The following is a 55,486-nucleotide window of genomic DNA, read 5'->3' on the forward strand; positions in this document are numbered from 1 at the left end:
TTCGTCTCCGCCCATGGACCAAACAACCCCCCGCTTCCCCCTCTCCGGGCGCTCCCCCGGCTCCGGGACGCGGAAGTTGAGTACCCGTACTCAGGCGATCAGGTGCAAGCCCGCCGCACGCTGGTGACATGCTGTGGTCCGACCCCGAGAACGAACCGCCCGAAGAACTGCGTGACATGCAGGTCATGCTGCGGCGGCTGAGCGTTCTCCTGGCCCTGGCCATGGTGCTGGCGATGATCGTGATCGGCGTGAGGTGAGACGCGCCGGGTGACGCCGATACGCTGAACGCATGACAGATCAGCCGCGCCGCCGACTCGTCCTCGCCTCCCAGTCCCCCGCCCGGCTCGGGCTGCTCCGCCAGGCCGGCCTCGCCCCCGAGGTGATCGTGAGCGGCGTCGACGAGGACGCCGTCACCGCTCCCACCCCCGCCGAGCTGGCGCTGGCCCTGGCCGAGGCGAAGGCCTCCGTCGTTGCGGCCCGGCCGGAGGTCAAGGGGGCGCTCGTCATCGGCTGCGACTCGGTGCTCGACCTGGACGGTCAGGCCCTCGGCAAGCCCGCCGACGCGGAGGAGGCCACCGCGCGCTGGAAGTCGATGCGCGGCCGGGCCGGCACCCTCCAGACCGGCCACTGCGTCTACGACACGCTCACCGGCCGGTACGTCTCGGCCACCGCGTCCACGGTCGTCCACTTCGGCGAGCCCACCGACGAGGAGATCGCCGCCTACGTCGCCTCCGGCGAACCCCTCTACGTCGCCGGGGCGTTCACCCTGGACGGCCGCTCGGCGCCGTTCATCGACGGCATCGACGGCGACCACGGCAACGTCATCGGCATCAGCCTCCCCCTGGTCCGGCGGCTGCTGGCCGGCCTGGGCGTCGGCATCACGGAGTTGTGGGCGCCGGCGGAGAAGTGACCGGGGACCCGTCGCCGCTCTTCCCGCCCCCGGGGGCGGCGTCGGCGGGCTCCGCCGGGCGGTCGTAGGTCATCAGCAGCAGCACGATCAGGGCGAGCACCAGTTCCATGAACAGGAACGCGGGCCAGCCGACGGGTCCCCAGGTGAACGCACCCAGCAGTGCGTGCACGACGGCAGCGCTGATCAGCAGCACGCGTCCGAAACCCGCCGGGGGCCGGTCCCGCAGCGCCACGAGCAGCGCGACCAGGCCGCACAGGGCGAAGTAGAGGCCGAAGGCGATCCCGCCGATCTTCGACGACACCGACATCATGTGCGGGTCCAGACCGGCCAGCGACATGTCCTGCCGGTCGACGACCATCCCCAGGAGCCAGTTGAGCGCCGCGATGCCGAACGCCTCCGCGAACAGCACCACCGCCACGACCCACGCCACCGGCCTGCGTATCACCGGGCCCACCCTCTTCCCTCTGAAGACATCGCGAACGCTACATGGGGGCACCCCCTGCTCGTCTGAGCTTGGGGGACGGTAAACCGGGGGACAAGGGTCCGGTAGCGGGCAAAGAATCATTGGGCCATTCGTAGGGACTCGACAAAGAAACCGAGTGGCCCGCAGCACGTGAAGACAGAGACCTTGACCACAGGAGACGGCTAGGGTTTCCCGCAGGAGTACTGCGTACCGCGGTGCGACAAGGGATTTCGCGGGTCGAGCGAGCCACGCATCACGCTCCGTGTGGGCAAGCTCACCACGGGGGACGGGTCGAAGTGTCGTGTCGGCTGTCCCTAAACTCGGCTTGTTTCAAGGAGGGAGCCTCAATCGTGCGCAAGGTGCTCATCGCCAACCGTGGCGAAATCGCTGTCCGCGTGGCCCGGGCCTGCCGGGATGCCGGTATCGCGAGCGTGGCCGTCTACGCCGACCCGGACCGGGACGCTCTGCATGTCCGCGCCGCGGATGAGGCGTTCGCCCTGGGCGGTGACACGCCGGGCACCAGCTACCTCGACATCGAGAAGGTGCTGGGCGCCGCCCGTGAGTCGGGCGCGGACGCGATCCATCCCGGCTACGGCTTCCTCTCCGAGAACGCCGAGTTCGCTCAGGCGGTCCTGGACGCGGGCCTGATCTGGATCGGTCCGCCGCCGCAGGCGATCCGCGACCTCGGTGACAAGGTCGCCGCCCGGCACATCGCGCAGCGCGCGGGCGCCCCGCTGGTGGCCGGCACGCCCGACCCGGTGTCCGGTGCCGACGAGGTCGTCGCGTTCGCCGAGCAGCACGGCCTGCCGATCGCGATCAAGGCCGCGTTCGGCGGTGGCGGTCGCGGTCTGAAGGTCGCCCGCACCCTCGAAGAGGTGCCGGAGCTTTACGACTCGGCGGTCCGTGAGGCCGTCGCCGCCTTCGGCCGGGGCGAGTGCTTCGTCGAGCGGTACCTGGACAAGCCGCGGCACGTGGAGACGCAGTGCCTGGCCGACCAGCACGGCAACGTGGTCGTCGTCTCCACCCGTGACTGCTCCCTGCAGCGCCGTCACCAGAAACTGGTGGAGGAGGCCCCGGCCCCCTTCCTGTCCGACGCGCAAATGGAGGAGCTGTACTCCGCCTCCAAGGCGATCCTGAAGGAGGCCGGCTACGTCGGCGCCGGCACGGTCGAGTTCCTCGTCGGCCTCGACGGCACGATCTCCTTCCTGGAGGTCAACACCCGTCTCCAGGTGGAGCACCCGGTCACCGAGGAGGTCGCCGGCATCGACCTCGTGCGCGAGATGTTCCGCATCGCCGACGGCGAGGAGCTCGGCTACGGCGACCCGGAGCTGCGCGGCCACTCCTTCGAGTTCCGCATCAACGGCGAGGACCCGGGCCGCAACTTCCTCCCGGCTCCCGGCACGGTCACGACGTTCGCCCCGCCGTCCGGCCCGGGTGTCCGTCTGGACGCGGGCGTGGAGTCCGGTTCGGTCATCGGCCCGGCGTGGGACTCCCTGCTGGCCAAGCTGATCGTCACCGGCCGCACCCGCAAGGAGGCCCTCCAGCGGGCCGCCCGTGCGCTGGAGGAGTTCCAGGTCGAGGGCATGGCGACGGCGATCCCGTTCCACCGTGCGGTGGTGAAGGACCCGGCGTTCGCGCCGGAGCTCACGGACTCGTCCGACCCGTTCACGGTGCACACCCGCTGGATCGAGACGGAGTTCGTCAACGAGATCAAGCCGTTCGCCGCGCCGGCCGACACGGACGCGGACGAGGAGCCGGGCCGCGAGACGGTCGTCGTCGAGGTCGGCGGCAAGCGCCTCGAGGTCTCCCTGCCGTCGTCGCTGGGCATGTCGCTGGCCCGTACGGGCCTCGCGGCCGGCGCCAAGCCGAAGCGCCGCGCGGCGAAGAAGTCGGGCCCCGCGGCGTCCGGTGACACCCTCGCCTCCCCGATGCAGGGCACCATCGTCAAGGTCGCCGTCGAGGAGGGCCAGGAGGTCAAGGAAGGCGACCTGGTCGTCGTCCTGGAGGCCATGAAGATGGAGCAGCCCCTCAACGCGCACCGTTCGGGCACGATCAAGGCCCTGAGCGCGGAAATCGGCGCGTCGGTGACGTCGGGCGCGGCGATCTGCGAGATCAAGGACTGACGCGCAGCCGGTAACGGACGAACCCTCCGGCGCGGCCCTCAAGAAGTCGGGGCCGCGCCGGAGGTGCACCCGGCAACGGGCATGCCTGCCACCGGAAGAGCAACCCGCGGCTCAGCCCACCGTCGACGTCAACGCCGTCGCAGGTCAGCCACCCGCGCCCGCTCCGCCCCGGGCCCCTGATCACCCAGCATCGATGCGGAGGCAGACCTCAACTGCCCCCCGCCCCCCGGCACCTGCCGCCGAGGCCCGGGCACCGGAACGTCTCGGCGCTGCTGACGCGCCGGGGCGGAATCACCCCCCGGGCCCCCCGCACCCGACCCGGCCGACCCCCCCTGCCCCCCGGTCACGGCAATCTGCACGCCCTGGTCGGCCAGCGCCTGGAGTTCCGTGGCCGCACGGTCGTCATGGGCGGGCGGCTCGTCCGTGACGAGGCGTGTGATGAGATCCGTGGGCACGGTCTGGAACATGGTGTCGGTTCCGAGCTTCGTGTGGTCGGCGAGCACCACCACTTCCGCCGCGGCCTGCACCAGCGCCCGGTCGACGGACGCCGACAGCATGTTGGACGTGGACAGCCCGCGCTCGGCGGTCAGCCCCGCCCCGGACAGGAACGCCCGCGACACCCGCAGCCCGTGCAGGGACTGCTCCGCCCCGCTCCCGACCAGCGCGTAGTTCGAACCGCGGAGCGTACCGCCGGTCATCACGACCTCGACCCGGTTGGCATGGGCCAGCGCCTGGGCGACGAGGAGGGAGTTGGTGACGACGGTGAGCCCGGGCACCCGGGCGAGCCGGCGGGCCAGCTCCTGGGTCGTCGTACCCGCCCCGACCACGATCGCCTCTCCCTCTTCCACGAAGTTCGCGGCGAGGTCGGCGATGGCGGTCTTCTCGGCGGTCGCGAGATGAGACTTCTGCGGAAAGCCGGACTCCCGCGTGAAACCGCCCGGCAGTACCGCACCGCCGTGCCGGCGGTCGAGGAGTCCTTCTGCCTCCAGCGCGCGCACGTCCCGCCGTACGGTCACTTCGGAGGTCTGGACGACGCGGGCGAGCTCACGGAGCGACACGGCCCCGTTCGCTCGCACCATTTCGAGGATCAATTGGCGACGTTCTGCAGCGAACACGAAACTGACAGTAACGCCAGTGACCGTCTGCTTTCAGCAGTTTGCGCTGAATAGCAGAAGATGTTCGCACCCAGCGGCGGGAAGTGGTATAGGGCCTAGTCCCGCCGCCTATGCCGTACGAATGGTCGAACACTCCCCGTGACCAGCGAAGAGTCGGTTTCGGCCTCAGCCCTCGCCGTTCTCCTTGCGGGTGTGCAACTGCCGTGCCACCTCGGCGATCGAGCCCGACAGGGAGGGGTAGACGGTGAAGGCCTTCGCGATCTGTTCGACGGTCAGATTGTTGTCGACCGCGATCGAGATGGGGTGGATCAGTTCCGAGGCGCGAGGCGCCACGACGACACCGCCGACCACGATGCCCGTGCCCGGCCGGCAGAAGATCTTGACGAAGCCGTCGCGGATGCCCTGCATCTTGGCCCGCGGGTTGCGCAGCAACGGCAGCTTCACGACCCGGGCGTCGATCTTCCCGCCGTCCACGTCGGCCTGGGTGTATCCGACGGTGGCGATCTCCGGGTCGGTGAAGACGTTCGAGGAGACCGTCTTCAGGTTCAGCGGGGCCACGGCGTCGCCCAGGAAGTGGTACATGGCGATGCGGCCTTGCATGGCGGCCACGGACGCGAGGGCGAACACGCCGGTCACGTCACCGGCCGCGTACACGCCGGGAGCGGTCGTACGGGAGACCCTGTCGGTCCAGATGTGGCCGGACTCGCGCAGCCGGACGCCGGCGTCCTCCAGTCCCATGCCCGCGCTGTTGGGCACGGCACCGACGGCCATGAGGCAGTGCGACCCGGTGATGACCCGCCCGTCGGCGAGGGTCACCTCGACCCGGTCACCCACCCGCTTGGCGGACTGCGCGCGGGAACGCCCCATGACGTTCATGCCGCGCCGCCGGAAGACGTCCTCCAGCACGGCCGCCGCGTCCGGGTCCTCGCCGGGCAGCACGCGGTCGCGCGACGACACGAGCGTCACCCTGGAACCCAGCGCCTGGTAGGCACCGGCGAACTCGGCGCCGGTCACACCGGACCCGACCACGATCAGCTCCTCGGGGAGCTCGTCGAGGTCGTACACCTGGGTCCAGTTCAGGATCCGCTCGCCGTCCGGCTGGGCGTCGGGCAGCTCACGAGGATGTCCACCGGTCGCGATGAGCACGGCGTCCGCCGTCAGGGTCTCCTCGCTCCCGTCGGCGGCACGCACCACGACCTTGCGCGACCCGTCGAGCGCCTGCATGCCCTCCAGCCGCCCGCGCCCGCGCATGACGCGCGCCCCGGCACGGGTCACGGAGGCGGTGATGTCATGCGACTGGGCGAGCGCGAGACGCTTCACACGCCGGTTGACCTTCCCGAGGTCCACGCCCACCACCCGGGCGGCCTGCTCCACGTGCGGGGTGTCGTCGGCGACGATGATCCCCAGCTCCTCGTACGAGGAGTCGAAGGTGGTCATCACCTCGGCCGTGGCGATCAGGGTCTTCGACGGTACGCAGTCGGTGAGCACCGACGCCCCGCCCAGACCGTCGCTGTCGACGACGGTCACCTCCGCGCCGAGTTGAGCGGCGACCAGCGCCGCTTCGTATCCGCCGGGTCCGCCACCGATGATCACGATCCGAGTCACGTACTCCATTGTCCCGCACCGCTCAACCTGCCACCGCCCCGGGGCCCCGCCGATGCGCCTGTTGTTACGACAGTGACGCCGGGGCCGCCTGCCGTACCCTTCCCCCATGTCGCTCTACGCCGCGTACGCCGGCAACCTCGACGCGCGGCTGATGTCCCGCCGCGCCCCGCACTCGCCGCTGCGCGCCACCGGCTGGCTGAACGGATGGCGGCTGACCTTCGGCGGCGAGCACATGGGCTGGGAGGGCGCGCTGCCGACGATCGTGGAGGACCCGCTCTCCCAGGTCTTCGTCTCCCTGTACGACATCGCCCCGATGGACGAGGAGTCCCTCGACCGCTGGGAGGGCGTGGGCCTCGACATCTACCGCCGTACGCGCGTACGGGTCCACACCCTGGACGGTGAGGACACCGCCTGGGCCTTCGCCCTGAACGCCTACGAGGGCGGCCTGCCCTCCGCCCGCTACCTGGGCGAGATCGCCGACGCGGCCGAGTCGGCCGGTGCTCCCCACGACTACGTGATGGAGCTCCGCAAGCGCCCCTGCTGAGGGGCCGTCCGCGCGGGGCCGCCCGTCGGAAACGACAAGACAACGATCGCCACCCCGTGAGCTCCGCCATCTACGCGCGTAGGCAAACAGCGGCTACCCTCGTCGGCGTGAACGCATCTCTTCTTCCGGACGACATCCAGGGCGACCCTCACGCGGCCGCCGACGCCGCCGCGGCCCGCCTGCGCGAACTGACGGGCGCCGAGACCCACGACGTCGCCCTCGTGATGGGCTCCGGCTGGGCCCCGGCCGTGGACGCCCTGGGCGCCCCCGAGGCCGAGTTCCAGGTCACCGAGCTCCCCGGTTTCCCGCCGCCGGCGGTGGAGGGCCACGGGGGCAAGATCCGCTCGTACCGGATCGGCAACAAGCGCGCCCTGGTCTTCCTGGGCCGTACGCACTACTACGAGGGCCGCGGGGTGGCGGCGGTCGCCCACGGTGTCCGCACCGCGGTCTCGGCCGGCTGCAAGACGGTCGTCCTCACCAACGGGTGCGGCGGCCTGCGCGAGGGCATGCGCCCCGGCCAGCCGGTCCTCATCAGCGACCACATCAACCTCACCGCCACCTCCCCCATCATCGGCGCGAACTTCGTCGACCTCACCGACCTGTACTCCCCGCGTCTGCGGGCCCTGTGCAAGGAGGTCGACGCCACGCTGGAGGAGGGCGTCTACGCCCAGTTCCCCGGCCCGCACTACGAGACTCCGGCCGAGATCCGCATGGCCCGGGTCATCGGTGCGGACCTGGTGGGCATGTCGACGGTCCTCGAGGCGATCGCCGCACGCGAGGCGGGCGCGGAGGTCCTGGGTATCTCCCTCGTCACCAACCTGGCGGCGGGCATGACGGGCGAGCCCCTGAACCACGAGGAGGTCCTCCAGGCGGGCCGCGACTCCGCCGCGCGCATGGGATCCCTGCTCGCGCAGGTCCTGGACCGCCTGTAAGAAGGCTTCGCGGCCGGCAAGGCTGCGCCTGTCGTCCGGCGGCTGCGGGCCCGTAGTGGCTGGTCGCGCGGTTCCCCGCGCCCCCAGGGGGTCGCAGTCGCCCTGCGCGACCCGCAATCCGCGGCCGCCCGCAGCCGCCCCAAGGGGCCGTGACCGCGTTCGCGACAGCGGCATGGGACGAGCCGGCACCCGCCGGACGACGCAAGGGGACGTGTCGGGGGGCGTCCGCCCGCAGCGGTTGGTGCGTCAACGGGGGGGGCAGTCGGCACGCAACCCCATCGCGCCGTTCCGAGGACGGACACCCCCGCGGCCCCGACCCCCACCCGGCGCAAGGCGAAAGACGCGCACCCCCACCACTCTCGCCGCCGCAGACCCCTGCAGACTCCCGCAGACAGTTACTGGACACCTCAGACCCCACAGGCCGCCGCAGACCGCCGCACACCCACACCACACCGGAGAGGCTGACCCCACACCGTGCACGAAGAACTCATCGCACAGGCCCAGGCGTGGCTCACCGAGGACCCCGACCCGGACACCCGCACCGAACTGGCCCGCCTCATCGACGCCCGGGACCACACCGAACTCGCCGCCCGCTTCAGCGGCACGCTCCAGTTCGGCACCGCCGGCCTCCGCGGCGAACTCGGCGCCGGCCCCATGCGCATGAACCGCTCGGTCGTCATCCGCGCCGCCGCCGGCCTCGCCGCGTACCTCAAGAAGCAGGGCCACGACAACGGTCTCGTCGTCATCGGCTACGACGCCCGCCACAAGTCCCACGACTTCGCCCAGGACACCGCCGCCGTCATGACCGGCGCGGGCCTGCGCGCGGCCGTCCTCCCCCGCCCCCTGCCGACCCCCGTGCTCGCCTTCGCGATAAGGCACCTCGGCGCGGTCGCGGGCGTGGAGGTCACCGCCAGCCACAACCCGCCCCGCGACAACGGCTACAAGGTCTACCTCGGCGACGGCTCGCAGATCGTCCCCCCGGCGGACGTCGACATCGCGGCGGAGATCGCCGCCGTCCCGTCCCTCACCACCGTCCGGCGCCCCACCGAAGGCTGGGACACCCTCGACGACAGCGTCCTCGACGCCTACCTCGCCCGCACCGACGCCGTCCTGTCCGAGGGCTCCCCCCGCACGGCCCGCACGGTGTACACGGCGATGCACGGCGTCGGCAAGGACGTCCTCCTGGCCGCTTTCGCCCGTGCCGGCTTCCCGGAGCCGGTCCTCGTCGCGGAGCAGGCCGAACCCGACCCGGAGTTCCCGACCGTCGCGTTCCCCAACCCGGAGGAACCCGGCGCGATGGACCTGGCCTTCGCGACGGCCCGCGCCGGTGAGACCGCCCCGGACCTGATCATCGCCAACGACCCGGACGCGGACCGCTGCGCCGTCGCCGTACAGGACGCCACAGACGGCACAGACTGGCGCATGCTGCGCGGCGACGAGGTCGGTGCCCTGCTCGCCGCCCATCTGGTCCGCCGCGGAGCGACCGGCACCTTCGCGGAGTCGATCGTCTCGTCGTCCCTCCTCGGCCGGATCGCCGAGAAGGCGGGCCTCCCCCACGTCGAGACCCTCACCGGCTTCAAGTGGATCGCCCGCGCCGAGGGCCTGCGCTTCGGCTACGAGGAGGCCCTCGGCTACTGCGTGGACCCCGACGGCGTACGCGACAAGGACGGCATCACCGCCGCGCTGCTGATCACGGAACTGGCCTCCCAGCTCAAGGAGGAGGGCCGCACGCTCCTCGACCTGCTGGACGACCTGGCGGTGGAGCACGGCCTGCACGCGACGGACCAGCTCTCGGTCCGCGTGGAGGACCTCTCCCTCATCGCCGCCGCGATGCGCCGCCTGCGCGAACAGCCCCCGACGGAACTGGCCGGCCTGCCGATCACCCGTACCGACGACCTCACCAAGGGCACGGCCGGCCTCCCGCCCACGGACGGTCTGCGCTACACCCTGGACGGCGCGCGGGTGATCGTCCGCCCGAGCGGTACGGAGCCGAAGCTGAAGTGCTATCTGGAGGTCGTGATCCCGGTCGGGTCGCACAAGGACCTTCCAGAAGCCCGCGCGAAGGCCACGGCGCTGCTGGAGTCGATCAAGCGCGACCTGTCGACGGCGGCGGGCATCTGAGGCCGAGGACCCGCACCACCGCCCCCCGCCGAGGGCTCAGGAACTCTTCCGGGCGGCCTCCCGCCGCTGCCGCGTGCCGAGAGGCGCCCGGGAGAGGTCCTCGGCGGTGGACCTGAGGTTGACTCGGAAGGTACGGGTGCTCATGCCCCGAACCCAGGCGCGGGGATCGCACCGCCTCCACCGCTTTTCGCGGCGGTCAGCCCATCACCACCAGGATCAACACGAGGACCGCCCCGGCGACGGCCGGCGCCAGCACCTCGTAGGCCCACCGCACGGTCACTGCTCCCTGCGCCGACTCCGCCTGGTGCCGCGCATCGCGCAGCCCGCGCAGCTCGTCCATGATCCGGTCGGTCTCGGCCCGGACGGGCCCCTCGGGAACGGAATCCCCGCCGAGGCCGTCGCCCAGGCCCGCCCGCATCCCGAGCGCACTGCCGCGGCCCTCGTCCCGGCCCATCTCCCGGCGTGCCTGCGCCGTCGCCCGCATCTCGCGTCGCGCGGCCTTCTTGCGCGCACGCAGCGAGACGGGCACGGCCCACAGCTGGTACTTCGTACCGGACTCGGTGAGGACCTCGTTCGAGTAGGCGGAGCGCAGCGAGGCGACCTGGCCCCAGGGCACGACGACGAGCCGGAAGGGGTTGCGGATCCGCAGCCGGTCGTCGCCGGCGTACACGGCCGGCCGCAGGGTGAAGGCGACGACCAGCGGCGCGACGAGGAGCAGCACGGCGAGCGCGAGCCACGGCGTGCGCCCCTCCCCGGAGAGCGCCGCGTCGATACCGAGCCACCCGGCGATGGCGAGCAGCAGCACGCCACCGGCGATGGCCGGGACCGACCGGTACACCCGGTCCTTGTACTCGGAGTACTCGGATTCCGAGGGCTGCGGTGCCGGCGGCTGGGGTTCGGGGCTCGTCATGTCTCGATTCTGCCGGACCCTTCCGCGCGTCCCTCATCCGCCCGAGGGCAAGCGTCGGATCCGCCCGGGAGAGAACCGGGGACTGTACAGCCGCTACGCGCGTAGATATGCTCGTCTGGTGACCATGCCCAGTTCTGCACTCACCGCAGCTCACCCCCTCAAGGACGTCGCCGCGTCCGACAGCGCGCTGCGCCGCTTCCTCCACGGGCTCCCCGGCGTCGACGCGGTCGGACTCGAGGGCCGCGCGGCCTCCCTCGGCACCCGTTCGATCAAGACGACCGCCAAGGCGTATGCCATCGACCTCGCCATCTCGATGGTCGACCTGACGACGCTGGAAGGCGCGGACACCCCGGGCAAGGTCCGGGCGCTCGGCGCGAAGGCGGTCAAGCCCGACCCGACGGACCGTACGACGCCCGCCACCGCGGCGGTCTGCGTCTACCCCGACATGGTGGCCGTGGCCAAGGAGGCCGTCGCCGGCTCCGGCGTGAAGGTCGCCTCGGTGGCCACGGCGTTCCCGGCCGGACGCGCCGCGCTCGACGTCAAGCTGGCCGACGTGCGCGACGCGATCGCCGCCGGTGCCGACGAGATCGACATGGTCATCGACCGCGGGGCGTTCCTCGCGGGTCGATACTTGAAGGTGTACGACGAGATCACCGCCGTGAAGGAGGCGTGCGGGACCTCCGCGCGCCTGAAGGTCATCTTCGAGACCGGCGAGCTCTCGACGTACGACAACATCCGCCGCGCGAGCTGGCTCGGCATGCTGGCGGGCGCGGACTTCATCAAGACCTCCACCGGGAAGGTCGCCGTCAACGCGACCCCGGCGAACACGCTGCTCATGCTGGAGGCGGTGCGGGACTTCCGCGCGCAGACCGGCATCCAGGTCGGTGTGAAGCCGGCCGGCGGCATCCGCACCTCCAAGGACGCCATCAAGTTCCTCGTGCTGGTCAACGAGACCGCGGGCGCGGACTGGCTGGACAACCACTGGTTCCGCTTCGGCGCCTCCTCGCTGCTGAACGACCTGCTGATGCAGCGGCAGAAGCTGGCCACCGGCCGCTACTCCGGTCCCGACTACGTGACGGTGGACTGAGACCTCATGACTATGGAAAACGTGTCTTCGGTATTCGAATACGCCCCGGCTCCCGAGTCGCGCGCGATCGCCGACATCGCTCCCTCGTACGGCCTGTTCATCGACGGCGAGTTCGTCGAAGCGGCGGACGGCAAGGTCTTCAAGACCGTCTCCCCGTCCACCGAGGAGGTCCTCTCCGAGGTCGCCCGGGCCGGTTCCGAGGACGTCGACCGCGCGGTGAAGGCCGCGCGCCGGGCCTTCGAGAAGTGGTCGGCGCTCCCGGGCGCGGAGCGCGCGAAGTACCTCTTCCGCATCGCCCGCATCATCCAGGAGCGCTCCCGCGAGCTCGCCGTCCTCGAGACCCTGGACAACGGCAAGCCGATCAAGGAGACCCGCGACGCGGACCTGCCCCTGGTCGCCGCGCACTTCTTCTACTACGCGGGCTGGGCCGACAAGCTCGACCACGCCGGCTTCGGCGCGAACCCGAGGCCCCTCGGTGTGGCGGGCCAGGTCATCCCCTGGAACTTCCCCCTCCTGATGCTGGCGTGGAAGATCGCCCCGGCGCTGGCGACCGGCAACACGGTCGTGCTGAAGCCGGCCGAGACCACCCCTCTCTCGGCGCTGTTCTTCGCGGACATCTGCCGCCAGGCGGGCCTGCCCAAGGGCGTCGTCAACATCCTCCCGGGCTACGGCGACGCCGGCGCCGCGCTGATCGCCCACCCCGATGTGAACAAGGTCGCCTTCACCGGCTCCACGGCCGTCGGCAAGGAGATCGCCCGCACGGTCGCCGGGACCCGCAAGAAGGTCACGCTGGAACTGGGCGGCAAGGGCGCCAACATCGTCTTCGACGACGCCCCCATCGACCAGGCCGTCGAGGGCATCGTCAACGGCATCTTCTTCAACCAGGGCCAGGTCTGCTGCGCGGGCTCCCGCCTGCTGGTCCAGGAGTCGATCCAGGAGGAGCTCCTGGACTCCCTCAAGCGCCGCCTGTCGACGCTGCGCCTCGGCGACCCGCTGGACAAGAACACCGACATCGGCGCGATCAACTCCGAGGAGCAGCTCACCCGCATCACTTCGCTCGTCGAGGAGGGCGAGGCGGAGGGCGCCGAGCGCTGGTCGCCGGCGTGCGAACTGCCGGAGAGCGGCTACTGGTTCGCCCCGACGCTGTTCACGAACGTCACCCAGGCGCACCGGATCGCCCGCGACGAGATCTTCGGCCCGGTGCTGTCGGTGCTGACCTTCCGCACACCGGACGAGGCGGTCGCCAAGGCCAACAACACCCCGTACGGCCTGTCCGCCGGCATCTGGACGGAGAAGGGCTCGCGCATCCTGGCGGTCGCGAACAAGCTCCGCGCGGGGGTCGTCTGGTCCAACACGTTCAACAAGTTCGACCCGACGTCGCCGTTCGGCGGTTACAAGGAGTCGGGCTTCGGCCGCGAGGGCGGCCGCCACGGCCTGGAGGCGTACCTCGCCCCGTCGAGCCCGGAGGGCGAGCGTTAAATGAATGCAGTTGATCGGCTCAACGTCCTGAAGACCTACAAGCTGTACGTCGGCGGGAAGTTCCCGCGTTCCGAGAGCGGCCGGGTGTACGAGGTGACCGACGCAAAGGGCAAGTGGCTGGCCAACGCCCCCCTGTCCTCCCGCAAGGACGCCCGGGACGCGGTCGTCGCGGCCCGCAAGGCGTTCGGCGGCTGGTCCGGGGCGACGGCGTACAACCGCGGCCAGGTGCTCTACCGCGTGGCCGAGATGCTGGAGGGACGCCGGGACCAGTTCGTGCGCGAGGTGGCCGAGGCGGAAGGGCTGTCGAAGTCCAAGTCCGCGGCGGTCGTGGACGCGACGATCGACCGCTGGGTCTGGTACGCGGGGTGGACCGACAAGATCGCCCAGGTGGTCGGCGGCGGCAACCCGGTCGCGGGCCCGTTCTTCAACCTGTCCTCACCCGAGCCGACGGGCGTGGTCGCCGTCCTGGCGCCGCAGGAGTCGTCGTTCCTGGGCCTGGTGTCGGTGCTCGCCCCGGTGATCGCGACGGGCAACACGGCGGTCGTGGTGGCGAGCGAGAAGTCCCCGCTGCCCGCCCTGTCCCTGGCCGAGGTCCTGGCCACCTCGGACGTCCCCGGCGGCGTGGTCAACGTCCTGTCGGGCCGTACGGCCGAGATCGCGACCCCGCTGGCGTCCCACCAGGACGTCAACGCGATCGACCTCGCGGGTGCCGATGAGGTGCTGGCGAAGGAACTGGAGATCGCGGCGGCCGACAATCTGAAGCGGGTCGTCCGTCCACAGCCTGTGGATTACACGCAGACACCCGGCATCGACCGCATGACCGCCTTCCTGGAGACCAAGACGGTCTGGCACCCCACGGGGTCACTGGGCGCGTCGGGCTCCTCGTACTAGCCCGCCCCCTCATACGGAAGCCCCGGCCCTCCTCCGTCCAGGAGGCCCGGGGCTTCTCCGCGCCCGCTCCGCCTCAGATCCCGAGGCGCTGCCCGAGCTGACACCCGGACTGTTGACGGACCTGCCGGAACCGGTCCAGGACGCGTTCCGGTCCGGTGTGGTGGACGGCCTGCACGGTGTCGCGCTCGGCAAGGCCGTGCTGTGCGCCGTGGCGTTCGCGGTGGCGTCGCTGGTCCGGGAGATCCCGTTGCGAGGGCGGTGAGTTACCGCGAGAGCGGCTCGATCAGGCGCTTCACCACCGGGATGCCCCCGATCGACGGCGCCTGGGCCACCGGCCCCGTCACCTCGCGGGACGTCATCGGCTTGAAGTCGGCGACCTCGGTTCCGACGCTGTTGTCGAGCGGGTCGACTCCCGTGCCGGCGAGGGGGTTGGGCTTGAGGCCCGTGACCGTGCCGGTGGCGTAGGCGAGGGTGTCGCCCGCCGCCTGGAGGCCGGCCCGGGGGTCGGTCTTCCCCACAGAGGTGTGCACCACATCCAGGACCGAGCCGGTGCCCGCCGCGGCCGCCGTCGCCGCACCCGCTCCCAGCGCCACGCCCGCGGTCGCGAGGACGGCCAGGGCGCGCTGGGCGGTCGGCTTCATGGGTGAGTCGTGTCGGGCCATCACTGCCACCTTTTGACGCTGTGGGTAATCGGAACGACACGAAGGGTAGTTGAGATGTGACGCGCGCATCAAAGCCGACCCGCGGGGTCGTACGGCCCCCGGTCGATGCCTCACACTGGTGTCCCGTGAGTTCTCCTCTGCCCATACCGACGCGAGTCGTGCTGCTCTGCGGCCCTTCCGGCTCCGGCAAGTCCCTCCTCGCGGCCCGCTCCGGTCTCCCGGTGCTGCGGCTCGACGACTTCTACAAGGAGGGCGACGACCCGACACTGCCCCTGGTGGCGGGGAGCTCCGACATCGACTGGGACCACCCGGACTCCTGGGACGCGGACACCGCCGTCGCCGCGATCACCGACCTGTGCCGCACGGGCCGTACGGAGATTCCCGTCTACGACCTCTCGCTCAGCGCCCGCACCGGCGACGAGACGGTCGACATCGGACGGACCCCGCTGTTCATCGCTGAGGGCGTCTTCGCCGCGGAGATCGTCACGCGCTGCCGTGAACTCGGCGTCCTCGCCGACGCGCTGTGCCTGAGCCGGGGCCCGGTGAAGACGTTCCGCCGCCGCTTCCTGCGGGACCTGAAGGAGGGCCGCAAGTCGGTGCCGTTCCTGCTGCGCCGCGGCTGGCGGCTGATGCGGCAGGAGCGCACGATCGTCGCCCGCCAAACGTCGCTGGGCGCGCACGCCTGCGACCGCGACGAGGCGATGGGCCGGCTGGCGGCAGCGGCGGCCGGCCGGTGCGCGGGGCTGGGCACGGCGGCCTGATGCCCCGGGCGGACGCCGGAGCCGCCCTCGCGGCCGAGCTGGGCGCGCGGGCGGAGGACGTCCAACGGGTGCGCACCCCGCGCGGGGGCACCCTCCTGGGCTTCCGGTGCGCGTCGGACGCGTGCCTGGACGTGTGGCGGCGCGCCCGTGAGCGCCACCCGGCCACGGGGTGGTGGCCGTTCATCACCCACACCCCTCCGTCGGACTGGGAGTGGGCGGAACTGCCGGGCGGCAGTCACCGCGGCGAGACGGACGTGCCGTTCATCGCCGGACTGGTGGAGCTTCAGGCGGGGGAGCTGCTCCAGGAGGCGGAGACGTTCCGGCCACCGACGGGACACCTCCCCGTGCGGGACCTGGACGACCTGGCCCGACGTCTCACCGCCACCGTTCCGCACCCCGCGCCGCCCCGCCCCGCGGAAACACGCCTCGCCACCTTCTCCGTGGGGCCCCCGGAGTGGATCTGTCTCGTCCCCACCGATGACCCGGCCGGCCTGCCGGAACTCCTGGACGCACCCGACACACCGAACCACACCCCGTTCCCCGGCCGGGAGTCCCTCTCCTACCAGGATCACGCCGACGTCCTGCGCGAGTGGCACGACCGGTTCGGGGCCGAGATCTGCTACCTCGACACCGACGCGCTCCTGCTGTCGGTCGGGAGTCCTCCTACGGATCCGCTCCAGGCGGCGCGGGTCGCGATCGAGCAGTACGCGTACTGCCCCGACTTCGACCAGCTCATCGGCGGGCTGCCGGAGATCGCCGCTCACCAGGCGCCGGCACCGTTCTGGCTCTTCTGGTGGGACTGAGCCGCCCGGCGGGCGAGGGGAGCACACGGCACGAAAAGCGGGACTGGACGGCCCCCCCGGCCCTCCAGTCCCGCTTCCGTACTCCCCCGTTGTCCTCCCCCGAGTCCCCCGCTCTCCCGCGATGACGCCCCCGGCGTCCCCGCAGTCCCCCACTCTCCCGCGATGACGCCCCCCGGCGTCCCCGCAGTCCCCCACTCTCCCGCGAAGACGCCCCCCAGCGTCCCTGCAGTTCCCCCGTGGGCCCCCTTGTGGTGCTCCCCCCCCCGACCTTCAGGCGACGAGCTCGCCGAAGGCGTCCTCCTCGTCACGGCCGAAGCTGAGGACCTCGTCCTCGCGCAGCCGGCGGAGCGACCGCCAGATGCTGGACTTCACCGTGCCGACACTGATGTCGAGGATCTCCGCGATCTCCGGGTCCGTGCGGCCCTCGTAGTAGCGCAGGACCAGCATGGTGCGCTGGAGTTCGGGCAGCCGGGCCAGCGCCTGCCACAGGACCGCGCGCAGCTCGGTGCCGCGCATCGCGTCCGTGTCACCGGGCGTCTCCGGCAGTTCCTCGGTCGGGTATTCGTTGAGCTTGCGGCGCCGCCAGGCGCTGATGTGCAGGTTGGTCATGGTGCGGCGGAGGTATCCGCCGACCGCGGCCTTGTCGCTGATCCGGTCCCACGCCTTGTACGTCGAGAACAGCGCGCTCTGCAGCAGGTCCTCGGCCTCGAAGCGGTCACCGGTGAGGTGGTAGGCGGTTGCGTACAGGGAGGCGCGGCGCTCCTGGACGTAGGCGGTGAACTCCGCCTCCGCCGGCGAGCGGCGCTCCCCCGAGCCCTCCCCGTACGCGGCTCCCCCGTGAGCCTCCCCCGTTCCCTTGTTCTCCCCCGTGTGCGCGTCAACCACCGTCATGAACACGGTGTGCTGACGCCCGGTACCGCGAGCGCACCCCCGCCCTCCCCCGAGCTCTCGGCTGCGCTCGAGCAGGGAGGCACCCCCATCGGCCCCGGACTTCTCGGAAACCCTGTGCACGTCGTGCAGACGCGTGACAACTGCGCTGGTGCTGATGCCGTGCAGCGTGTTCATCTCGCGCCCCCCGTCGTGGACTTCCGATGTGCGGCCCGCCTGTTCGGGCGGGCTTCCTTGCCTGTGCCGAAAAGATTGCCGCGGCACTTTCATGGCCGTGTCCGCCGACTGTCACAGACCTGTCACAGGGGTCCGCCACAGGCCGGCCACAGGCCGTGCACACGCCTCGGCGGTACCCGCCCGCACCGACTGGGCCCCAGCGGTCGAACCCCGACCCCTCCATGGGCCAGAATGAGCGCGTGCCTTCCCTGTTGCTGATCGAGGACGACGACGCCATCCGGACGGCCCTGGAGCTCTCACTGACGCGCCAGGGCCATCGCGTGGCGACCGCTGCCAGCGGTGAGGACGGTCTGAAGCTGCTCCGTGAGCAGCGGCCGGATCTGATCGTGCTGGACGTGATGCTGCCCGGCATCGACGGGTTCGAGGTGTGCCGGCGCATCCGGCGCACGGACCAGTTGCCGATCATCCTGCTGACCGCGCGCAGCGACGACATCGACGTGGTGGTCGGCCTGGAGTCCGGCGCCGACGACTATGTCGTCAAACCGGTGCAGGGACGGGTGCTCGACGCCCGGATCCGGGCCGTGCTGCGGCGCGGCGAGCGGGAGTCGAACGACGCGGCGAGCTTCGGCAGCCTCGTCATCGACCGCTCGGCGATGACCGTGACGAAGAACGGCGAGGACCTCCAGCTCACGCCGACCGAGCTGCGGCTGCTGCTGGAGCTGAGCCGGCGGCCGGGCCAGGCGCTGTCCCGGCAGCAACTGCTGCGGCTGGTGTGGGAGCACGACTACCTGGGCGACTCGCGTCTCGTGGACGCCTGCGTGCAGCGGCTGCGTGCCAAGGTCGAGGACGTGCCGTCGTCCCCGACGCTGATCCGTACCGTGCGGGGTGTCGGCTACCGGCTGGACGCGCCTCAGTGACACAGGCGCACCAAGGGGGGGCCCGCGGCTGGACCGGGGCGCGCAAGGGAGTTCTGTCGCGGCTGCGCTTCACCAGCCTGCGGCTGCGGCTGGTCGTCGTCTTCGGACTGGTGGCCCTGACGGCCGCCGTGTCCGCGTCCGCCATCGCCTACTGGCTCAACCGCGAGGCCGTGCTCACCCGCACCCAGGACGCAGTGCTGCGGGACTTCGAGCAGGAGATGCAGAACCGGGCGGGCGCGCTGCCCGAGCGTCCCACGCAGGACGAGCTGCAGCACACCGCGGGCCAGATGGCGGGCAGCGACCAGCGCTTCAGCGTGCTGCTGGTCGGCCGCGACACCGAGGGCAGGACCGTCTACGGCAGCTCCGGCGGGCTGAACGGCTTCTCGCTGCAGGACGTGCCGAAGTCGCTGCGCACGGCGGTGAACAGGAAGCAGAAGGTCGACGGGGCCGACAAACGCCCGTACCACCTGTACTGGCAGCGGATAGTCGACCACGACACCCCGTACCTGGTGGCCGGTACGCGGGTGATCGGCGGCGGTCCGACCGGTTACATGCTCAAGTCGCTGGAGCCGGAGGCCAAGGACCTCAACTCGCTGGCCTGGTCGCTGGGCATCGCCACGGGGCTCGCTCTGATCGGCTCGGCGCTGCTGGCCCAGGCCGCGGCGACGACCGTGCTGAAGCCGGTGCAGCGGCTCGGGACGGCCGCGCGGCGGCTCGGCGAGGGCAAGCTCGACACCCGGCTGAGGGTGTCGGGGACCGATGAACTCGCCGATCTGTCGCGGACGTTCAACAACGCGGCCGAGGCGCTGGAGAAGCGGGTCGCCGACATGGCCGCGCGCGACGAGGCGTCCCGGCGGTTCGTGGCGGACATGAGCCACGAGCTGCGCACGCCGCTCACCGCGATCACCGCCGTGACGGAGGTGCTCGAGGAGGAGCTGGAGGCCGAGACCGGCAGCATGGACCCGATGATCGAGCCCGCCGTCCGGCTGGTGGTCAGCGAGACGCGGCGGCTGAACGACCTCGTCGAGAACCTGATGGAGGTCACGCGTTTCGACGCGGGCACCGCGCGGCTCGTCCTGGACGACGTCGACCTCGCCGACCAGATCACCGCCTGCATCGACGCCAGGGCCTGGCTGGACGCGGTCGAGCTGGACGCCGAGCGCGGCCTGCACGCCCGGCTGGACCCGCGCCGCCTGGACGTCATCCTGGCCAACCTCATCGGCAACGCGCTCAAGCACGGCGGCTCCCCGGTGCGGGTGTCCGTGCGGGAGGCGGACGACTCGATCGTCATCGCGGTGCGGGACCATGGGCCCGGCATTCCGGAGGACGTCCTGCCGCACGTCTTCGACCGCTTCTACAAGGCCAGCGCCTCCCGGCCGCGCTCCGAGGGCAGTGGCCTCGGGCTGTCCATCGCACTGGAGAACGCCCACATCCACGGCGGTGAGATCACCGCGGCCAACTCGCCCGACTCGGGCGCGGTGTTCACCCTGCGGCTGCCGCGCGGCACCTCCCCCGCGGAGGAGCAGCCCGCCGAGGACGAGCTGAGGCGGGAGAGCGGCACCGACCGGCCGCAGGGCGAGGACTCGAAGGGGGACGCATGATGACCGCGCGTCTGGCGGCCGTGTCCCGGCTGCTCGCCGTTCCGGCGCTCGCCGTGCTGCTGGCCGGCTGCGGGATCCGGGCCACGGAGGTGCCGACGAACTTCGGGCCCGCGCCCTCGCGGGTGCAGTGCTCCCTCGCCGAGTCGGACGTCTCCACCCAGGCCGCCCCAGGGTTGCCGGTGCAGGTGTTCCTGCTGTGCGGGTCCTCGCTGGTGACCGTCGACCGGACCGTGCGGGTCCCGGACGGCGCGGCCGACTCCGAGCGGCGCATGCTCGTCGCTCAGGGCCTGCTGGACCAGCTCGCCACACCGCCGTCGACCGCCGAGAAGGAAGCCGGCTACAGCACGGACGTCCGCGGCGGCATCACGGTCGGCCGGCCGCGCCCCGGCGACCCGGAGGACACACTGCGGCTGAGCACGGCACCGGCCGGCCTCACCTCGTACGCCCTCGCGCAGATCGTGTGCACCTTCTCCGACTCGGCCGCGGCCGAGGGCGACGGCTCGGTGGTCCTGGGCGGTCCCGGCTCCGAGGGCCCGCGCCGCTACGAGTGCACCGACGAGGTGCGGGCCCGGCCGGGCAGCACGGAACCGCCGTCGAAGGAAGCGGCCGGGGAGTGATCCGCCCGGGGCTGTGGCGTATGCCTCACAGGACCGACGGGGCCCATCCCGGAACCGAAGGCGCCGGAGGCCGCGTCTAGGGGGGCGTGCAGCGTCAAGGCTCCATCGGCGGCAGCGCCGCGTTCCGCATCCGTGTGACAGGAGGTGTCCTCCTCGTCGCACATCTGGCGTTCGTCGCCTGGTTCACGCTGCGGCCGCTGGACGTGCCCTGGGTGATGCCCGCCAATCTCCGGCCGTTCGCCGGCATCCGGGCCGATCTCGCCCTGGGCTGGCCCGAGGCGGCCCGCCGGATCGGGGAGGGGCTGGCCCTGCTCGCCCCGCTCGGTGTCCTGCTGCCGCTGGCGGGCGGCAGGCTGGTCGTCTCGCCGCTGGCGTCCCTGCTGCGCACCGTCGCGGCCGGGGCCCTGCTCTCCTGGGGCATCGAACTGCTGCAGACCGGCGTGCCCGGTCAGGTCGTCGACGTCGACTCGCTGTTGCTGAACACCGTGGGCGTGGCCCTCGCGCATCTCGCGCTGGTCCCGGCGGGCCGCTCCTGGCTGCGCCGCCGCAGCACCGCCCGGCTGCTGCGCACGCCCCTCCCCCCGGAGGAGCCGGCTCAGGGTCGGACCCCGACGATTCCCAGGGTCGGGATCGCCCCGTGGAGCGACGCTTTGCCCCCTTCGTCTCCGTAGCGTGGAGTGCAGATGGGGTACTCGGACGAGAGGCCTCACGCACCGAGACTGAAGGAGTCGCACATGTCCCGCCTCGCCCGCCCCACCCACGGCCGCATGATCGGCGGAGTGTGCGCCGCGCTGGCCCGGCGCTTCGGCACCTCCGCGACGACGATGCGGGTGATCTTCCTGATCTCGTGTCTGCTGCCCGGCCCGCAGTTCCTGCTGTACATCGCGCTGTGGATCCTGCTGCCCTCGGAGGACAAGACACACGGCAAGGCCCAAACGGCCTGGTAACGCCCGGGTGCGAGAACGCCGATGGGCGCACCCCGTGCGGGTGCGCCTCGTGCGCGACAACGCCGATGGGGCGCACCCCGTGCGGGTGCGCCCCATCGGCGTGTGCGTCCGCCTCGACGAGAGGGTCAGACGACCGGCACGCCGTTCACCGGCAGACCCTGCGTCGGGAGCCCGCCGAGCAGCTTGGCGGCCGGGCCGGTCGGGCCCTGGGCGAGCAGCTGCCCGGCGACCGGCTGGGCGGCGGCGAGACCGGTGCCGGCCAGGGTCTGCCCCTGGCCCACCGCCTCACCCGAGCCCGCCGGCAGCGTCTGGGAGAGCTGCTCCGCCGGGAGCACCGCGGTGACGGTCTCCAGCGTCTGGGCGGGCTCCGGGAGGGCCGGGGCGGCGTTGGCGGCACCCGCACCGGCGGCGGCGAAGGCGGCACCGAGAGCGGCGACACCGAGGGTCTTGGCAGCAGACTGCTTCATGAAATGCGTCCTCGTAACGGGATGACGGGTGTGAGCGGTTCAGCGACCGTAATCAGGCGGCCCCGTCCGCCGCAAACATCGAAATGCGGACGGCAGGTGAACACCGCCCGCATTCGCTGTGCGCCGAATACCCCTGAAGCAGCGCTAGGAGGCGTCAGAACCGCTGGTGGAAGCGGTCTGGCGGAACAGCCATTCGGATTTCAGCTCGGCATATCCGGGCTTGATCACGTCATTGATCATGGCCAGCCGTTCATCGAAAGGAATGAAAGATGATTTCATCGCATTGACGGAGAACCATTGCATGTCGTCGAGCGTGTAACCGAACGCCTCGACAAGGTGCTCGAATTCCCGGCTCATGCTGGTGTGGGACATCAGGCGGTTGTCCGTGTTGACCGTGGCCCGGAAGTGCAGCCGGCGCAGCAGACCGATGGGGTGCTCGGCGTACGAGGACGCGGCCCCGGTCTGCAGGTTGGAGCTCGGGCACAGCTCCAGCGGGATGCGCTTGTCCCGGACGTAGGAGGCGAGCCGCCCGAGTTCGACCCGGCCGTCCTCATGGACCTGGATGTCGTCGATGATCCGCACGCCGTGGCCGAGCCGGTCGGCGCCGCACCACTGCAGCGCCTGCCAGATGGAGGGCAGGCCGAAGGCCTCGCCGGCGTGGATGGTGAAGTGGTTGTTCTCGCGCTTGAGGTACTCGAAGGCGTCCAGGTGCCGGGTGGGCGGGTAGCCGGCCTCGGCACCGGCGATGTCGAAGCCGACGACTCCCAGATCGCGGTGACGGTTGGCGAGTTCGGCGATCTCCAGGGCACGGGCCGCGTGCCGCATGGCGGTGAGCAGCGCGCCGACGCGGATGCGCAGGCCGTTCTCCCGCGCGCGCCGCTCCCCTTCCCTGAAGCCCTCGTTGACGGCCTCGACGACCTCTTCGAGCGTGAGGCCGCCCTCCAGGTGCTGCTCGGGGGCGTAGCGCACCTCGGCGTAGACGACGCCGTCCGCGGCCAGGTCCTCGGCGCACTCGGCGGCGACCCGGACCAGGGCGTCACGGGTCTGCATGACGCCGACGGTGTGCGAGAACGTCTCCAAGTACCGTTCCAGGGAACCGGAGTCGGCGGCCTCGCGGAACCACACGCCGAGTTTCTCGGGGTCGGTGTCGGGGAGCTGGGTATAGCCGCAGGCGCGGGCGAGTTCGACGATCGTGCCGGGGCGCAGACCGCCGTCGAGGTGGTCGTGCAGCAGAACCTTGGGTGCCCGGCGGATCTGGTCCGGTGTCGGGGTGTTCGCAATGGTCTGGCTCGTCATTTCCGCACTGTAACTCCTACGCGCGTAGACGGCGCGTTTCCGGACGCTTGACGTTTTCGTCGATACGTAACGGTGACCCCGAGGACGGGTCGAGTACACCCACGCTTCTGACACTGTTCTGTCATGGCACACCAAGCGACGCCGGTGCGCAGGGCCCGGCTGGGCAGGGCACTCGGTCCGGAACCGACGGCGGTGAGCGGCGTGGTGCTGCTGCTCCCCGGCGGCGACGAGGTCAGCGGCCGCAGACCGTCGCCCCTGGTGGCGGCCGCTTCCGTGCGTGCCGTCGGGCGCCGCCTGGCTCGCGCGGGCCGGGACGAGGGGCTCGCCGCGCACGTCGTGCACTACCGCTGCCGCGGCTGGAACGGCGACGAGGCCAATCTCGCGCAGGACGCGACCTGGGCGGCCGACGAGGTCGTGCGGCGGTACGGGGACGTCCCGGTCTGCCTCGTCGGCGTCGGGATGGGCGGCCGGGCGGGGCTGCGGGCGGCCGGGCACGAAGCCGTCAACTCCGTGCTGGCTCTTGCCCCCTGGCTGCCGGATGAGGATGCCGCGGCGCCACCCGAACCGGTGAAGCAGCTGGTCGGGCGCCAGGTGCTGATCGTGCACGGCACGAACGACGGGCGGACGGATCCCGAGCTGTCGTTCCGGCTGGCGGCACGGGCGAAGAAGGCGAACCGGGACGTGTGCCGGTTCGAAGTGCACGCGGACGGACACGGGTTGAGCCAGTACCGGGACGAAGTGCTGGCTCTGGCCGAGGACTTCGTGATGGGCGCGTTGTTCGGGCGGCCGGTGTCGCGGCCCGTGCGGGACGCGTTCGCCGCGCCGCCGCCGTTGGGGTTGCGGATGCCGTTGGCTGCGGGGTTCAGTCCTTCGCGACGGTAGCGCCGTAGGGGCACTTGTGGTCTCGGGTGCCGGTGCGTCGTGGCTGATCGCGCCCACGCGGCGGAGCCGCAGATCGATACAGACCCGCACCCCTTCAGGTGGGCAACAGGCTGCCCCTTCTCGAGAGCAGGAACTTCTTGAAGGCCGCCACCGGGGGTGTGTCCGGGCGGCCCTCCAGCCAGGCCACGCCGATCTCGCGGGCCGCGCGGGGGGCCGTGACCGTCAGTTCGACGACTCCTGGGCGGGGAACGGCCGGCGGGGGCAGGAGGGCCACGCCAAGGCCCGCCGCCACCAGGCCCCGCAGGGTTTCCGCCTCCTCGCCCTCGAAGGCGATGCGGGGCTTGAAGCCGGCCTCCTTGCACAGGTCGTCGGTGATGCGGCGCAGGCCGTAGCCGGGCTCCAGGGTCACGAAGGTTTCGTCGGCCGCCTCGGCGAGGCGGATGCGGCGGCGCCCGGCGAGGGAGTGGTCGGCGGGGACCACCAGGCGCAGCTTCTGCTCGTCCAGGCGGCGGGCCACCAGGTCGGGGGCGTCCGGCACCGGGGACGTCAGACACAGGTCGAGCTCGCCGGCGCGCAGGCGTTCCAGCATGGCCTCGCCGTAGTTCTGGACGAGGCTGAAGCGGACGCGCGGGTGGTCGGCGCGGAAGGCGTGCAGGAGGCCCGGGACGGTCTCGGCGCCCATGGTGTGCAGGAAGCCGAAGGCGACCTTGCCGGTGGTCGGGTCGGCGTCGGCGCGCACCTCCTCGGCGGCGCGCTCCACCTCGGCCAGGGCGCGTTCCACGGAGGCGAGGAAGGTGCGGCCGGCCGGGGTGAGGGAGACCGTGCGGCCGTGCCGGGCGAACAGGTCGACGCCCAGGTCCTGCTCCAGGCGGGCCATGGAGCGGGAGAGAGTCGACTGGGGGACGTTCATCTCCTGGGCGGCGCGGGTGACGTGCTCGGTGCGGGCGACCCCCGCGAAGTACGCGAGGCGCGGCGCCAGCACCTTCGACATCTCTGCCATGTCTTCTGTGTCACTGCTTGGTGACAGGCGACCCTGTGAGCTCGGTTGATGCACCATGGGAACGATTATGACCGTTCCATGCATTGGACGGATGAGTGCGGCGTACGTAGGTTCGAGGCATGTCTCCCGCCAGTACCGGGGCGTCCACGATCGTGGACGCCGATGCCTCTGTTCCCACCTCCGATTCACGTGTCTCCCCGGGCGGCCCCGGCTACCGCCGGATGAGCTTCGCCCTCTTCCTCGCGGGTGTCGCGACCTTCGCGCTGCTGTACTCCACCCAGGCGCTGCTCCCGCTGATCTCCGGCGAGTTCGGGGTGGCGGCGAGCGACGCGAGCTGGACCGTGGCGGCGGCGACCGGCGGGCTGGCGCTGTTCGTACTGCCGATGAGCGCCCTGTCGGAGCGCTTCGGACGCCGGGCGGTCATGACCGCGTCGCTGGCCGTGGCCGTCACGCTCGGGCTGCTGGTGCCCTTCGCTCCCTCCCTCGGCGTGCTGATCGCGCTGCGGGCCCTGCAGGGCGCCGCCCTGGCCGGCCTGCCGGCGTCGGCGACCGCGTACCTCGCGGAGGAGGTCACTCCCAGGGCTCTGGTCACCGCCATCGGCCTGTTCGTCGCCGGCAACAGCGTCGGCGGGATGAGCGGCCGGGTCATCACCGGCTGGGTCGCGCAGGAGTGGGGCTGGCGGGTCGCCGTCGGGGTCATCGGTGTGATCGCGGTGGCGTGCGCGGTGGCCTTCCGGCTGCTGCTCCCCGCCCCGAAGCACTTCAGGGCCGGTTCGCTGCGACCGCGCGTCCTGGCCCGGACGGTCCGTGACCACCTGTCCAACCCGCTGCTGTGCCGGCTCTACGCGATCGGCGCGCTGTTCATGACGGTGTTCGGCGGCGTGTACACGGTCATCGGCTACCGGCTGACCGAGGCCCCTTTCTCCCTGCCGCAGGGCATCATCGGCTCCATCTTCCTGGTGTACCTGGTCGGCACGGCGTCGGCGTCGACCGCGGGCCGGCTGGTCGGCCGGCTGGGCCGCCGGGGCGCGCTGTACGCGGGCGGGGGCACGACGGCGGCGGGCCTGCTGCTGTCCCTGGCGGGCACCCTCCCGCTGGTCCTGCTGGGCCTGGTCCTGATCACGGCGGGCTTCTTCGCGGGCCACGCGGTCGCCTCCTCGGCGGTCAGCAAGACGGCCACGCACGGCCGCGCCCAGGCCTCGGCGCTGTACCAGTCCGCCTACTACATCGGCTCCAGCGCGGGCAGCACGGTCGGCGCGATCGCCTTCCACGCGGGCGGCTGGGCCGGGACGGTCGGGGTCGGACTGCTGGCGGTCCTGGGCGTCGTGACGATCACCGTCTTCGGGACCCGGGCGGCCCGACTGCAGCGCCGGGCACTGGCCACGGCTGCCTGAGCTTCGACGTCGGTCCCCCTGTCAGGGGCCGGTTGTCAGTGGGTGCGGATACCGTCCGCGTCGGCTGACCACCGGGCCGGGCAGGGGGATTTCTCATGGAGTGGCGACGGGGACGGGCGCTGCTCCGGGAGCCGGGGAACACCGGCATCTGCTCATGTCGGTCGAGGAGCTCCTGTGAAGGCCGGCGGGCCCGTCGCGGCCGGTCTGGATCACCCGCTTCCACCTGCGCTTTCGTGGTCTCGGGGGGCCGTTGTCAGTGGGCTGCGGTAGCTTCCGAAGTGCTGGGGCGCAACGGCGCGTGAACAGAACGTCCACAGGGGTGGGTGGAGATGGCGAACGGCACGGCGACATCGACGGACCTGGACACCATGCTGGAGGCACACCGGACGGAGCTGACGGGGTACTGCTACCGGATGCTCGGCTCCTCCTTCGAGGCCGAGGACGCGGTGCAGGACACGATGGTCCGCGCCTGGCGCAGCTACGACAAGTTCGAGGGCCGCTCCAGCCTGCGCTCCTGGCTCTACCGGATCGCGACCAACGTGTGCCTGGACATGCTGAACGCGGGCAACAAGCGCGCCCGGCCGATGGACCTGACCGAGTCCACCCCGCTCGCCCAGGCCGCGCTCTCCCCCCGACCGGACAACACCTGGCTGGAGCCCATGCCGGACGCCCGTGTGCTGCCCACCACCGGCGATCCGGCGGAGGCGGCGGTCGCCAAGGAGTCCGTGCGGCTCGCCTTCATGGCCGCCCTGCAGCAGCTTCCGGCCAAGCAGCGGGCCGTGCTGATCCTGCGCGAGGTCCTGGCCTGGAAGGCCAGTGAGGTCGCCGAGCTGCTGGACACCTCGGTGGCGTCGGTGAACAGCGCCCTCCAGCGGGCCCGCGCCACCCTGGCCGACCGGCAGGAGCCGGGCGCCGACGCGGCCGTCTCCGACCCGCTGGACGAGGACCAGAAGAAGCTGCTGGACCGCTACGTCGCGGCCTTCGAGGGCTACGACATGACGGCGCTGACGGCCCTGCTGCACGAGGACGCGGTCATGACGATGCCGCCGTTCGACCTGTGGCTGAGCGGCACGCGGGACATCACCGGCTTCATGACCACGCTCGGCGCTCCCTGCGCGGGCTCCCGGCTGGTGCCCGTCCAGGTCAACGGCCTGCCGGGGTTCGCCCAGTACAAGCCGGACCCGGACAACGGCGGCTTCATGCCGTGGGCGGTCCAGGTGCTGGAGATCTCAGACGGCCGGATCACCGGGTTCCACTGCTTCCTCGACACCCAGCGCTGGTTCCCGCTCTTCGATCTCCCCCTCCACCTCGAAGCGGAGACCGACCAGGTCGAGCAGGGCGCATAGGGCCGGGGCGGGGTCGCGCAGCCGGATCCGTCCCCCGGCCCGGCGGGCGGCCAGCTGGAGCCTCGCCAGCAGGTCGACGGCGGCGAGACCCGGCGGCCCCAGGCCCGCGACATCGCACACCACGACCCGGGCGCCGCTGCCGTGCAGCAGTGCCCGCACATCGTCGCTGAGCCCTCTCACCTCGTCCCGGGTGACAGGGCCGGGCAGTACGAGCACGGGCGGTGTCATGGCGTCCACGATCGGTAGACCGGGCGGGCAGCCTTAACTCATCGCGGCCGGCTGTCCCGTCGGCACCGTGGCTCGGCTCGGCACCGTGGCTCGGCTCGGCACCGTGGCTCGGCTCGGCACCGTGGCTCGGCTCGGCGCCGAAAGGATCACATTGACCGGGGCAGCGCCTTCCCCGGAGGGTTGGCTGTATGCCCCAACCATCTGCCTCTGCCGCGCTGCCCGACGCCTTCTTCGCCGGCGAGGAGGTGTCGTGCGGGGGGTGCTGAGCGGGTTCGCGGTCATCGCCGTCGTCATCGGCGTCGGCTATCTGATCGGCCGCCGGGGGTATCTGGGCGACGGCGGCCGCGAGGTCCTCACCAAGCTCGCCTTCCACGTGGCGTCCCCGGCGCTGCTCTTCACGACCCTCGCGCAGGCCGACCTGTCGGTGATCTTCTCCGATCGGCTGCTGGTCACTGCGATGAGCACGGCAGCGGCGGCGGGTGTCTTCGTGGCGGTGGGCGCGGCGCGGGGGTGGGGCGTGGGCCGGACGACGATCGGCGCGCTGTGCTCCAGTTACGTCAACTCCGGGAACCTGGGCATCCCGATCGCCGTGTACGTGCTGGGCGACGCGTCGCTGGTCGCGCCGGTGCTGCTGTTCCAGCTGGTCGGTGTCACACCGGTGGCGCTGACGGTCCTGGACCTGGCGAGCGGCGGGCAGAAGCGGCCCCTGTGGCAGCGGCTGCTCACGCCGCTGCGCAATCCGATAGCGCTGGGCTCCCTGGCCGGGGTGGCGGTCTCGGCGTCGGGCCTCGTTGTGCCGGGCCCCCTGATGGACCCCCTGACCCTGATCGGCAACATGTCGGTCCCGGCGGTCCTGCTGGCGTTCGGCATCTCCCTGCGCGGCAGCACCCTCCCGCTGCGCGGCGCGGAACGGGCCCCGGTGCTTCTCGCCGTGGTCCTGAAGTCCGTGGTCCAGCCCCTGGTCGCCTGGGCCCTGGCGGCAGGCGTCTTCGGTCTGCGCGGCGCCCTGCTGCTCGACGTGGTGGTGACGTCCGCGCTGCCGGCGGCGCAGAACCTCTTCACGTACGCGAGCAGCTACCGGGTGGGAGAGGTGCTGGCGCGGGAGGCGATCCTGCTGTCGACGGTACTGGCGGTGCCGGTGCTGGTGGTCGTGGCGGCGGTGCTGGGGTGACTCAGCTCCCCGGGAACTCGCCGGTGTCGAGTTCGAGGGCGAAGGGCTCCGGCAGGGTGATGCGTTCCCCGAACTTGCCTGCGTGCAGAACCCGGTAGACGTCCCTCTGCGGTTCGCCGTAAAGCGTGATGGTGGGACCGCCAGGAGCCCAGCCGTCGATGAGCAGATACAGCGGGACACCCGCCTGGGCGTAGCCTGCGGCCTTTTTGATCCGGTCGTGCGCCGCGTTCGACTTGGACGTGATCTCGACGATGAGTTCAGCGGCGGCCGCTGGGATGAAGTTGCCGCCCTCGTCACGCAGCACCTGCCTGGGGGCGACGGCGAGATCAGGGATGTAGAGCCCGTCACGGGACGGAACCGCCGTACCCAGAGTCTGGTAGATGCCCCAGTTCCTGGGGATGACTTCGTACAGGGCTCGCTGAACCAGATCAGCGATGTCGTTGTGGGCATTGGAAGGCGGTGGTGCCACGGTGACGATCCCCTCGATGATCTCCACCCTGCAGCCCTCTGGAGCGTCCGTCTCCTGCCAGATCCGGACGAGGTCGTCCCACTCGTGGCCGTTGGCCGTCGAGTGGTCGACGGTGAGTGCGCTCATGGCGGTTCTCCAATCAGTGCGTCACCGATCCCAGCATGCCGAACGGGACCGGCGGCAGTCCACCGATCCCGTTCATCCGAGGGAGGAAACCCCAGGTCAGGCGATACGTTCCAGCACCACCGGCGACGGCGTGAAGTCCGTGCCGGGGGCCGCCACGTCGTAGGAGCCCTCGATCGACTGGAGGGCGTACTCGAAGCGCTCGGGGGTGTCCGTGTGGAGGGTCAGCAGGGGCTGGCCCTCGGTCACCGTGTCACCCGGCTTGGCGTGCATCTCGACGCCCGCGCCCGCCTGCACCGGGTCCTCCTTGCGGGCCCGGCCCGCACCGAGGCGCCAGGCGGCGACGCCGATGTCGTAGGCGTCGAGGCGGGTCAGGACGCCCGAGGCCGGGGCCTTGATCACGTGCTGCTCGCGGGCCACCGGAAGCGCCGCGTCCGGGTCGCCGCCCTGGGCCGCGATCATGCGGCGCCAGACGTCCATCGCGGAGCCGTCGGCCAGGGCCTTGGCCGGGTCGGCGTCCTTCACCCCGGCGGCGTCCAGCATCTCGCGGGCCAGGGCGATCGTCAGCTCGACCACGTCCGCGGGGCCGCCGCCCGCCAGGACCTCCACCGACTCGCGGACCTCCAGGGCGTTGCCGGCGGTCAGGCCGAGGGGTGTGGCCATGTCCGTGAGGAGCGCGACCGTCTTCACGCCGTGGTCGGTGCCCAGGCCGACCATCGTGGAGGCCAGTTCGCGGGCGTCCTCGATGGTCTTCATGAAGGCGCCGGTGCCGACCTTCACGTCCAGGACCAGCGAGCCCGTGCCCTCCGCGATCTTCTTGGACATGATCGAGGAGGCGATCAGCGGGATCGCCTCGACGGTGCCGGTGACGTCCCGCAGCGCGTAGAGCTTCTTGTCGGCGGGGGCCAGGCCGTCACCGGCGGCGCATATCACCGCGCCGGTGGTGTCGAGGACGTTCAGCATCTCCTCGTTGGACAGCAGCGCACGCCAGCCGGGGATCGACTCCAGCTTGTCGAGCGTGCCACCGGTGTGGCCGAGGCCGCGGCCCGACAGCTGGGGGACGGCCGCGCCGCAGGCCGCCACCAGGGGGGCCAGGGGCAATGTGATCTTGTCGCCGACGCCGCCCGTGGAGTGCTTGTCGGCGGTCGGGCGGGACAGGGACGAGAAGTCCATGCGCTCGCCGGATGCGATCATCGCGGCGGTCCAGCGGGCGATCTCGCGGCGGTTCATGCCGTTCAGCAGGATCGCCATGGCGAGGGCGGACATCTGCTCGTCGGCGACCTCCCCGCGGGTGTACGCGTCGATGACCCAGTCGATCTGCGCGTCGCTGAGCTCACCGCGGTCCCGCTTGGTGCGGATGACGGAGATGACGTCCATGGCCATGGCTTGGCTTCCTTCCGAGGATTCCAGAAGCCGTACGGCCCCCCTGAGCCGGTCGCGTGAGCAACTCAGAGGGGCCGCACGGTGGTTACTTGCTGAGGTGTTCCGGGCCGAAGGCCTGGGGCAGCATCTCCGAGAGCGGCAGGATCCCCGCGGGGGTCTCCAGCAGGAGCTCCGGGCCGCCGAACTCGTGGAGCAGCTGACGGCAGCGGCCGCACGGGACGAGCGTGTCGCCGTTGCGGTCGACGCAGGTGAAGTGCGTCAGCCGGCCACCGCCGGTGTTGTGCAGCTCGGACACCAGGCCGCACTCGGCGCACAGTCCGAGCCCGTACGAGGCGTTCTCGACGTTGCAGCCGGAGACGATCCGGCCGTCGTCGACCAGGGCCGCCACTCCGACCGGGTAGCCGGAGTACGGGGCGTACGCCCGGGACATGGCGTCCCGGGCCACCGCGCGCAGCTTCTCCCAGTCGACGGCCGGGCCGGAGCCGGTCACTTGCCCTGCCCCTTCCGGTACGGCAGCCCGTCCGCCTTGGGCATGCGCAGCCGCTGGGCCGACATGGCGAGGACCACCAGGGTGATGACGTACGGCGTGGCGGAGACGACCTGGTTCGGGACCTCGTCGGTGGTGGCGTACCAGGCGAACACCAGGGCGGCGACGACCGCGGTGATCATCGACGGGGCGTACTTCTTGCGGACCACCAGGAAGATCGCCCCGATGATCAGCAGCAGCGCGCCGAGCAGCAGCAACGCGTGGACGTTTGCGGAGCCGCCGCGCAGGTTGAGGCTGTCGGTGTAGCCGAACAGGCCCGCGCCGAGGGCGAGGCCGCCCGGCATCCAGTTGCCGAAGATCATCGCCGCGAGGCCGATGAAGCCGCGTCCGCTGACCTGGCCCTCCAGGTAGAAGGGGTTGGCGACGATGGACAGGAAAACACCGCCGAGGCCGGCCAGACCGCCGGAGATGACGACGGCGATGTACTTGTACTTGTAGACGTTGACGCCGAGGGACTCGGCGGCCACCGGGTTCTCTCCGCAGGAGCGCAGGCGCAGGCCGAACGCGGTGCGCCACAGGATCCACCAGGTGGCGGGGATCAGCGCGATGGCGATCAGGGTCAGCCAGGACACGTTGGTGACCAGGCCGCCGAGCAGGCCGGCGATGTCGGAGACGAAGAACCAGCCCTGGTTGTTCAGGTCCCGCAGCGCGTCGGACAGCCCCGGCACGGTGAAGTTGCCGAGGGACTCCACCGCCGGCGACTGCTTGGCGGAGCCACCCGTGTGGCCCTCGAAGGCGAGGGGCGCGAGGTAGCGGGTGGCGCCGAGGGCGAGGATGTTGATGGCCACACCGGAGACGATGTGGTTGACGTTGAACGTGACGGTCACGAAGGCGTGCAGCAGACCGCCGATCGCACCGCCGAGGATGCCGACCAGGACACCCGTCCACGGGCCCCACTGGAAGCCGGCCCAGGCGCCGAACCAGGTGCCGAGGATCATCATGCCCTCGAGGCCGATGTTGACCACGCCCGCGCGCTCGGCCCACAGGCCGCCGAGACCGGCGAGGCCGATCGGCACGGCGAGCTGGAGCGCGGTGGACATCTGGCTGACGTTGGTGATGCCGTCGGCGCCGGTGATGAGGCGGACGATCGAGGTGAGCGCCAGGCCTCCGGCGATGATGAGCAGCAGCACGGGCCACGACAGGCGGCGGCCGGTCGGCGCCGCGGGCTGCAGCGTGGGCTGGTTGACGTCGGTCGCGGTGGTCATCGGCCAGCCACCTCCTTCGTGTTCTGAGCGCCGAGGACGTGTCCGGCGGCGAGTTCGGCGCCGACGCGACGCTGCTGGCGGCGCAGACCCCATTCGCGGACGGCCTCGTAGGAGACGACGACCGAGAGGACGATCAGGCCCTGCATGATGACCGCGATCTCCTTGTCGTAGCCGTGGAAGTCCAGCTCGGGCGAGGCCTTGTCGAGCCAGGCCCACAGCAGGGCGGCGAAGGCGATGCCGACGGGGCTGTTGCGGCCGAGCAGGGCGATGCCGATACCGAGGAAGCCGATGCCGGTGGGGAAGTTCAGGCTGTAGGTGTGGGTGTCGCCGAGCAGGATCGGCAGGCCGGCGAGGCCCGCGATGCCGCCGGAGATCAGCATGGCGCTGAGCACCATGCGCTTGGGGTCCACGCCACTGGCCGCGGCGGCGGTCTGCGAGGCGCCGGAGGCGCGCAGGTCGAAGCCGAAGCGGGTGCGGCTGAGGACGATCCAGTAGCCGATGCCGAGCAGGACGGCGAGCAGGACCAGGCCGTAGATCTCACCGGCGTCGCCCATGGGGATGCCGGGGATCCAGCCGGACTCGTACATCTCGCCGGTGGTGTTGTTGTTGCCGACCTTCACACCGAAGACGTTCGGCAGCCACAGGTAGGCGATCACGGAGGTCGCGATCGCGTTGAGCATGATCGTGGCGACGACCTCGCTGACGCCGCGGGTGACCTTGAGGACACCGGCGATGCCGGACCAGAAGGCGCCGGTGAGGACGGCCGTCAGGAGCAGCAGCGGGACCTGGAGGGCGGCCGGCAGGTTCACGTGGGCGCCGACGACGGCGGCCATCATGGCGCCGAGCTGGTACTGGCCGTCGACGCCGATGTTGAACAGGTTCATCCGGAAGCCGATGGCCACGGCGAGGGCCGCGATGTAGTACATCGAGGCCTGGTTGATGATCAGGACCTGGATGTCGGAGAAGCCGAGCTGCTCGAACATCAAGGCGTACGGCTCGACCGGGTTCTGGCCCGACGCGAGCAGCACGATCGAGGTCAGGGCGAAGGCCACGGCCAGCGCGATGACCGGTCCGGCCACCGCGAGGAGCACGCGCTCCTTGTCGAACTTCTTCATCAGCGGGCCTCGTCTTCCGGAGACTCGGGGGCGTCGGCCTTCGAGATCTCGGGGGTCTCTTCGTGCGCGAGGTGCCCGGTGGCGGCACCGGTCATGGCCGAGCCGAGCTCCTCGGGGGTGATGGTGGCCGGGTCGGCGTCCGCGACCAGCTTGCCGTTGTAGATCACGCGCAGCGTGTCGGACAGGCCGATCAGCTCGTCCAGGTCGGCGGAGATCAGCAGCACGGCCAGACCCTCGCGGCGCGCCTCGCGGATGTGGTCCCAGATGGCGGCCTGGGCGCCGACGTCCACGCCCCGGGTGGGGTGCGCGGCGATGAGGAAGCGCGGCTTGTGGCTCATCTCGCGGCCGACGATCAGCTTCTGCTGGTTGCCGCCCGACAGGGAAGCCGCGGTGACGTCGATGCCGGGGGTGCGGACGTCGTACTCCGTCACGATCCGGCGGGTGTCCTCCTGGGCCGCCTTCGGGTCCAGCCAGACGCCCTTGGCGAGGGGCTTCTCGGTGACGTGGCCGAGGATACGGTTCTCCCAGAGGGGCGCCTCCAGGAGGAGGCCGTGGCGGTGGCGGTCCTCGGGGATGTAGCCGATGCCCTGCTCGCGGCGCCGGCGGGTGGGCCAGGCGGTGATCTCCTCGTCGGCGAGCCGGATGGTGCCGCTGTCGGCGGACCGCAGGCCGATGAGTGCGTCGACCAGTTCGGTCTGGCCGTTGCCCTCGACGCCGGCGATGCCGAGGACCTCGCCCGCGTGGATGGTGAAGCTGATGTCGTCGAGGAGGGCCTTGCCGCCGGGGGCCGCGAGGCGCACCTGGTCGACGGTGATGACCGGGCGGTCGGTGACCGTGGACTCGGCCGTCTCGGGCGTGGGCAGCTCGCTGCCGACCATCATCTCGGCGAGCTGACGGGGCGTCGTCTCGGCCGGGACGGCCGTGCCGACGGTGGTGCCGCGGCGGATGACGGTGATCTCGTCGGCGACGGAGAGCACCTCGCCGAGCTTGTGCGAGATGAAGATGACCGACAGGCCCTCGGCGCGCAGTTCGCGCAGGTTGGCGAAGAGCGCGTCCACTTCCTGCGGCACGAGCACGGCGGTCGGCTCGTCGAGGATGAGGGTGGTGGCGCCGCGGTAGAGGACCTTGAGGATCTCCACGCGCTGGCGGGCGGCGACGCCGAGCTCCTCGACGAGGAGGTCGGGCCTGACGTCGAGGCCGTAGCGCTCGGAGAGCTCCTTGATCTTGCGGCGGGCCTTGGCGCCGATGCCGTAGAGCTTCTCGCTGCCGAGGACCACGTTCTCGAGGACCGTGAGGTTGTCGGCGAGCATGAAGTGCTGGTGGACCATGCCGATGCCGCGGACGATGGCGTCGGCCGGCGACGAGAAGGTGACCTGCTCTCCGTTGACGGCGATGGTGCCCTCGTCCGGCTTCTGCATGCCGTAGAGGATCTTCATCAGCGTGGACTTGCCGGCGCCGTTCTCGCCGACCAGGGCGTGCACGGTGCCCTTGCGGACGCTGAGGTGGATGTCGTGGTTGGCCACGACTCCGGGGAAACGCTTGGTGATCCCGGCGAGTTCGACGGCGGTCACCGATTCGTTGACCGCCGCTCCGGCCGGAGGGCTGCTGGACGCGTTGATGGCGCACTCTCCTGGGGACGGGGGCCGTCTACGCGCGTAGCGCCCCTACGGCATACAAAGGGGCCGACGCCCCGCGGCAACGGGGCACGAGGAGCAGCTCCCCGTACCCCGTCGAGCGGACGTAACCCCGGGGGTTACCGCCTGCTTCGAGGCAGTCGCTCGTCAGCTGCTCTTGACCTTGATCTCGCCGCTGATGATCTTCTCCTTGGCCGTCTTGATGGCTGCCTGGAGCTCGGCGTCGTCCGCGAACTTCGGGTTGGAGTTCGACAGGCTCACCTCGCCGGACTTCAGATCGCCACGAACGATACCGGTCTCGGGCTTGCCGTCCTCGACCGACTTCGCCAGGTTGTACACCGCCTTGGCGACGTCCTTCATCGCCGACGTCAGGATGGAGTCCTTGTACTTGGCAAGGGCTTCCTGCTCGTACTGGTCGGAGTCGACGCCGATGGCCCACACCTTCTTGGCGGCGGCGGCCTCGATGACACCCTGGCCGGACAGACCGGCGGCCGCGTAGACGACGTCGGCCTTCTTCTCGATCTGACCCTCGGCAGCCGTCTTGCCCTTGTCGGGGCTGGCGAAGCCGCCCTCCTCGGCAGTCTGGGTGAGGTACTGCGAGAGCACCTTGACCTTGGGGTCGGTGTCCTTGACGCCCTGCGCGAAGCCCGCCTGGAACTTGTGGATCAGCGGGATGTCCACACCGCCGACGAAGCCGACGACCTTCGACTTGGAGGTCTTGGCGGCGGCGACACCGGCCAGGTAGGAGGCCTGCTCCTCGTTGAAGACCAGGTCGGCCACGTTCTTGGTGTTGATCGTGGCGTCGTCGACGATGCCGAAGGTGGTGTCCGGGAACTTCTCCGCGGCACCCTTGACGGCCGCGGCGTACGCGTAGCCGACACCGATGACCGGGTTGTGGCCCTGCTTGGCCAGGGAGACCAGGCGCTGCTCCTTGTCGGCGTCCGTCTCGCCCTCGGTGGGCTCCACGTCGGCCGTCTGGTACCCGAACTCCTTCTTCGCCTGCTCCAGGCCCGCGTACGCGGCGTCGTTGAAGGACTGGTCGCCCTTGCCGCCGACGTCGTAGGCGATGGCGAGACCCTTGTCGCCCTTCGAGTCCGACGACCCGGCGGAGGTCGAGGTGCCGCCGCAGGCGGAGAGCGCGAGGGCCAGGGAGGCGGTCGCTGCGCCTGCGACCGTGATCCGGGAAATCCGGCGCATGTGTGGGTGCTCCTGTCGTACAACGAGGTCGCACAGCGCCGGGACGGTTCAGCTTCAGCGCTGGCTTCGCCGCAGATTAACGCGCGTAGACCTGCCTGAAAACCCCTTCTGTCCACCTTGTTATGCGCCCGTGGCCAAGCCATCACCGGGCCTTGGCCGGGGGGTTGCCGACCGCAAACGGGGCGTGGCGCTGGGTGATCCGTTCCGGACGGGGCCGGGTGATCCGTTCCGGACAGCGCGAAGCGGGCGGACACCCAGAGGGTGCCCGCCCGCTTCGGCTGGTCAGACCGGTCTGCTCACTCGGTGTTGACCTTGATCTTGCCGTCGATGATCTCCTGCTTGGCCTTGTTCACGGCGTCCTGGAGACCCGCGACCTTCGCGTACTCCGGGTTGGACTCCGACAGGCCCACGCCGTTGACCTTCAGGTCGAACGTCTGGGTGCCGGTCAGCGGCTTGTCGTCGTGGACCGACTTGGACAGGGCGTAGACCGCACCGCCGACGTCCTTCAGCGCGGAGGTCAGGATGTAGTTCTTGTACGGGGCCAGGGCGGCCTGCTTGTACTGGTCGGAGTCGACGCCGACGGCCCAGACCTTCGCCTTGGCCGCGGCCTCGATGACACCCTGGCCGGACAGGCCGGCGGCCGCGTAGAGCACGTCGGCCTTCTTCTCGATCTGGCCCTCGGCGGCGGCCTTGCCCTTGTCGGGGCTGGAGAAGCCGCCCTCCTCGGCCGTCTGCGTCAGGTACTGCGACAGGACCTTCACCTTGGAGTTGGTGTCCTGCACGCCCTGCTTGTAGCCGGCCTCGAACTTGTGGATCAGCGGGACGTCGACACCGCCGACGAAGCCGACGACGTCGGTCTTCGTGGCCTTGGCGGCGGCGACACCGGCGAGGTACGAGGCCTGCTCCTCGGCGAAGACGAGGGACGCGACGTTCTTGCCCTCGACGACCGAGTCCACGATGCCGAAGGTGGTCTTCGGGTACTTGGCGGCAACGGCCTCCATCGCCGGGCCGTAGGCGAACCCGACGCCGATGACCGGGTTGTAGCCCTGCTTGGCCAGCGACGCCAGGCGCTGCTCCTTGTCGGCGTCCGTCTCGCCCTCGGTGGGCTCGATGTCGGCCGTCTTGTAGCCGAACTCGTCCTTGGCCTTCGTCAGGCCGGCGTAGGCGGCGTCGTTGAAGGACTGGTCGCCCTTGCCGCCGACGTCGTACGCGATGGCGACGCCCTTGTCGTTGCTGTCGCTGTCGCCGCTGTCACTGCTGGTGCCGCCGCAGGCCGTGGCGACGAGCCCGAGCGACGCGACCCCCACCGCGACACGGGTCAGTTTGGAAATCCGACGCATCTGAAGTTCCCCATTCTCCAAAGCCCCGCGATGGGTGCTCGGTTCGGCGCACATTAACGCGCGTAGACACTCCTGGGAACGGTTCGCCGCGGGGCCGTTATCCATTCGTGCCGATGGCCGGTTACGCCCTTGTGAACCACGGGTTCGAACGGGGTCGAAAGGTGTACTCGGGGACACGGCGTGTGCCTACCTCGTGACGCGCACCAGGCTGCCGTGAGGCTGCGCCGCTCGCAACCGGAGGGTCGGCCGGTTGGCTTCGGGGGCCTGGGCTGTGGCTGCCGGCGGGGCGGGCCGTGGGGCTCGAGGCCGTCGGGCCGTGCGGCTCGAGGTCGTCGGGCCGTGCGGCTCAAGGTCGTCGGGCCGTGCGGCTCGAGGTCATCGGGCCGTGCGGCGGCGTCGTGGCTTGTCGCGCAGTTCCCCGCGCCCCCAAGACAAGCAGCGCCATCGCGGCCTGTCGCGCAGTTCCCCGCGCCCCCAGAACACGAACAGCGCCATCACCCGGGCGGGCCGTGCGGCTCAAGGTCGTCGGGCCGTGCGGCGGCGTCGTGGCTTGTCGCGCAGTTCCCCGCGCCCCCAAGACAAGCAGCGCCATCGCGGCCTGTCGCGCAGCTCCCCGCGCCCCCACAACACGAGCAGCGCCACCGTGCCCTGTCCCGCAGCCCCGGCGCCCGCGAAAAAGGGGCACGACCGCCCCGCCCGGAAGAAGGCAGGGGCACCGCGCCCCAAGGGGGCACCGATCAGGAGGCGCTAGCGGAGGCCGTTGACCAGGGCCGCGGCCGTGAAGAGTTCCACGCCTACCGTGATGGCCGATTCGTCGACGTCGAAGTCGCCCTGGTGGAGGTCGCGCACATGGCGTTCGCCGGGAGTGCGGACGCCCAGGCGGGCCATCGCGCCGGGGACGTGCTCCAGGTACCAGGAGAAGTCCTCGCCGCCGAGGCTCTGCTCGGTGCCCTCGACGGACTCGACCCCGCGCCGGGCGATCATCGCCTCGCGCAGCAGCTCGGTGACGCCGGGCTCGTTGACGACGGGCGGCACGCCGCGCACGTAGTTGATCTCCGACTTGGCGCGGTGCAGGTTGGCGATCTCGTCGATGGCCGCGACCACGACGTCGGGGGCCTGCCGCCACGCCTCCAGGTCGAGGCAGCGAACGGTGCCGGAGAGCTCGGCGTGCTGCGGAATCACGTTCGGCGCGTGCCCGGACTCGACGCGGCCCCAGGTGATGGCGAGCCCGCTGCGGCTGTCGAAGCGACGGCCGACCAGCGCGGGCACGTCGGTGACGACGCGGGCGGCGGCGGTGACCAGGTCGGTCGTGAGGTGGGGGCGGGCGGTGTGGCCGCCCGGGCCGTCGAGGCCGATCTCCAGCCGGTCGCAGGCGGAGGTGATGGGCCCCTCGCGGAGTCCGATCTTGCCGGCGTCCACCCGGGGGTCGCAGTGCACGGCGATGATCGCGCCGACGCCTTCCAGCGCCCCGCACTTGATGACGTCGGCGGCACCGCCGGGCAGCACCTCCTCGGCGGGCTGGAAGATCAGCCGGACGGGGCGGGGCAGGGCGCCCCGCCGGTGCAGTTCGGCGAGGACGAGGCCGGCGCCCAGGACGACGGTGGTGTGCACGTCGTGACCGCAGGCGTGCGCACGGTCGGGCACGGTCGAGCGGTAGGGGCACTCCGCCTTGGTGTCCGGAATGGGCAGGCCGTCGATGTCGGCCCGCAGGGCGAGCATGCTGGGACCGCCGTCCCACTGCTCGCCCTCCACGCCGATGTCACAGACGAGTCCCGTCCCCACGGCGAGGACGCGCGGCTTGAGGCCGGCCCGCTCGAGCCGCTCCTTGATCGCGGCGGTCGTGCGGAACTCCTGGTTGCCGAGCTCCGGGTGCATGTGGAGGTCGCGCCGGAACGCGATGAGCTCGGCCCGCAGAGCGTCGGGCAGTGCACCGGGAAGTACGGCTCCGCCGGGAAGATCGACCTCGGACTCCAGTGACATCAGTGGCTTCACCCTTTGAAGGGTAGGGCGCCGGGGCGGTCGACCGACCCTGGATCAACAAAACTTCAACCCGATAGGGGCAGAAAATATGATCGCCCGGCGCATAGCTATCAAATGAGATGGGTAAACTCGCCTGCCTTTTGGGCCGGACCGGGCCATCCACCTCCCGGAGTGTGACTTCGACCACATCGACGCCACGACTCCGGTATCCATCCATCCTCTCCACGGATACCACGCCGTGCGCGGCGAACACCGGCATGTTCATCTGCCGGACGCGCGCCCCCGCTAGTGTGCGCTTCGTGCGCGCCCCCGAGTTTGTCGAGTCCACGCAGGCCTCGTACGACGCCATCGCCGAGGCCTATGCCGCCGAGCACCCCGACAGCCTGGCCGGAAGACCGCTGGAGCGGGCGCTGCTGTAGGCCTTCGTGGAGCTGGCCCGGGCGCCGGGGGTGCCCGGCCGGCCGCCGGTCGCGGACATCGGCAGCGGGCCGGGATACGTGACGGCGCGGCTGCACGAGGCCGGGTTGCCGGTGTTCGGGGTCGACGCGTCGCCCCGCATGGTGGCCCTGGCCCGCCGGGCGCACCCGGAGCTGCGCTTCCACGTCGGTTCGATGACGGCCCTGGACCTGCCGGAGGCGACGCTCGGCGGCATCGTCGCGCTCTACTCGATCATCCAGGTGCCCGACGATCACCTGCCGTCCGTGTTCGCCGAGTTCCGCCGCGTCCTGCTGCCGGGGGCGCCGGTGCTGCTCGGCTTCCAGTCCGGGGACGAGGACGGGCATCAGCGTCTGACCGAGCGCTTCGGGCAGGAGATCTCGCTCGACTACTACTGGCGCACCCCCGACACGGTCGCCGGGCACCTCACGAGGGCGGGCCTCGACCTCCACGCCCGCGTCCTGCGCGAGCCGGAGGCCGGGGAGAAGCTGCCGCGCGCGTTTCTGCTGGCGCGCAGGCCGCCGGTGGACGGGGCGCCTGCGGCGGCCGACTGAGAACTCCTGACGGAATGCCCTCGGAACTCGGTGAGCGGCATGCGTCCAGGACCTCGTGAGTGCCGACGAGCCACTCGCCGCATTGACCGTGGCTGCGCTCGCGTCGGCGTGCCGGTCCGGGAGCTCGGGTTCAGCTCGCGGTCGAGTCCTTGGTCATCGCGTCCATGAAGAGGTCGACGAGCGGGCGGGCTTGCTCTTCGGTTCCGTGCCGCACGGCATAGGCGATGCCACCCATGAGGAGGAGGACATTGTCCGGGGCGACGTCCGTTCGCAGGCTTCCGTCTCGGGCGCCGGCCGCGAGGAGGGTGGCGACAGCGTCGGTGAGGAGTGCGCGGCTGTCGGAGTATGGATCGACACCTGAGGCGATGACCGCGTTGAGGGCTTCGGACATTCCGCTCTTCGCCGTGGCGTAGTGGATGAAGTGTTCCATCCACATCCGGGTGGCCTCGGCGGCCGGGTGCTGGGCGAGAAGGTCGTTCACCTTCTCGCACACCTGGGTGAGTTGGCGCCGGTAGGCGGCGTCGATGAGGACTTCCCGAGTCGGGAAGTGCCGGTAGAGCGTGCCGACACCGACGCCCGCCTGCTTGGCGATGGCGGCCGGCGCGGTGTCCAGCCCCTGCTCGGCGAAAACCTGCGCGGCGACCTCCAGCAGACGCTCCCGGTTCCTCCTGCTCGCGCCGATGGTGATCACCCGCGTCTTTCAGGAGCCGATGCGTGAGCAGGGCGGTGGCCGGATCATCCAGATCTCCAGCGTGGGCGGCCAGGTCGGTATCCCCACTCACAGCTGCTATCACGCGGGCAAGTGGGGGCTGGAGGGCTTCACCGAGAGCGTCAGCCGCGAGGTCTGCGACTTCAACATTCACCTCACTCTGGTCGAGCCCGGCGCCACGCGCACCGGCTTCGCCTCGGCCTTGCAATACACCACCGAAACGACCGTCTACCGCGACAACGCCGTCGGCCGGACCCGGCACTACCTGGAGACCGCGGACGAGAGCGTCTTCACCGGCGACCCGGCCAAGCTCGCCGCCGCCATCTACGACACGACCCGCCACCCGAGCCCGCCACTGCGCCTGACTCTCGGCTCCGACACCTATAGCGCAATCCACGCGGCACTCACCGAACGTCTCACCGCGCTCGAGACTCAGAAGGATCTCGCTGAATCCGTCGCCTTCACCCACTGATCCGCCCCATCGGGGCTCGAAGATCATTTCGTTGGGAGCTCTGAGGCCTGTCGTCGGTCCGGCGGCCGGGCCGGTTCCGCTTCCTAGCCGGCCGCCACCGCTCCCGGTGTCCCGGTCGGGCCCGGCAGGCCCGACGTGGAGGGTGGGGTGGTGAAGCGTGCCGTGCCCGCCGGTCCCGTGGGGCCGGCCGGATCCGCCGTGCCCGGGTGTGGCGGGCCCGGCGGAGGCGCCGGGGCCGTCGGCGACAGCCGGTGCACGTCCCGGGCCGTTCCCGTCACCCCGGACAGGAAGCCCTGGGCCCGTGGGGAGGCGTTCTCGGTCAGCCAGGCGGGGTCGATGTCGCAGACCGCGACGCGTACCTCCGTGCCGGACAGGGCGAGAGGGAGGGTGTGAACGACGGTGGAGGGGAAGCTCAGGATCGTCCGGCCGATGGGGCCCCGGCGGGCGATCAGTTCGAGGGGGAGTTCGGGGCGGACGATCTCCAGACCCGTCTCGACCGCGAGGCGGTGGAGCTTGTCCGTGCTCTCGCGGCGGTGGGCGAAGTAGCGGGTGGCGCCGTGCGCCCTGGCCAGGGCGTGGACGGCCTCCAGATAGCGGCCGTCGTCGACCACGCCGGTCTCCACCAGGGACGTGCCGACCATGTCGGCGCCCTTGGTGATCCGGGGCGGGCCGAAACGGGCCCGGGTCCAGGCGAAGGCGTTGGCGCTGACCGTGACGCCCGCCGGGGTCTCCTCCATCGGCATGGAGGAGAAGATCTCGATGCGGCGACGGTGCCCGGGGGTCAGCCGACGGCGGGCGGAGGCCGACACCGGTGCGAAGACCACGTCCCGCGGGCCGGGGCGGCCGCCCTTGCGGTGCCAGCGCACCAGCCGCTCGCCACGGGCCAGCTGCCCGACGAACTCCATCGTCGCCGTGCCGTCGTCGACGACGACCAGGTCACGGGCGCGGGTGATCGTCAGCAGCAGCTGGACGTAGCGGGAGAAGGGGTCCCCCAGCACGACCCGGCGTGCCCTGCGGAGCGGGCCGGTCAGGCCGCCGATGGTCTGGAAGGGCGCCAGGGGCCCGCCGCGCGCTTCCTCCCAGCGGACCTGGTGCCCCTCGTCGCGGGCCAGGTCGGACATCCGCCGCAGCTGGCCGCGGGTCATCGGGTCGACGGGCGACAGCACCACGAGGGTGAGCCCCACGCCGGGGGCGTGCGCGTGCGCCCACTCCAGCACGTTCAGCAGCTGTACCGGGCTCTCGACGAAGGCGAGAGTGTGGGGGCCGGCGTTCCCGGCGCGGGGGCTCATCGACGTACGACCGTCCCGTCGTAAGGGGGGTTGTGGGGGTGGTGGGTTCAGACGCCGACCGGCTCGCCCGCCGCCGTGGCGATCTCCGCCTCGGCGACCACACCGGCGACGCGGCGCAGCTTCTTCATCGGGCCCAGCTCGGACTCGTAGACCTTCTTGACGCCGTCGCCGAGGGAGGCCTCGATGGTGCGGATGTCGCGGACGAGACGCGTGAGGCCCTGCGGCTCCACGGAGGCGGCCTGGTCGGAGCCCCACATGGCGCGGTCGAGGGTGATGTGGCGCTCGACGAAGGTGGCGCCGAGGGCGACGGCGGCGAGGGTGGTCTGCAGGCCGGTCTCGTGGCCGGAGTAGCCGATCGGGACGTTCGGGTATTCGGCCTGGAGGGTGTTGATGACCCGGAGGTTGAGCTCCTCGGCCTTCGCCGGGTACGTCGAGGTGGCGTGGCAGAGCAGGATGTTCTCGCTGCCCAGGACCTCGACGGCGTGCCGGATCTGCTTCGGCGTCGACATGCCGGTGGAGAGGATGATCGTGCGGCCGGTGGCGCGCAGGGCGCGCAGCAGCTCGTCGTCCGTGAGGGAGGCGGAGGCGACCTTGTGGGCGGGGACGTCGAACTTCTCCAGGAAGGCGACGGCCTCGGTGTCCCACGGGGAGGCGAACCAGTCGATGCCCTTCTTCTTGCAGTAGGCGTCGATCTGGCCGTACTCCTCCTCACCGAACTCCACGCGGTGGCGGTAGTCGATGTACGTCATGCGGCCCCAGGGGGTGTCGCGCTCGATGTCCCACTGGTCGCGCGGGGTGCAGATCTCCGGGGTGCGCTTCTGGAACTTGACCGCGTCGCAGCCGGCCTCGGCGGCGGCGTCGATGAGCTTGAAGGCGTTCTCGATGTCGCCGTTGTGGTTGATGCCGATCTCGCCGGTGACGTAGACGGGGCGGCCGGGGCCGGCCTCGCGCGAACCGAACTTGCGGATGCGGGAGTTGTTGCTCATGGCGAAGAGTTCCTTACTTGGTGAGGGAATCGAGAGAGGGGCCGAGGATCCAGCTGGCGATCTCCCGGATCGCGCCGTCACCGCCGGGGACGGTGGTGACCGCGCGTGCGGCGCCGCGCACGACGTCGTGGGCGCTCGCGACCGCCACGGGCCAGCCCACGAGGGCGAAGCACGGGAGGTCATTGACGTCGTTGCCGACGTAGAGCACGCGCTCCGGCGCGATGCCCTGCTCCTCGCACCACTGCTTGAGGGCGAGGTCCTTGCGGTCGATGCCGTGCAGCACCGGGAGCTTGAGCTTCCGGGCCCTGGCGGCGACCACAGGGTTCTGTTCCGTGGACAGGATCAGCATCTTCAGGCCGCTGTTGCGCAGGGCTGCGATACCGAGTCCGTCCCCGCGGTGCACGGAGACGAACTCCCGTCCGTCGGAGTCGACCAGCACCCGGTCGTCGGTCTGGGTGCCGTCGAAGTCGAGGACGACCGCGTCGATGTCGTCGGCGGTCGGGAGGGCGCCGGGGCGGTCCGCGTCGAAGAGCGGCGCGAGGGCCCGGGCGCGGGCGAGGTCGTGCGGGTCGTCGATCTCCAGCACGCGCGCGGGGTCCGTGCGGACCAGCTCGGTGCGGCCGAAGAAGCGGTGCTGGTGCGTGCGGAAGCCGGACGCCTCCATGGCGTAGGCGGCGCCGGTCTCCAGCAGGTCCTGGGGGCGGTCCTGGCGGCGGGGCCGGAAGGACTTGTCGTGGTTGACGCCGTAGCCGCCGCCGACGGCGGCGTCGCTCTCCGCGACGGTGCCGGCCGCGATCTCGTCCTCCGCGTCCCGCCAGACGAACCCGTGGAAGGGCGCCACGGTCACCGCGGTGTCGGCGCCGTTCTCGGCGATCGCGCCCGCCACCCCGTCGATGTCCTCGCGGACGATGAACGGGCTGGTGCACTGCACGAGCAGGACCACGTCCACCGGCGCCCCGTGCAGGGCCTCGTGGGCGTCCATGGCGTGCAGGACGGCGGCCTCGGAGGTGGCGGTGTCGCCGGCGATGGCGGCGGGCCGCAGCACGACCTCGGCACCGGCCTCGCGGGCGGCGGCCGCGATGGCCTGGTCGTCGGTGGAGACGACGACGTCCGTCACCAGCCGGGCCGCCCGGCACTCGCGCACCGCCCGGGCCACCAGCGGGACGCCGCCGACGGGAAGGAGGTTCTTCGCGGGTACGCCCTTGGAGCCGCCGCGCGCGGGGATCACCGCGAGCACACGGCGCACCGAGGCGCCTTTGCCCGCTTCCGGGTGGGACATGGGGTCTACTCCTTGGGCTGGGGTCTCGGGGCGGCTCACAGCTCCCCCATCCGCCGGATGACGGGCGCCACGCGCTGCACGCCGTGGCGGTAGGCGCCGCGCGCCGCCCGGCGCACGATCTGCCGGACCGGTCCGGGGTCCTTGTCGGCGGCCGGCGCGCCGGGCAGCGGGGTGCCGTCCGGGCCGAGGTGGTGGCGGGCGAGGATCCCGGGCAGATATCCGGGGGCGGTGACGGGGGTGTAGTACGGGGTCAGCGGGGGCAGGCCGCCGGGCCGGCCGAGCAGCTCGGCGATGCGTTCGCGGGCCGCGTCGAAGGCGGAGTCGTAGGAGCCGTCCGCGGCGACGCCCTGGCGGGAGACCCACTCCTGGTCGGGCACGGGCCGGTGCCCGGCGTCGAGCTGGTCCCAGGAGGCGAGGCAGCCGGAGCCCACGAAGTGGTGGTTGCCGAGCGACTCGCGGATGCCGAGATCCGTCAGCACGACGGTCGGGACACGGCGGTGCAGCGACTCCAGGGCGGCCGTGGAACTGACCGTCACCAGCAGGTCGGTCCGGTCGAGAACCTCGCCCATGTTGCCGTACACCAGGCTGAAGTTGGCGGGCGGATCGAGGCGCTGCACCAGCTTCTGGTACGGCAGCTCCTCGATGTGGGTGGTGTGTTCGCCCGGCTTGGAGCGCAGCTTCAGCAGCACCTGCCGTTCGGGGTGCCTGCGGGCGTGCTGCACCAGCCGGTTCAGCAGGTACGTACGGTCCTTGCGGCTGTCCGGGACGGAGGGCTGGGCGGCGAAGACGACCGTGTAGGGCCTGCGTCCTTGCTGCGCAGAGGGGTCGTGTTCGCCTTCGTAGGCCGCGCCGCCGAGGAACGGCAGGGCCACCTCGGTCACCGCGGAGGCGTCGGCGCCGACCCCTTCGTAGACGGCCCGGAAACGGTCCGCGTCCTGGCGGGAGTTGGCGAGGACCAGGTCCGCGCCGTGCCGCAGCAGCAGGCCGTCGGCGAGCTTCTCGTAGACGACACCGACGTAGCCGGTGACGACGACGGGCCGGGATGCGCGGTGCTCCCAGACGCGTGCCAGGCCGTGCAGCATCGCCTGCACACCGCCGCCGACCAGGGAGAGGACCAGGACGTCGTAGGACCCCTCGCCCATGGCGCGCAGGAACTCGACGGCGGTGACCTCCCGCAGCGAGTCGGCGCGCACGCCCACTTCCTGAAGCTGACGCGGGGTGGGCGTCGCCCGGCCGCGCAGCAGGAATCCGTCGAGAAGGGGGCCGGCTTGCGCGCCTTCGCGCGGTGCGGCTTCCATGGACGGTCCCGGGGCGATGCGGTCCGCGGTCAGCGCACCCCATTTCCATCGGGTGTCGCTGTCCGCGAGGACGGCGATTCGCGGGCGCTTCGGTGTACTTACTGGCACGTCGAAGACGCTAGGAAGCGAATCCTAGGTATGGCGGAACCGCGACTCAACGAAAAGTTAACAACAGCCCACCGAGAGCCGAACTGGCCTGCTGGAAGGCGGGAAGTACACGGGGTGCACCGTTCTGACACATGGAGTTCACCCGGTGTACCTTCATCGGAAAGTTCAGCTGCCGGGCGGCCTCCTAACGTTTTGCGGGTGCCTAAGCTTTCCGTGATCGTGCCGTTCTACAACGTGCAGCAATATGCCCCGGACACGCTCAGAAGTCTGCGGTCGAACGCCGACCGAGATTTCGAGTTCATCCTGGTCGACGACCATTCCAAGGACGAAACTCCGGCCATTCTCGAACGAGCGGCCGAGGAGCTTTCGGACGTGGCTCAGGTGCGGTACATCCGCCACGAGCAGAACGGCGGGCTCGCCACCGCGCGCAACACCGGCCTGGACGCGGCGCAGGGCGAGTACCTGACGTTCCTGGACGGCGACGACTGGCTGGCCCCCGGTTACCTCGCCGAACTGGTGTCCGCCATGGACGACTTGGGGTGCGACTTCGTGCGCACCGACCATGTGCAGGCCACCGCGCGCGCCCGTTCCGTGCACCGGGTCCCGGTCGGGCGGCGCTGGGAGGCGTTCGACCCGCGGGAGGCGATCCTCCCCGCCCACCGCTCCACCTCCGTCGACTACGCCTACGCCTGGGCCGGCGCCTATCACCGCCGCTTGGCCGACAAGGGCGTGCTCCACTTCACCGACGGGCTGCGCACGGCCGAGGACCGGCCGTGGATCTGGAAGCTGCACCGCGAGGCGGAGTCGTTCGCCGTGGTGAGCCTGCTGGGCGTGTTCTACCGGCGCGGGGTGGCCTCGTCCCTGACGCAGATCGGTGATGTGCGCCAGCTCGACTTCATCCGGGCCTTCGACCAGGTGATCGAGGAGACGGCCGCGGACCGCGACGCCGACCGGCTGCTGCCCAAGGCGGTGCGTACCTACTGCGCGATCATCGCCCACCACCTTTCCAACGAGGACCGGTTCGAACCGGCCGTGGCCAGGCAGCTGCGGTCGATGAGCGCGGCGGCCATCAGGCGCATGCCGCAGGACGCACTCGCCGACGCACTGGAGGCCATGGACATGGACCGCTCGTCCAAGCTGCGGCGGCTGCGACGCCGGGTGACCACGACGGGAGCGGCCGCCTGATGCCCGGGACCACTCAGATCTTCTGCGCCTCGACGCTGTACGGCGTCGCCACCCTGGCCGCCGCGATCGACTCCGATCTCTTCGAGGAGCCGGACCGCCGGGTGCTGCTGGTGTTCAACAACTCCGCGACCCCGGAGACCACTCCGGCCCTCGACGAGATGCCGGGCTTCGCCCCGCTGCGCGAGCACTTCGACGAGGTGCTGTCCTGGAACGAGGCCATCCGTCCCTTCCACCCCGGGGCCTGGACGCCGCGCGCCGACGACATCCCGCTCTTCGAGCGCTATCTGCGGCTGCTGTGGGGCCTCGGCGACGACCGGGTGAGTCTGGTGCTCGAATCCATCCAGGTGGCGCCCGCCCTGACAGTGGCCCAGCTGTTCACCGACGCTCCCGTCGACGTCTACGCCGACGGGCTGATGAGCTACGGCCCCACCCGCAACAAGCTCGATCCGCTGGTCGGCACGCGCGTGCGCAGGCTGCTGCACCTCGACCTGGTGCCGGGACTCACGCCGATGCTGCTCACCGAGTTCGGCGTGCCGGCGCACTTGGTGCCGACGCCGGCCTTCCTGAAGGTGCTCGGCGAGGTCACCGAGACCGTGTCCGAACTGCCCGCCCTGCCCGGCGATTCGGCGCTGCTGCTCGGCCAGTATCTGTCGGCGCTGAACATCCTCTCCCCCGAGGAGGAGGAGGACCTGCACGTGCGGATGATGCGGGGCGCGGTCGCCCGCGGCCACCGCACGGTCGTCTTCAAGCCCCACCCGACCGCACCGGCCCGGTACAGCCGCGCCCTGGAGACCGAGGCGGAGAAGCTCGGCGTCGACCTCACGGTCCTGGACACGCCCGTGCTCGCCGAGGTGCTGTTCGACCGGACCCGGCCCGCGCTGGTCGTCGGCTGCTTCTCCACCGCGCTGTTCACGGCCTCCGCGTTCTACGACCTGCCGGTCGCGCGCATCGGGACCGAGCTGCTGCTGGAGCGGCTGACGCCGTATCAGAACAGCAACCGGGTACCGACCACGCTGGCGGACGCTCTGCTGCCCGACCTGGAGAGCGGCGAGGACGGTGACGTCCCGCCGGCCGAGCGGCTGTCGGCCCTCCTGACGACTCTCGGGTTCACCATGCAGCCGCAGATCTACCCGGACCAGCGCGCGCAGGCCGAACAGTTCCTCGCCCGGCACCTCGGCCCCCGTACCCGGCGCTACTTCAAGAAGCGCCGCCTCACCGCGCTCGGGCTACCCGGGGGCATTCCGCAGCGGCTGGCGTTCCTGCCGCGCAATTCCACGGCACGCCGGGTGGTCCGGCGGGCCCGGGCCCTGCGCAAGGCGGTACGCCGCTGAGCCGGTCCCGCCCGGCGGCCCGGCCGGCCCCGGCGACATCCAGATGAACCCATGGGGACCGGCAGGCGAAGCCTGTCGCCATCGAACATGATTCCGTCAACTCTCGTCCTAGGGTGACAGGCGCCCGCCCACAGGCGGCTCAGGCAAAGGACATACGAGCCACACAGAGGTTTTCAGCGTGACCGAGACGGTCGTCAGCACCCACAAGCCACAGCCCGGCGTCGCCGTGCTGGTCGAACCACCGGGCGCCACGACCGTCCCACGGCGCAGAAGGGAGTCCGGGGGCCGGCTGCGCGCCCTCGACGGACTGCGGCTGGTGGCGGCGCTGATGGTGGCGCTGTACCACTACGGCGGGCGCGGCGGTGAGGTCGCCCAGGCCTGGGGCACCTCGCCGAGGGAGCAGTTCCCGACCCTGCACTCCCTGTTCGCCTACGGCTGCCTCGGCGTCCAGGTCTTCTTCGTGATCAGCGGGTTCGTGATCTGCATGAGCGGCTGGGGCCGGCCCCTGAAGTCGTTCTTCGCCTCCCGTGCCTCCCGGCTGCTGCCCGCCTACTGGGCGGCGGTCCTGCTGGTGACCGGCGTCTTCGCACTGCCGGTGGTCGCCTACAAGGCGGTCTCGCCGAGCGACGCCCTGGTGAACCTGACGATGCTGCAGATGCCCCTGGGCGTGGACCGGGTGCTCGGCGTGTGCTGGACCCTGTGGGCTGAGGTCCGCTTCTACGCCCTGTTCGCCCTGTGCGTCGTGCTGCCCGGGGCGAACCGCCGCCGGGTGGTCATGTTCTGCGCGGGCTGGATGCTGGCGGCCGTGATAGCCGAGAACGCGAACATGCCCCTGCTCGACATCGTCCTGATGCCCGAGTACGCGCCCTTCTTCATCGGCGGCGTCGGCCTCTACCTCGTGCACCGCGACCGGCGGGACGTCCACGGGTGGGGCATCGTGGCCGTCAGCTGGCTGATCGGCCAGCACTACGCGGTGCAGTCGCTGTGGCACGCCCCCGACCCGGAGGCCTTCTCCTACCGCTCGTCGTTCGGGATCGTCGCCGTCGTCACGTTCGGCTTCGTGGCGGTCGCCGCGATCGCGCTGGGCCTGCTGGGCCGGGTGAACTGGCGGTGGCTGACGGTCGCGGGCGCGCTGACGTACCCCTTCTATCTGGTCCACGAGCATCTCGGCTGGGTGGTGATCCAGGCCCTGCACCGTGGTCTGGGGCTGGCTTCCGGGGTGACCTTCGGGCTGACGGTGGCGTCAATGCTGCTGCTGGCGTGGCTGCTGCACAAATATGTGGAGAAGCCGCTGACGCCCCGGCTCCGGGCGGCTCTGACGAAGACCCGCTGACGCTGTTCACGGGACGTTCAGCAGGCCGTCGATCGGGGCAACGCTCAAGGAGAAGGCTCGTCTCATGACCCACGCACAAGCGACCGAAGCGCACCCCGGCGAACTCGCAGACGTCCCGGGCTGGTTCCCGGCCCTGGACCAGACGCTGTTCACCTGGCTCCTCGAACAGCAGAAGAAGTCCGGCATAAAGGGTGACCTGCTGGAGCTCGGCGTCTACCTGGGCAAGAGCGCGATCCTCCTCGGCCACCACCTTCAGGACGGCGAGCGGTTCACGGTCTGCGACCTGTTCGAGGGCGACGCCCCGGACGACGCCAACAAGGCGGAGTCGGCCAAGTCGTACGCCTCCCTCACCCAGCAGGCGTTCGAGCGGAACTACCTCTCCTTCCACGACACCCTGCCCACGGTGATCACCGGTCCCAGTTCCCTGGTGGAGGAGAAGGTGGCCCCGGACTCCTGCCGCTTCATCCACATCGACGCCTCGCACCTGTACGAGCACGTGTACGGCGACATCGGCGCGGCCCACGACATCCTGCTGCCCGAGGGCATCGTGGTCCTGGACGACTTCCGGTCCGAGCACACCCCGGGTGTCTCGGTCGCCGCCTGGGAGGCCGTCCTCAACCGCGGTCTGCGCCCGATCTGCCTCAGCACGCAGAAGCTGTACGCGACCTGGGGTGACCCCGAGCCGCTCCAGGAGGAGCTGCTCGCCATGCTCCGGTTGCGCACGGACGTCGGGCTGAGCGTGCAGGAGGCTGCCGGGCACCGGCTGATCCGGACCCGTTCCCGGGGCATGAAGCCACCGGCCTTCCCGCCCTCGCGACACTACGTGGAGCCCGCGCCCGCACCGGTCCCCGCCCCCGACGTCAGCGATGCGCGTGCGGCGCGGCCGGCCCGGCCCGCCCCGTCCGCGGCCCGCCGGCTCGCCAAGGACCTGCTGCCGCCCGTCATCACCCGGGCCGTACGACGGGCCCGCGCGAAACGGTCCTGACCCGCCGGACCGCGTCATGGGATGCCGTAGCGCGCCCCGATCCCGTCGATCACGAGGGCGAGTCCCTCCTCGAAGTGCCGGTCGTAGTCCTCGAAGATCTCCGCGCCCGCCTGGGCCGACAAGGGAAAGTCGGCCATCAGGCGGGCGCGTTCGTCCGTGTCGTAGCCCTCGCAGCGCTCACCCGGCAGCGGCTGGACGCCCTGCTCCTCGGTGACGAAGCCCAGCGTGTACAGGTACGCCGTGGTGAGCGCGCGGGCCGCCTGGGCGAGGGTGAACCCGGCGGTGGTGAGCAGGCGCAGGTTGTCCTCCATCGGTCCGGCGTGCTCGATGCCGGTGAAGCGTGAGCCGCTGAAGACCTTCGCGCCGTCCCGGTACCCGAGCAGGGCCGCGCGCAGGCCCCGGTTGGCCTTGAGCAGCCGGTCCTGCCAGGTGTCGGCCGGGTCGAGGGCGGTCCCGGCGACCATCCGGCGGTACATCTCCGTCGCCATCTCGTCGAGCAGCGCCTGCTTGTCCTTGAAGTGCCAGTAGAGGGCGGGCGCCTTCACGTCCAGCTCGCGGGCGATGGCGCGCAGGGTCAGGCCGTCGAGGCCCACCTCGTTCAGCAGCCGCAGCGCGGTGTCCGCGACCCGGCGGCGGTCGAGGGGCTCGCGTCGTTCTGTACTCACGCTTGACAACTTAACACCGTTAAGGCAATCCTCGGGAGCGAGGTTACTTAACAACGTTAAGGAGAGTGGGGCCGATGGACACGGACGTGCTGGTGGTGGGCGCGGGCCCGACGGGCCTGGCACTCGGGATCGACCTCGCCCGGCGGGGCGTGGCCGCGCTGGTCGTCGAGCGGGCAGGGGCGTTGTTCCCCGGCTCGCGCGGCAAGGGGATCCAGCCGCGCACGATGGAGGTCTTCGACGACCTGGGCGTGCTCGACGCGATCCGGGCGGCGGGCGGCCCCTACCCGATGGGGGTGATCTGGCAGGACGGCGAACGGGTCGGCGAGCAACGGATGTTCGACGCGGCCGAGCCGAGCGAGGACGCGCCGTACACCGAGCCGTGGATGGTGCCGCAGTGGCGCACGCAGCAGATTCTGCGGGCGCGGCTGGAGGAGCTGGGCGGACAGGTGGCGTTCGGCCGGGAGGTCGTCGGGCTGACCCAGGACGTGGACGGGGTGCGTGCCGAGTTCGCCTCGGGCGAGGCCGTCACCGCCCGGTACACCGTGGCGGCGGACGGCGGCCGCTCGACCGTGCGCAGGCTGCTCGGCATCGGCATGACGGGCGAGCTGGTCGACCCGAACCCGACGCTGGTGGCGGACGTCCGGATCAGCGGCCTGGGCCGGGACGACTGGCACATCTTCCCGCCCGGCGAGGGCTACGGCTTCCTCGCGATCTGCCCGCTGGCCGGCACCGAGGACTTCCAACTGGTGGCGCAGTTCCCGGAGGGGACGGCCCCGGACCTCTCGCTGGAGGGCGTACGCAAGGTCGTCGCCGCACGTTCGCACCTCGCACCGGAGTCCGTCACGCAGCTGCGCTGGGCCTCGGACTTCCGCCCCCGGGCGGCCCTCGCGGACCGCTTCCGTTCCGGGCGGGTCTTCCTCGCCGGTGACGCGGCGCACGTGCACTCCCCCGCGGGCGGCCAGGGCCTCAACACCAGCGTCCAGGACGCCTACAACCTGGGCTGGAAGCTGGGCGCGGTGCTGCGCGACGGCGCGGACCCGGCCCTGCTCGACTCCTACGAGGAGGAGCGTCGGCCCATAGCCGCCGATGTGCTCGGTCTGTCCACGCGCGTGCACCGCGGCGAGACCCGGCGCGGCGAGGCGACCCGCCAACTGGGGATCGGCTACCGGGAGTCACCGCTCACCCGCGAGACCCGGACGCACCCGGGCCCGCTGCGGGCGGGCGACCGCGCACCCGACGGGAGGGTGGCCGGTGTCCGGCTCTTCGACGCGTTCCGCGGCCCGCACTGGACACTGCTGGCGCTCGGGGACACGCAGGCACCGGACCTCGGCGCACGCATCCCGGTCGTACGGGGCCCCGCACCCGCCGTGTACGGGCCCGGCCTGTACCTCGTCCGCCCCGACGGCCATGTCGGCTGGGCCGGGGACACGGCGGCCGGGCTCCCGGACCACCTGGCCCGCTTCGGCCAGGGCTAGTCCGGGCGCGCTACGAACTCGCCAGCGACAGCTTCACCGCGAACCCCAGGAACAGCGCACCCGCCGCCGAGGTCGCCCCCGCCGACAGGCGCCTGCGGCGGCGGAAGGCGGCGGCCAGCCGGGTGCCGCCGAAAATCAGCGCGCTGAGGTAGAGCACGCTGGCGAACTGGGCGAGGGCGCCGAGGACGACGAAGGACAGGGCGGGGTAGGCGTACCCCGGGTCCACGAACTGCACGAAGAAGGCGACGAAGAAGAGGATCGCCTTGGGGTTGAACAGGCTGACGACGAAGGCACGGCGGAAGGGCCGCTCCTCGGCGGGCGCGGGCGCCTCGTCGCCGGCGGTCCGCTCCGCACGTGTCCGCCACATGCCCCACGCGGCCCGCAGCATGCCGATGGCGAGCCAGGTCAGATATCCGGCCCCCGCGTATTTGACGACCGCGAACAACACGGCGTTCGCCTGGAGCAGCGAGGCGACTCCGGCCGCGGACAGCGTCATCAACACCGTGTCCCCGCACCAGACTCCGGCCGAGGCGGTGTACCCGGCGCGCACGCCACGGCGGGCGGCCACGGACAGCACGTACAGCGAGTTGGGACCGGGCAGCAGAACGATCAGGACGAGGCCCGCCAGGTAGGTGGGCAGATCGACGACACCGAACATGCGAATGAGTGTCGCACGCAGGTCAGACATCCCCGCCCGGCTGCGGGTCAGAAGACGTCGGACGGGACGTACGCCCCCCACACCTCGCGCAGCGCGTTGCACACCTCGCCCACGGTGGCCCTCGCCCTGAGTGCCTCCTTCATGGGGTAGAGGACGTTGTCCTCGCCCTCGGCGGCCTTCCTCAGGGCGGCCAGGGCCGCGTCCACGGCCGGCTGGTCGCGCTCCGCGCGCAGGGTGGCCAGGCGTTCGGCCTGCCGGGCCTCGATGGCGGGGTCGACGCGCAGCGGCTCGTAGGGCTCTTCCTCGTCGAGCTGGAAGCGGTTGACGCCGACCACGACCCGCTCGCCGGAGTCCGTCTCCTGGGCGATGCGGTAGGCGTTGCGCTCGATCTCGT

At 71.2% G+C, this 55,486-nt stretch carries 54 protein-coding genes and 1 pseudogene (1 of these 55 running past the window's edge); 28 read left to right on the plus strand and 27 right to left on the minus strand.

What is annotated here, in order from left to right; genetic code table 11:
• The first annotated feature begins 128 nt into the window (after positions 1–128).
• A complete protein-coding gene (gene mmpB, locus ACZ7EG_RS07445; protein WP_281262782.1) occupies positions 129–257 on the plus strand; it encodes a morphogenic membrane protein MmpB in 129 nt (42 codons plus the stop codon).
• A 32-nt stretch (positions 258–289) separates the two neighbouring features.
• A complete protein-coding gene (locus tag ACZ7EG_RS07450) occupies positions 290–910 on the plus strand; it encodes a Maf family protein (RefSeq protein WP_471073635.1) in 621 nt (206 codons plus the stop codon).
• Here the strand turns inward: ACZ7EG_RS07450 and ACZ7EG_RS07455 are convergent.
• Positions 879–1,355, minus strand: coding sequence for a hypothetical protein (locus tag ACZ7EG_RS07455; protein ID WP_471073638.1), 477 nt, complete (start codon positions 1,353–1,355; stop codon positions 879–881). The genes ACZ7EG_RS07450 and ACZ7EG_RS07455 overlap by 32 nt on opposite strands.
• A gap of 368 nt (positions 1,356–1,723) precedes the next feature.
• On the opposite strand from ACZ7EG_RS07455, the gene ACZ7EG_RS07460 reads away from it, so the two are divergent.
• Positions 1,724–3,496: an acetyl/propionyl/methylcrotonyl-CoA carboxylase subunit alpha gene (locus ACZ7EG_RS07460; RefSeq protein WP_471073641.1), complete on the plus strand. Its 1,773-nt coding sequence runs from the start codon at positions 1,724–1,726 to the stop codon at positions 3,494–3,496.
• A gap of 128 nt (positions 3,497–3,624) precedes the next feature.
• Here ACZ7EG_RS07460 and ACZ7EG_RS07465 read toward each other — a convergent pair whose 3' ends face one another.
• Both ACZ7EG_RS07465 and ACZ7EG_RS07470 read right to left on the minus strand, forming a co-directional pair.
• The gene (locus ACZ7EG_RS07465; RefSeq protein WP_471073644.1) at positions 3,625–4,611 is read right to left on the minus strand and encodes a DeoR/GlpR family DNA-binding transcription regulator; all 987 of its coding nucleotides are present in this window, start codon (positions 4,609–4,611) and stop codon (positions 3,625–3,627) included.
• 165 nt (positions 4,612–4,776) lie between these two features.
• Positions 4,777–6,225 carry an NAD(P)H-quinone dehydrogenase gene (locus tag ACZ7EG_RS07470; RefSeq protein ID WP_471073647.1) on the minus strand — a complete coding sequence of 483 codons (1,449 nt, stop codon included), beginning with the start codon at positions 6,223–6,225 and terminating at the stop codon, positions 4,777–4,779.
• 97 nt (positions 6,226–6,322) lie between these two features.
• On the opposite strand from ACZ7EG_RS07470, the gene ACZ7EG_RS07475 reads away from it, so the two are divergent.
• The 3 genes from ACZ7EG_RS07475 to ACZ7EG_RS07485 all read left to right on the plus strand — a co-directional run bounded on the left by ACZ7EG_RS07475 (position 6,323) and on the right by ACZ7EG_RS07485 (position 9,813).
• A complete protein-coding gene (locus tag ACZ7EG_RS07475) occupies positions 6,323–6,760 on the plus strand; it encodes a gamma-glutamylcyclotransferase family protein (RefSeq protein WP_033311347.1) in 438 nt (145 codons plus the stop codon).
• A gap of 107 nt (positions 6,761–6,867) precedes the next feature.
• The gene (locus ACZ7EG_RS07480; protein ID WP_471073651.1) at positions 6,868–7,692 is read left to right on the plus strand and encodes a purine-nucleoside phosphorylase; all 825 of its coding nucleotides are present in this window, start codon (positions 6,868–6,870) and stop codon (positions 7,690–7,692) included.
• Between the two features lie 474 nt (positions 7,693–8,166).
• Complete coding sequence (locus ACZ7EG_RS07485; RefSeq protein WP_471073654.1) at positions 8,167–9,813, plus strand: phospho-sugar mutase; 1,647 nt, start codon at positions 8,167–8,169, stop codon at positions 9,811–9,813.
• Positions 9,814–10,009: 196 nt separating this feature from the next.
• Here ACZ7EG_RS07485 and ACZ7EG_RS07490 read toward each other — a convergent pair whose 3' ends face one another.
• Complete coding sequence (locus tag ACZ7EG_RS07490) at positions 10,010–10,723, minus strand: PH domain-containing protein (RefSeq protein WP_471073657.1); 714 nt, start codon at positions 10,721–10,723, stop codon at positions 10,010–10,012.
• A 124-nt stretch (positions 10,724–10,847) separates the two neighbouring features.
• Between ACZ7EG_RS07490 and deoC the strand changes: the two genes are divergently transcribed.
• The 4 genes from deoC to ACZ7EG_RS07510 all read left to right on the plus strand — a co-directional run bounded on the left by deoC (position 10,848) and on the right by ACZ7EG_RS07510 (position 14,442).
• The gene (gene deoC, locus ACZ7EG_RS07495) at positions 10,848–11,810 is read left to right on the plus strand and encodes a deoxyribose-phosphate aldolase (protein WP_471073660.1); all 963 of its coding nucleotides are present in this window, start codon (positions 10,848–10,850) and stop codon (positions 11,808–11,810) included.
• 21 nt (positions 11,811–11,831) lie between these two features.
• The gene (locus ACZ7EG_RS07500) at positions 11,832–13,289 is read left to right on the plus strand and encodes an aldehyde dehydrogenase family protein (RefSeq protein WP_471073662.1); all 1,458 of its coding nucleotides are present in this window, start codon (positions 11,832–11,834) and stop codon (positions 13,287–13,289) included.
• Entirely contained in the window at positions 13,290–14,180 is an 891-nt protein-coding gene (locus ACZ7EG_RS07505; protein WP_471073665.1) for an aldehyde dehydrogenase family protein, read from the plus strand.
• Positions 14,181–14,292: 112 nt separating this feature from the next.
• Positions 14,293–14,442, plus strand: coding sequence for a hypothetical protein (locus tag ACZ7EG_RS07510; RefSeq protein WP_471073668.1), 150 nt, complete (start codon positions 14,293–14,295; stop codon positions 14,440–14,442).
• A gap of 1 nt (position 14,443) precedes the next feature.
• On the opposite strand, the gene ACZ7EG_RS07515 is transcribed toward ACZ7EG_RS07510, so the two are convergent.
• Positions 14,444–14,842, minus strand: coding sequence for a hypothetical protein (locus ACZ7EG_RS07515; protein WP_471073671.1), 399 nt, complete (start codon positions 14,840–14,842; stop codon positions 14,444–14,446).
• Positions 14,843–14,898: 56 nt separating this feature from the next.
• Here ACZ7EG_RS07515 and ACZ7EG_RS07520 point away from each other — a divergent pair, with 56 nt between their 5' ends.
• Both ACZ7EG_RS07520 and ACZ7EG_RS07525 read left to right on the plus strand, forming a co-directional pair.
• Positions 14,899–15,603: a uridine kinase family protein gene (locus ACZ7EG_RS07520; protein WP_471073674.1), complete on the plus strand. Its 705-nt coding sequence runs from the start codon at positions 14,899–14,901 to the stop codon at positions 15,601–15,603.
• Complete coding sequence (locus ACZ7EG_RS07525; RefSeq protein ID WP_471073677.1) at positions 15,603–16,406, plus strand: DUF4253 domain-containing protein; 804 nt, start codon at positions 15,603–15,605, stop codon at positions 16,404–16,406. The genes ACZ7EG_RS07520 and ACZ7EG_RS07525 overlap by 1 nt, the downstream gene beginning before the upstream one ends.
• A gap of 270 nt (positions 16,407–16,676) precedes the next feature.
• On the opposite strand, the gene ACZ7EG_RS07530 is transcribed toward ACZ7EG_RS07525, so the two are convergent.
• A complete protein-coding gene (locus ACZ7EG_RS07530) occupies positions 16,677–17,471 on the minus strand; it encodes a SigE family RNA polymerase sigma factor (RefSeq protein WP_471073680.1) in 795 nt (264 codons plus the stop codon).
• 239 nt (positions 17,472–17,710) lie between these two features.
• Here ACZ7EG_RS07530 and afsQ1 point away from each other — a divergent pair, with 239 nt between their 5' ends.
• The 5 genes from afsQ1 (at position 17,711) to ACZ7EG_RS07555 (ending at position 21,553) form a co-directional block, all read left to right on the plus strand.
• Positions 17,711–18,388, plus strand: coding sequence for a two-component system response regulator AfsQ1 (gene afsQ1 / locus ACZ7EG_RS07535; RefSeq protein ID WP_053675520.1), 678 nt, complete (start codon positions 17,711–17,713; stop codon positions 18,386–18,388).
• The gene (locus tag ACZ7EG_RS07540; protein WP_471073683.1) at positions 18,385–19,989 is read left to right on the plus strand and encodes an ATP-binding protein; all 1,605 of its coding nucleotides are present in this window, start codon (positions 18,385–18,387) and stop codon (positions 19,987–19,989) included. The genes afsQ1 and ACZ7EG_RS07540 overlap by 4 nt, the downstream gene beginning before the upstream one ends.
• Positions 19,986–20,606, plus strand: a complete 621-nt coding sequence (locus ACZ7EG_RS07545; protein WP_471073686.1) for a hypothetical protein — start codon at positions 19,986–19,988, stop codon at positions 20,604–20,606. Before ACZ7EG_RS07540 ends, ACZ7EG_RS07545 begins: the two co-directional genes overlap by 4 nt.
• Positions 20,607–20,692: 86 nt before the next feature.
• The gene (locus tag ACZ7EG_RS07550) at positions 20,693–21,277 is read left to right on the plus strand and encodes a VanZ family protein (RefSeq protein WP_471073689.1); all 585 of its coding nucleotides are present in this window, start codon (positions 20,693–20,695) and stop codon (positions 21,275–21,277) included.
• A gap of 63 nt (positions 21,278–21,340) precedes the next feature.
• The gene (locus tag ACZ7EG_RS07555; RefSeq protein ID WP_403579581.1) at positions 21,341–21,553 is read left to right on the plus strand and encodes a PspC domain-containing protein; all 213 of its coding nucleotides are present in this window, start codon (positions 21,341–21,343) and stop codon (positions 21,551–21,553) included.
• Positions 21,554–21,678: 125 nt separating this feature from the next.
• Here the strand turns inward: ACZ7EG_RS07555 and ACZ7EG_RS07560 are convergent, their stop codons facing one another.
• Together ACZ7EG_RS07560 and ACZ7EG_RS07565 are read right to left on the minus strand one after the other, a co-directional pair.
• A complete protein-coding gene (locus ACZ7EG_RS07560; protein WP_471073693.1) occupies positions 21,679–22,020 on the minus strand; it encodes an ATP-binding protein in 342 nt (113 codons plus the stop codon).
• Positions 22,021–22,164: 144 nt separating this feature from the next.
• A complete protein-coding gene (locus ACZ7EG_RS07565) occupies positions 22,165–23,316 on the minus strand; it encodes an adenosine deaminase (RefSeq protein ID WP_471073696.1) in 1,152 nt (383 codons plus the stop codon).
• A gap of 123 nt (positions 23,317–23,439) precedes the next feature.
• Between ACZ7EG_RS07565 and ACZ7EG_RS07570 the strand changes: the two genes are divergently transcribed.
• Positions 23,440–24,198 (plus strand): alpha/beta hydrolase, encoded by a 759-nt coding sequence (locus ACZ7EG_RS07570; RefSeq protein WP_471073699.1) that lies wholly within the window; start codon positions 23,440–23,442, stop codon positions 24,196–24,198.
• A gap of 94 nt (positions 24,199–24,292) precedes the next feature.
• On the opposite strand, the gene ACZ7EG_RS07575 is transcribed toward ACZ7EG_RS07570, so the two are convergent.
• Complete coding sequence (locus tag ACZ7EG_RS07575) at positions 24,293–25,255, minus strand: LysR family transcriptional regulator (protein WP_392363383.1); 963 nt, start codon at positions 25,253–25,255, stop codon at positions 24,293–24,295.
• Positions 25,256–25,317: 62 nt separating this feature from the next.
• Between ACZ7EG_RS07575 and ACZ7EG_RS07580 the strand changes: the two genes are divergently transcribed.
• A complete protein-coding gene (locus tag ACZ7EG_RS07580) occupies positions 25,318–26,592 on the plus strand; it encodes an MFS transporter (protein ID WP_471073702.1) in 1,275 nt (424 codons plus the stop codon).
• A 329-nt stretch (positions 26,593–26,921) separates the two neighbouring features.
• Positions 26,922–27,938 carry a sigma-70 family RNA polymerase sigma factor gene (locus ACZ7EG_RS07585; protein ID WP_471073705.1) on the plus strand — a complete coding sequence of 339 codons (1,017 nt, stop codon included), beginning with the start codon at positions 26,922–26,924 and terminating at the stop codon, positions 27,936–27,938.
• Here the strand turns inward: ACZ7EG_RS07585 and ACZ7EG_RS07590 are convergent.
• Positions 27,822–28,166, minus strand: a complete 345-nt coding sequence (locus ACZ7EG_RS07590; protein ID WP_471073708.1) for an STAS domain-containing protein — start codon at positions 28,164–28,166, stop codon at positions 27,822–27,824. The genes ACZ7EG_RS07585 and ACZ7EG_RS07590 overlap by 117 nt on opposite strands.
• Before the next feature lie 250 nt (positions 28,167–28,416).
• Here ACZ7EG_RS07590 and ACZ7EG_RS07595 point away from each other — a divergent pair, with 250 nt between their 5' ends.
• Positions 28,417–29,337: an AEC family transporter gene (locus tag ACZ7EG_RS07595; RefSeq protein WP_471073711.1), complete on the plus strand. Its 921-nt coding sequence runs from the start codon at positions 28,417–28,419 to the stop codon at positions 29,335–29,337.
• A 1-nt stretch (position 29,338) separates the two neighbouring features.
• Here ACZ7EG_RS07595 and ACZ7EG_RS07600 read toward each other — a convergent pair whose 3' ends face one another.
• The 9 genes from ACZ7EG_RS07600 to ACZ7EG_RS07640 all read right to left on the minus strand — a co-directional run bounded on the left by ACZ7EG_RS07600 (position 29,339) and on the right by ACZ7EG_RS07640 (position 40,330).
• Complete coding sequence (locus ACZ7EG_RS07600; RefSeq protein ID WP_471073714.1) at positions 29,339–29,932, minus strand: Uma2 family endonuclease; 594 nt, start codon at positions 29,930–29,932, stop codon at positions 29,339–29,341.
• 96 nt (positions 29,933–30,028) lie between these two features.
• Positions 30,029–31,312, minus strand: coding sequence for a thymidine phosphorylase (locus tag ACZ7EG_RS07605; protein ID WP_030842265.1), 1,284 nt, complete (start codon positions 31,310–31,312; stop codon positions 30,029–30,031).
• 85 nt (positions 31,313–31,397) lie between these two features.
• Positions 31,398–31,802 carry a cytidine deaminase gene (locus tag ACZ7EG_RS07610; protein ID WP_471073718.1) on the minus strand — a complete coding sequence of 135 codons (405 nt, stop codon included), beginning with the start codon at positions 31,800–31,802 and terminating at the stop codon, positions 31,398–31,400.
• Positions 31,799–33,064 (minus strand): ABC transporter permease, encoded by a 1,266-nt coding sequence (locus tag ACZ7EG_RS07615; protein ID WP_471073721.1) that lies wholly within the window; start codon positions 33,062–33,064, stop codon positions 31,799–31,801. The genes ACZ7EG_RS07610 and ACZ7EG_RS07615 overlap by 4 nt, the downstream gene beginning before the upstream one ends.
• Positions 33,061–34,179, minus strand: a complete 1,119-nt coding sequence (locus ACZ7EG_RS07620; protein ID WP_471073724.1) for an ABC transporter permease — start codon at positions 34,177–34,179, stop codon at positions 33,061–33,063. The genes ACZ7EG_RS07615 and ACZ7EG_RS07620 overlap by 4 nt, the downstream gene beginning before the upstream one ends.
• Positions 34,179–35,750 carry an ABC transporter ATP-binding protein gene (locus ACZ7EG_RS07625; RefSeq protein WP_471073727.1) on the minus strand — a complete coding sequence of 524 codons (1,572 nt, stop codon included), beginning with the start codon at positions 35,748–35,750 and terminating at the stop codon, positions 34,179–34,181. Before ACZ7EG_RS07625 ends, ACZ7EG_RS07620 begins: the two co-directional genes overlap by 1 nt.
• Positions 35,751–35,960: 210 nt before the next feature.
• A complete protein-coding gene (locus tag ACZ7EG_RS07630) occupies positions 35,961–37,010 on the minus strand; it encodes a BMP family lipoprotein (RefSeq protein WP_471073730.1) in 1,050 nt (349 codons plus the stop codon).
• A 296-nt stretch (positions 37,011–37,306) separates the two neighbouring features.
• On the minus strand, positions 37,307–38,350 hold the full coding sequence (locus ACZ7EG_RS07635; RefSeq protein ID WP_471073733.1) for a BMP family lipoprotein: 1,044 nt from the start codon (positions 38,348–38,350) through the stop codon (positions 37,307–37,309).
• 747 nt (positions 38,351–39,097) lie between these two features.
• The gene (locus tag ACZ7EG_RS07640; protein ID WP_471074856.1) at positions 39,098–40,330 is read right to left on the minus strand and encodes a M20 family metallopeptidase; all 1,233 of its coding nucleotides are present in this window, start codon (positions 40,328–40,330) and stop codon (positions 39,098–39,100) included.
• A gap of 257 nt (positions 40,331–40,587) precedes the next feature.
• Between ACZ7EG_RS07640 and ACZ7EG_RS07645 the strand changes: the two are divergent.
• Positions 40,588–41,319: pseudogene (locus ACZ7EG_RS07645) on the plus strand (class I SAM-dependent DNA methyltransferase).
• Positions 41,320–41,449: 130 nt separating this feature from the next.
• Here ACZ7EG_RS07645 and ACZ7EG_RS07650 read toward each other — a convergent pair.
• Complete coding sequence (locus ACZ7EG_RS07650; RefSeq protein ID WP_471073736.1) at positions 41,450–42,010, minus strand: TetR/AcrR family transcriptional regulator; 561 nt, start codon at positions 42,008–42,010, stop codon at positions 41,450–41,452.
• Here ACZ7EG_RS07650 and ACZ7EG_RS07655 point away from each other — a divergent pair.
• A complete protein-coding gene (locus ACZ7EG_RS07655) occupies positions 42,000–42,500 on the plus strand; it encodes an SDR family NAD(P)-dependent oxidoreductase (RefSeq protein WP_471073739.1) in 501 nt (166 codons plus the stop codon). The genes ACZ7EG_RS07650 and ACZ7EG_RS07655 overlap by 11 nt on opposite strands.
• Positions 42,501–42,583: 83 nt before the next feature.
• On the opposite strand, the gene ACZ7EG_RS07660 is transcribed toward ACZ7EG_RS07655, so the two are convergent.
• The 4 genes from ACZ7EG_RS07660 to ACZ7EG_RS07675 are packed head-to-tail and all read right to left on the minus strand — an operon-like array spanning position 42,584 to position 47,460.
• Positions 42,584–43,789 (minus strand): hypothetical protein, encoded by a 1,206-nt coding sequence (locus ACZ7EG_RS07660; protein WP_471073742.1) that lies wholly within the window; start codon positions 43,787–43,789, stop codon positions 42,584–42,586.
• Between the two features lie 47 nt (positions 43,790–43,836).
• Complete coding sequence (locus ACZ7EG_RS07665; protein WP_362234901.1) at positions 43,837–44,775, minus strand: N-acetylneuraminate synthase family protein; 939 nt, start codon at positions 44,773–44,775, stop codon at positions 43,837–43,839.
• Between the two features lie 13 nt (positions 44,776–44,788).
• Positions 44,789–46,054 (minus strand): cytidylyltransferase domain-containing protein, encoded by a 1,266-nt coding sequence (locus ACZ7EG_RS07670; RefSeq protein WP_471073746.1) that lies wholly within the window; start codon positions 46,052–46,054, stop codon positions 44,789–44,791.
• 35 nt (positions 46,055–46,089) lie between these two features.
• Positions 46,090–47,460, minus strand: coding sequence for a DUF6716 putative glycosyltransferase (locus ACZ7EG_RS07675; RefSeq protein WP_471073749.1), 1,371 nt, complete (start codon positions 47,458–47,460; stop codon positions 46,090–46,092).
• Between the two features lie 198 nt (positions 47,461–47,658).
• Between ACZ7EG_RS07675 and ACZ7EG_RS07680 the strand changes: the two genes are divergently transcribed.
• From ACZ7EG_RS07680 to ACZ7EG_RS07695, 4 genes are all read left to right on the plus strand, one after another.
• A complete protein-coding gene (locus ACZ7EG_RS07680) occupies positions 47,659–48,645 on the plus strand; it encodes a glycosyltransferase family 2 protein (RefSeq protein ID WP_471073752.1) in 987 nt (328 codons plus the stop codon).
• A complete protein-coding gene (locus ACZ7EG_RS07685) occupies positions 48,645–49,976 on the plus strand; it encodes an alpha-2,8-polysialyltransferase family protein (RefSeq protein WP_471073755.1) in 1,332 nt (443 codons plus the stop codon). The genes ACZ7EG_RS07680 and ACZ7EG_RS07685 overlap by 1 nt, the downstream gene beginning before the upstream one ends.
• 178 nt (positions 49,977–50,154) lie before the next feature.
• Positions 50,155–51,309 (plus strand): acyltransferase family protein, encoded by a 1,155-nt coding sequence (locus tag ACZ7EG_RS07690; protein WP_471073758.1) that lies wholly within the window; start codon positions 50,155–50,157, stop codon positions 51,307–51,309.
• Between the two features lie 64 nt (positions 51,310–51,373).
• Positions 51,374–52,294 carry a class I SAM-dependent methyltransferase gene (locus tag ACZ7EG_RS07695; RefSeq protein ID WP_471073761.1) on the plus strand — a complete coding sequence of 307 codons (921 nt, stop codon included), beginning with the start codon at positions 51,374–51,376 and terminating at the stop codon, positions 52,292–52,294.
• A gap of 14 nt (positions 52,295–52,308) precedes the next feature.
• On the opposite strand, the gene ACZ7EG_RS07700 is transcribed toward ACZ7EG_RS07695, so the two are convergent.
• Positions 52,309–52,959: a TetR/AcrR family transcriptional regulator C-terminal domain-containing protein gene (locus ACZ7EG_RS07700; protein ID WP_471073764.1), complete on the minus strand. Its 651-nt coding sequence runs from the start codon at positions 52,957–52,959 to the stop codon at positions 52,309–52,311.
• A gap of 74 nt (positions 52,960–53,033) precedes the next feature.
• On the opposite strand from ACZ7EG_RS07700, the gene ACZ7EG_RS07705 reads away from it, so the two are divergent.
• Complete coding sequence (locus ACZ7EG_RS07705; RefSeq protein WP_471073767.1) at positions 53,034–54,434, plus strand: FAD-dependent oxidoreductase; 1,401 nt, start codon at positions 53,034–53,036, stop codon at positions 54,432–54,434.
• Positions 54,435–54,444: 10 nt separating this feature from the next.
• Here the strand turns inward: ACZ7EG_RS07705 and leuE are convergent, their stop codons facing one another.
• Positions 54,445–55,092 (minus strand): leucine efflux protein LeuE, encoded by a 648-nt coding sequence (gene leuE / locus ACZ7EG_RS07710; protein ID WP_471073770.1) that lies wholly within the window; start codon positions 55,090–55,092, stop codon positions 54,445–54,447.
• A gap of 47 nt (positions 55,093–55,139) precedes the next feature.
• Positions 55,140–55,486, minus strand: partial view of an acyl-CoA mutase large subunit family protein gene (locus ACZ7EG_RS07715; RefSeq protein WP_471073773.1) — the end only. Its footprint extends 1,234 nt past the window's final position; the window shows 347 of its 1,581 coding nt (coding positions 1,235–1,581); its start codon lies off the right edge, out of view — the gene reads right to left on this strand; the stop codon is at positions 55,140–55,142.

Source organism: Streptomyces sp. NPDC037100, assembly GCF_055606225.1.

Excerpts from the sequence above, each read along its gene's own strand:
- ACZ7EG_RS07545 (WP_471073686.1), top strand. The coding sequence starts at position 19,986 with ATGATGACCGCGCGTCTGGCGGCCGTGTCCCGGCTGCTCGCCGTTCCG.
- ACZ7EG_RS07660 (WP_471073742.1), bottom strand. The coding sequence starts at position 43,789 with ATGAGCCCCCGCGCCGGGAACGCCGGCCCCCACACTCTCGCCTTCGTC.
- ACZ7EG_RS07695 (WP_471073761.1), top strand. The coding sequence starts at position 51,374 with ATGACCCACGCACAAGCGACCGAAGCGCACCCCGGCGAACTCGCAGAC.
- deoC (WP_471073660.1), top strand. The coding sequence starts at position 10,848 with ATGCCCAGTTCTGCACTCACCGCAGCTCACCCCCTCAAGGACGTCGCC.
- ACZ7EG_RS07470 (WP_471073647.1), bottom strand. The coding sequence starts at position 6,225 with ATGGAGTACGTGACTCGGATCGTGATCATCGGTGGCGGACCCGGCGGA.
- ACZ7EG_RS07685 (WP_471073755.1), top strand. The coding sequence starts at position 48,645 with ATGCCCGGGACCACTCAGATCTTCTGCGCCTCGACGCTGTACGGCGTC.
- ACZ7EG_RS07605 (WP_030842265.1), bottom strand. The coding sequence starts at position 31,312 with ATGGCCATGGACGTCATCTCCGTCATCCGCACCAAGCGGGACCGCGGT.
- leuE (WP_471073770.1), bottom strand. The coding sequence starts at position 55,092 with ATGTTCGGTGTCGTCGATCTGCCCACCTACCTGGCGGGCCTCGTCCTG.
- ACZ7EG_RS07475 (WP_033311347.1), top strand. The coding sequence starts at position 6,323 with ATGTCGCTCTACGCCGCGTACGCCGGCAACCTCGACGCGCGGCTGATG.
- ACZ7EG_RS07555 (WP_403579581.1), top strand. The coding sequence starts at position 21,341 with ATGTCCCGCCTCGCCCGCCCCACCCACGGCCGCATGATCGGCGGAGTG.
- ACZ7EG_RS07600 (WP_471073714.1), bottom strand. The coding sequence starts at position 29,932 with ATGAGCGCACTCACCGTCGACCACTCGACGGCCAACGGCCACGAGTGG.
- mmpB (WP_281262782.1), top strand. The coding sequence starts at position 129 with ATGCTGTGGTCCGACCCCGAGAACGAACCGCCCGAAGAACTGCGTGAC.
- ACZ7EG_RS07635 (WP_471073733.1), bottom strand. The coding sequence starts at position 38,350 with ATGCGTCGGATTTCCAAACTGACCCGTGTCGCGGTGGGGGTCGCGTCG.
- ACZ7EG_RS07585 (WP_471073705.1), top strand. The coding sequence starts at position 26,922 with ATGGCGAACGGCACGGCGACATCGACGGACCTGGACACCATGCTGGAG.
- ACZ7EG_RS07640 (WP_471074856.1), bottom strand. The coding sequence starts at position 40,330 with ATGTCACTGGAGTCCGAGGTCGATCTTCCCGGCGGAGCCGTACTTCCC.
- ACZ7EG_RS07615 (WP_471073721.1), bottom strand. The coding sequence starts at position 33,064 with ATGACCACCGCGACCGACGTCAACCAGCCCACGCTGCAGCCCGCGGCG.
- ACZ7EG_RS07665 (WP_362234901.1), bottom strand. The coding sequence starts at position 44,775 with ATGAGCAACAACTCCCGCATCCGCAAGTTCGGTTCGCGCGAGGCCGGC.
- ACZ7EG_RS07580 (WP_471073702.1), top strand. The coding sequence starts at position 25,318 with ATGTCTCCCGCCAGTACCGGGGCGTCCACGATCGTGGACGCCGATGCC.
- ACZ7EG_RS07565 (WP_471073696.1), bottom strand. The coding sequence starts at position 23,316 with ATGACGAGCCAGACCATTGCGAACACCCCGACACCGGACCAGATCCGC.
- ACZ7EG_RS07525 (WP_471073677.1), top strand. The coding sequence starts at position 15,603 with ATGCCCCGGGCGGACGCCGGAGCCGCCCTCGCGGCCGAGCTGGGCGCG.
- ACZ7EG_RS07575 (WP_392363383.1), bottom strand. The coding sequence starts at position 25,255 with ATGGTGCATCAACCGAGCTCACAGGGTCGCCTGTCACCAAGCAGTGAC.
- ACZ7EG_RS07620 (WP_471073724.1), bottom strand. The coding sequence starts at position 34,179 with ATGAAGAAGTTCGACAAGGAGCGCGTGCTCCTCGCGGTGGCCGGACCG.
- ACZ7EG_RS07590 (WP_471073708.1), bottom strand. The coding sequence starts at position 28,166 with ATGACACCGCCCGTGCTCGTACTGCCCGGCCCTGTCACCCGGGACGAG.
- ACZ7EG_RS07505 (WP_471073665.1), top strand. The coding sequence starts at position 13,290 with ATGAATGCAGTTGATCGGCTCAACGTCCTGAAGACCTACAAGCTGTAC.
- ACZ7EG_RS07570 (WP_471073699.1), top strand. The coding sequence starts at position 23,440 with ATGGCACACCAAGCGACGCCGGTGCGCAGGGCCCGGCTGGGCAGGGCA.
- ACZ7EG_RS07450 (WP_471073635.1), top strand. The coding sequence starts at position 290 with ATGACAGATCAGCCGCGCCGCCGACTCGTCCTCGCCTCCCAGTCCCCC.
- ACZ7EG_RS07515 (WP_471073671.1), bottom strand. The coding sequence starts at position 14,842 with ATGGCCCGACACGACTCACCCATGAAGCCGACCGCCCAGCGCGCCCTG.
- ACZ7EG_RS07655 (WP_471073739.1), top strand. The coding sequence starts at position 42,000 with ATGGTGATCACCCGCGTCTTTCAGGAGCCGATGCGTGAGCAGGGCGGT.
- ACZ7EG_RS07670 (WP_471073746.1), bottom strand. The coding sequence starts at position 46,054 with ATGTCCCACCCGGAAGCGGGCAAAGGCGCCTCGGTGCGCCGTGTGCTC.
- ACZ7EG_RS07490 (WP_471073657.1), bottom strand. The coding sequence starts at position 10,723 with ATGACGAGCCCCGAACCCCAGCCGCCGGCACCGCAGCCCTCGGAATCC.
- ACZ7EG_RS07530 (WP_471073680.1), bottom strand. The coding sequence starts at position 17,471 with ATGAACACGCTGCACGGCATCAGCACCAGCGCAGTTGTCACGCGTCTG.
- ACZ7EG_RS07705 (WP_471073767.1), top strand. The coding sequence starts at position 53,034 with ATGGACACGGACGTGCTGGTGGTGGGCGCGGGCCCGACGGGCCTGGCA.
- ACZ7EG_RS07630 (WP_471073730.1), bottom strand. The coding sequence starts at position 37,010 with ATGCGCCGGATTTCCCGGATCACGGTCGCAGGCGCAGCGACCGCCTCC.
- ACZ7EG_RS07560 (WP_471073693.1), bottom strand. The coding sequence starts at position 22,020 with ATGAAGCAGTCTGCTGCCAAGACCCTCGGTGTCGCCGCTCTCGGTGCC.